This is a genomic window from Salmonella sp. SAL03688, from assembly GCF_046551895.1.
Classification (GTDB): Bacteria; Pseudomonadota; Gammaproteobacteria; order Enterobacterales; family Enterobacteriaceae; genus Salmonella; species Salmonella enterica.
In genome coordinates, this window is sequence record NZ_JBGDVI010000013.1 from 1 (window position 1) to 56,908 (window position 56,908).

The window sequence follows — 56,908 nt, forward strand, 5'->3', positions numbered from 1 at the left end:
AGGATAGAGGATAATCGCGTTGGGTGCGTTTGAACTCAGTCATCATCACGTTCTCCGGATTTAAGTCTGGAACGTGTCAACGCTATTCAGGACGGGTCAGAGTCAAGAAAAAAGGCGGCAGATTACTCTGTCGCCTTTTTTCTTTGCTTGCTTTCTGCTAGATTCCGCCTCAATTCTATACTGAATAAAACGGCTTAAAGATCTGACATCATGAAAAAACCAACCTCTGCACCGCGCAGTAAAGCCTTTGGCAAACAGCGTCGTAAAACGCGTGAAGAGTTAAACCAGGAGGCGCGCGACCGTAAACGCCTGAAAAAACATCGCGGTCATGCGCCGGGAAGTCGCGCGGCGGGCGGCAATTCCGCTTCGGGCGGCGGCAATCAGAATCAACAAAAAGATCCACGTATTGGCAGTAAAACACCTGTTCCATTGGGCGTGACTGAAAAAGTGACCCAACAGCATAAACCGAAAAGTGAGAAACCTATGCTTTCACCGCAGGCGGAGTTGGATTTACTGGAAACGGATGAGCGCCTGGATGCGCTGTTAGAACGTCTGGAAGCGGGCGAAACCCTGAGTGCGGAAGATCAAGCCTGGGTAGATGCCAAACTGGATCGTATTGATGAACTGATGCAGAAGCTTGGTCTGTCTTACGATGACGACGAAGAAGACGACGAAGAGGACGAGAAGCAGGAAGATATGATGCGCCTGCTAAGAGGCGGCAACTAACGGGTTTACACCGTGGGCTTGCCCGTCCTGCTTATAACCCTTCCGGTTATATGTTATCTGGTGTGGTTATTCGTTAAACTACAGCGATTGTCGCGGCGACAGAAATGGCTGCGCAGCCGGCTTGCCGCCCGTCATGGCGTGAAGCCGGTACGCCGTACCCGCCAGAGACGCCATCGGAAGGAGTGAGCATGTCTGAACAGCAAATAGACTGGGATCTGGCCCTGATCCAGAAATATAACTATTCCGGGCCACGATATACCTCGTACCCAACCGCGCTGGAGTTTTCTGAAGACTTCGAGGACGCCGCATTCTTGCAGGCTGTGGCGCGTTATCCTGAACGTCCGCTCTCGCTGTATGTGCATATCCCGTTTTGTCACAAGTTGTGTTATTTCTGCGGCTGCAACAAGATTGTCACCCGCCAACAGCATAAAGCTGACCAGTATCTTGACGCGCTTGAGCAGGAAATTCGCCATCGCGCGCCGCTGTTTGCAGACCGTCATGTCAGCCAGCTTCACTGGGGCGGCGGTACGCCTACTTACCTGAATAAAGCGCAAATCAGCCGCTTAATGACGCTGTTGCGTGAAAATTTCCACTTTAATACCGACGCGGAAATCTCGATCGAAGTCGATCCCCGTGAAATTGAGCTGGATGTGCTCGATCATTTACGTGCGGAAGGTTTTAACCGCCTGAGTATGGGCGTGCAGGACTTTAATAAAGAGGTGCAGCGCCTGGTTAACCGCGAGCAGGATGCAGAATTCATCTTTGCGCTGCTTAATCACGCCCGCGATATCGGCTTTACCTCGACCAATATCGATTTGATCTACGGTCTACCGAAACAGACGCCGGAAAGCTTCGCTTTCACGCTGAAGCGTGTGACGGAACTGAACCCCGATCGTTTGAGCGTCTTTAACTATGCGCATCTGCCAACGCTTTTTGCCGCCCAGCGTAAAATTAAAGATGCCGATTTACCCAGCGCGCAGCAGAAACTGGATATTTTGCAGGAGACGATCGTATCGCTTACTCAGGCTGGTTATCAGTTTATCGGGATGGACCATTTTGCCCGTCCGGACGACGAACTGGCCGTCGCGCAGCGCGAAGGCGTGCTGCACCGTAATTTTCAGGGCTATACGACCCAGGGCGATACCGATCTGCTGGGGATGGGGGTTTCTGCTATCAGCATGATTGGCGATGGCTACATGCAGAACCAGAAAGAGCTGAAGCGTTATTACCAGCAAGTGGATGAGCGGGGCAATGCGCTATGGCGTGGTATTACGCTGACCCGTGATGATTGCATTCGTCGCGATGTTATCAAGGCGCTGATTTGTAACTTCCGCCTGGATTTTAACGCTGTCGAACAGCAGTGGGGTTTGCATTTCGCTGAGTATTTTGCCGAAGATTTGCAGTTACTGTCGCCGCTGGCGAAAGATGGGCTGGTGGATATTAGCGAGAAGGGAATTCAGGTGACGGCGAAAGGTCGTTTGCTGATCCGCAATATCTGCATGTGCTTTGACGCGTATCTGCGCCAGAAAGCGCGGATGCAGCAGTTCTCGCGCGTCATTTAGCCGGGTTGCCCGGTGGCGCTGCGCTTACCGGGCCTACACGTTGCGACAACCTGTAGGCCGGATAAGCATTAGCGCCATCCGGCACATTGTCAGCTGAACAGTCCCACCAGCGCGGCACACAACACGGCGGCTAGCGCAGTTTGTGGCGTGTGGCTGTCGACCGCTCCACTCGATACCAGATTAATAATAGATTCTAACATAATGAATCCCCCCGTTTGCCGGGCATGATCATACTGAACTCATCGGAACAGTAAAGCGCAAAATAGCAGCGTTTTGCGCTCAATTATTAATCTTTACACTCGCGGGTAATGTTTACTCCATTCCCAGCTCTTTCAACTTCCGCGTTAGGGTGTTTCGCCCCCAACCGAGCAGCCTGGCGGCTTCCTGTTTATGACCCTGCGTATGGCGTAACGCCGTGGTCAGTAGCGTTCTTTCCAGTTCTGGCTGCGCTTCAGAAAGCAGGTTTTGATGACCGGATCGCAAGGCGCGGTCCGCCCATTGCGCCAGTAATGTAGCCCAGCTATCCGGCGGCAGGTGAGACGGGCTATCCGGCGCCGAGGCTTCAAACAGTTCGCCTGGTAAATCCTGGATCAATACCTCCTGTCCGGCGGCCATGACGGTGAGCCAGCGGCAGGTATTTTCTAACTGACGCACGTTACCAGGCCATGCCAGGCGTGTTAACGCCGTTTCGGTTTCTGGATGTAATAATTTGGCTTCCACGCCTAATTCACGGGCGGCGACCTGCAAAAAATGGCGCGCCAGGCGCGGAATATCCTCACGGCGTTCACGCAACGGCGGAAGATGGATACGAATCACGTTCAGGCGGTGGAACAGGTCTTCGCGGAATTTCCCTTCCTGAACGCGTCGTTCGAGGTTCTGGTGGGTGGCGGCGATAATGCGCACATCCACTTTTACCGGCGCGTACCCGCCCACACGGTAGAACTGTCCGTCAGCCAGCACGCGTAACAGACGAGTCTGGACATCCAGCGGCATATCGCCAATTTCGTCCAGAAACAGCGTGCCGCCGTCAGCCTGCTCGAAACGGCCCTGCCGGATGGTATTCGCCCCGGTAAAAGCGCCTTTCTCATGGCCAAACAGTTCGGATTCAATCAAATCTTTCGGGATGGCCGCCATATTGAGCGCGATAAACGGCGCTTTGGCGCGTGGGCTATGGCGATGTAGCGCATGGGCGACCAGTTCTTTACCGGTTCCTGATTCGCCGTTAATCAGCACGCTAATCGAAGAACGCGACAGCCGACCAATAATGCGAAACACATCCTGCATGGCGGGCGCTTCGCCTATCATGTCTGTTGTCGGGCCGTTAACCTCGATATTACGCGGCTGCTGCTGCTCCTGATAGTGGCTAATCGCGCGCTCGACCAGAGCGACGGCTTCATCAATATCAAACGGTTTAGGCAGATAATCAAACGCCCCCTGCTGATAGGCGCTCACGGCGGCATCTAAATCGGAATGCGCGGTCATAATGATGACCGGAAGCATCGGGTGACGCTGTTTAATCTGCTTTAATAGCGCCAGCCCGTCCATTCCCGGCATTCGGATATCCGACAGCAAGACGTCCGGCGTTTTACTGGCCAGCGCAGCCAGTACTTCATTACCATTCTCAAAGGTGGTACAGGTCAACCCTGCCCCGGCGAGAGCACGCTCAAGCACCCAACGGATGGAACTATCATCATCGACGACCCAGACTATTCCTCGTTGCATAAACACCTCTATTTCCGAATCGGCAGGTAAACCGAAAACTCGGTATGCCCCGGCCAACTGGTAAATTCAATTTTGCCGGCGTGTTGATCGATAAGATTGCGGGCGATAGATAACCCAAGCCCGGTGCCGCCTTCGCGACCGCTGACCATCGGGTAGAACAGCGTATCCTGTAAATGGGGAGGAATGCCCGGCCCATTGTCTTCAACGTCTATACGCGCCGCCAGGCGATAGCGTTCGCCATGCAGCGTTAACTGGAAGGCGGTACGCGTACGCAGCGTAATTTCGCCGCCTTCCGGCCCCAGCGCCTGCAAGGCATTGCGGACAATATTCAGCAGTACTTGCTCAATTTGTTCCGGGTCGTGCGGCAGTTCTGGCAGACTGGGGTCATAATCGCGGATAAGCCGGACATTATCCGGCAGTTCCATCGATACCAGCGCCACCACGCGCTCCGCGACTTTATGTATGCTCTCGGTAATGTGCATTCCCGGGTGCTGCGGCCCCAGCAAACGATCGACAAGGTTGCGTAGCCTGTCGGCCTGTTCAATGATGACTTTGGTATATTCCGTTAGCGCTGGGTCGGGCAGCGCCTTGCTGAGTAGCTGCGCCGCGCCGCGCAGGCCGCCGAGCGGATTTTTGATTTCGTGCGCCAGACCGCGCACCAGATCGCGGGCGGCGATTTGCTGCGCGTGCTGCAACTGCTCCTGACTCAGACGACGCTGGTTATCCATCGGCGCCATTTCGAGCAGTATAAAATCGTCGGGCAGACGTTGGGCGGTCAAAGAGAGAATATGCGAGCGACTATCAATCACCAGCGTCACTTCGTTATCGGTAAAGCCTTGTCCTGCCGCTAAACTTTCGCGCATCAGGTCAATGTTTAACGAAAAATAGCTCAACAGTTCAGGTAACGGCGTCCCGAACAGTTTGCGTGAGCTTTGCGCGAGCAACTGCTGCGCGGCAGGATTGGCGTAATGGATTGCCAGCGCGTCGTCGACCACTAGCACGCTGTTGATTAACGAATTGAGGATCTGCCCAGCATCGGGCTGTATGCCGCTTGCCATTCAGCAGTCTCCTGGAAAAGGTTGCACCATTTTAGTGCATTATAGCTTTTTACCACTAAAAAGCGCGTGAGATCAGATTGTTGGTGGAGAAAAAAGCCCATCCAGGGATGGGCTGAAAGTTTCCACGGCAACTCAAAAACTCCTGACGCCTTTCACGCTGCTGTTGTGTTGGCTGCTTTCGCTTACCCCAGTCACATCGCTATCTATGCTCCTGGGCATGTGCTCAGTTGCCGCCTTGCAGCAACGCGAAATTCGTCGGATTTTTAATATACGATTAAACGCTGTAGTACAGCTCAAACTCTACCGGGTGCGGGGTCATACGCACGCGGTCATCTTCTTCGCGACGCAGCGCAATATACGCATCGATCGCTTCATCCGTGAACACGCCGCCTGCTTTCAGGAACTCGCGGTCCAGGTCCAGCGCGTTCAGCGCTTCTTCCAGAGAACCCGCTACCTGTGGGATCTCTTTCGCTTCTTCCGGCGGCAGGTCATACAGGTTTTTGTCCATGGCTTCGCCCGGGTGAATCTTATTCTTAATCCCGTCCAGACCGGCCATCAGCAGGGCGGCAAAGCACAGATACGGGTTAGCCGCCGGGTCCGGGAAGCGAACTTCGATACGGCGCGCTTTCGGAGACGCCACCACCGGAATACGGATGGAGGCGGAACGGTTACGGGCGGAGTAGGCCAGCATCACCGGCGCTTCGTAACCCGGGACCAGACGCTTGTAGGAGTTGGTGGTCGGGTTCGCCAGGGCGTTGATGGCTTTGGCGTGTTTGATGACGCCGCCGATGTAGTACAGCGCTTGTTCAGACAGGCCGGCATATTTGTCGCCAGAGAACAGGTTGGTGCCGTTCTTCGCCAGAGACATGTGGCAGTGCATACCGGAACCGTTATCGCCGAACATCGGTTTTGGCATAAAGGTCGCGGTCTTACCGAAGCGGTGAGCCACGTTATGCACGACATATTTGTAAATCTGAATTTCGTCGGCTTTTTTGGTCATGGTGTTAAAGCGGGTCGCCACTTCGTTCTGACCTGCGGTCGCTACTTCGTGGTGGTGCGCTTCAACGACCAGGCCCATCTGCTCCATGACCAGACACATTTCAGAACGGATATCCTGCGCGGAGTCAACTGGCGGAACCGGGAAATAACCGCCTTTCACGCCCGGACGATGGCCTTTGTTGCCGCCTTCGTACTTGGTAGAGGAGTTCCAGGCGCCTTCAATATCGTCAATCGCCACATGTGAGCCGGAGATAGATGCGCCGAAGCGGATGTCGTCGAACAGGAAGAACTCAGGTTCCGGCCCAAACAGGACGGTATCGGCGATACCGGTCGCGCGCAGGTAGTCTTCCGCACGTTTTGCGATGGAACGTGGGTCACGGTCATAACCTTGCAGAGTGCCAGGCTCCAGGATGTCGCAACGGATAATCAGGGTAGAGTCCGCGAAGAACGGGTCAATCACTGCGGTGGATGCGTCTGGCATCAGCACCATGTCGGATTCGTTAATGCCTTTCCAGCCGCCGATAGAGGAGCCGTCAAACATTTTGCCTTCTTCAAAGAATTCGGCATTTACCTGATGAGCAGGAATCGTGACGTGCTGTTCTTTGCCTTTGGTATCGGTGAAGCGCAGATCGACAAACTTCACTTCGTGCTCGTTCAGCATCGTCAAAACGTGTTCAGCGGACATACTTGTACTCTCCCGGATTGGTCATGGTCGGTCGTCGTGGTAACGAGATCTTCAATTCTGCTGGCCGTGTCGCCGTAAAAATATAAAGCGAAATCTGTGCCAACTTTCACATTGCCCCCAAAAGGCGTTATCATGCGTACCATCGTGCAAAAGGGCTGCACCACGGTGACTATGTTGCACCAAAATAGTGCTTTAATGTGAACATTGAGCACCACATTGGTGCAATAGAACGCAAGCCACCCTTTTAACGCTCCGTGAAAGCGATCACAAAGAGACTCTGCAATACTTGTTTGCGGAGGATGTTTGTGATCCTGTTTTGTAGTGCGATTAATCCGTGTACAATAACGCGCTATTTCTAATGCCTGAGGCAAAGTTGTGATCGAAAATTTGCGTAACATCGCCATCATCGCGCACGTTGACCATGGTAAAACTACCCTGGTTGATAAGCTGCTCCAGCAATCCGGTACGTTCGACGCGCGTGCCGAAACTCAAGAGCGAGTGATGGACTCCAACGATTTGGAGAAAGAGCGTGGTATTACTATCCTCGCTAAAAACACCGCTATTAAATGGAATGATTACCGTATCAACATCGTTGATACTCCCGGGCACGCTGACTTCGGTGGTGAAGTAGAGCGCGTCATGTCCATGGTTGACTCTGTGCTGCTGGTGGTTGACGCATTTGACGGCCCGATGCCGCAAACGCGCTTCGTGACCAAAAAAGCCTTTGCTCATGGCCTGAAACCTATTGTGGTTATCAACAAAGTTGACCGTCCTGGCGCGCGCCCTGACTGGGTTGTTGACCAGGTATTCGACCTGTTTGTTAACCTCGACGCGACCGACGAACAGCTGGACTTCCCGATCATCTACGCTTCGGCGCTGAACGGTATCGCGGGTCTGGACCACGAAGATATGGCGGAAGACATGACCCCGCTGTATCAGGCGATCATTGATCATGTTCCGGCGCCGGACGTTGACCTCGATGGTCCGTTGCAGATGCAGATCTCCCAGCTGGACTACAACAACTACGTTGGCGTTATCGGCATCGGCCGTATCAAACGCGGCAAAGTGAAGCCGAACCAGCAGGTCACTATCATCGATAGTGAAGGGAAAACCCGTAACGCGAAAGTAGGTAAAGTGCTGACGCATCTGGGTCTGGAGCGTATCGACAGCGATATCGCCGAAGCGGGCGATATCATTGCGATCACCGGTCTGGGCGAGTTGAACATCTCCGACACCATCTGCGACCCGCAGAACGTTGAAGCGCTGCCGGCGCTGTCCGTTGATGAGCCGACCGTGTCTATGTTCTTCTGCGTTAACACCTCGCCGTTCTGCGGTAAAGAAGGTAAGTTTGTGACTTCTCGTCAGATTCTTGACCGTCTGAACAAAGAGCTGGTGCATAACGTGGCGCTGCGCGTTGAAGAAACCGAAGATGCGGATGCGTTCCGTGTATCCGGTCGTGGCGAACTGCACCTGTCCGTGCTGATTGAAAATATGCGTCGTGAAGGTTTCGAACTGGCGGTTTCCCGTCCGAAAGTTATCTTCCGTGAAATCGACGGTCGTAAACAAGAGCCGTACGAAAACGTGACGCTGGACGTCGAAGAGCAGCACCAGGGGTCTGTCATGCAGGCGCTGGGCGAGCGTAAAGGCGACCTGAAAAACATGAATCCGGACGGTAAAGGCCGCGTACGTCTCGACTACGTGATCCCAAGCCGTGGGCTGATTGGTTTCCGTTCAGAATTCATGACCATGACTTCCGGTACGGGTCTGCTGTACTCCACCTTCAGCCATTACGACGATATTCGTCCGGGTGAAGTGGGCCAGCGTCAGAACGGCGTACTGATCTCCAACGGTCAGGGTAAAGCGGTGGCGTTTGCGCTGTTCGGTTTGCAGGATCGCGGTAAGCTGTTCCTGGGTCACGGCGCGGAAGTTTACGAAGGCCAGATTATTGGTATTCACAGTCGCTCCAACGACCTGACGGTAAACTGCCTGACCGGTAAGAAACTGACCAACATGCGTGCGTCTGGTACGGATGAAGCGGTGATTCTGGTTCCGCCAATTAAAATGAGCCTTGAGCAAGCGCTGGAGTTCATTGATGACGACGAACTGGTAGAAGTCACCCCAACCTCTATCCGTATCCGTAAACGTCACCTGACGGAAAACGATCGCCGCCGTGCGAACCGTGGTCAGAAAGAAGAGTAATTAACGTTCTTACGGATAAAAACCCTGCCGAAATGAAAGCTCGGCGGGGTTTTTTTATTCACATTGATAAAGGGATAAGGTTGTCAAAAAATCAGCAATCGCTGGCGTATTATGCCGACCAATGACGCTATCCGCATACATCTTTGCCCGAGCGCAGGCATTCCCCATCGCGACGCCCAATCCGGCTAAACGTAGCATTTCCGCATCGTTATCATTATCGCCAAACGCCATCACTTCGCGCATTGCGATATGCTGTTGCTGTGCATATCTGGCGAGGCTTTGCCCTTTGCTACACCCCTTCTGGAGAATATCCAGTTGATGATGCCAGGACCAGGTACAGCTTAGCTGTAATTCATGCTGTATAAACTCAGCAATATTTTGTAGTTGTTTTATGTGCCGATGAACGATGCTGATTTGCCAAATATTCTCCCTACTGCTTAGCTCATCAGCCTGAAAGATTATTTTATCATCAGCACGAATTGTCGGTTTAAGCGGATATACCCGCGCCAGTATTTTTTCCGTTTGTAAGTGCGTCAGCGGCAGCGGATGAAGGACCTGCTGTTGAGCCGGTTGATAAATATAACTTCCGTTACAACAGATCATCGGTTCGGTGAGCGCCAGCGTTTGATAATACGCATAGGCTTCACGATGAGAGCGGCCGGTGACAAGCATTATTCGGCAGCCCATGTCCTGCATCTGACGGATGGCGGTTAGCGACTCTGGCAGAATTTGTTTATTACGGTTTAGCAGCGTTCCATCAAGATCAAAAGCGATTAAACGATATCGCATGAGCGCCCGATCCTAAAACAGCGTGAGGTATCCAGGTGATTCAGCAATGGAATATCGAGACGGTGCTGATAAGCGAGAAAACAGTGGCATTGTTTTGCCTGGCAGGCGGGAGAATTAAGCCGTTGCTGATATAAATTACCCATTTTAATTTTGCTGATATGACAAGCAAAAAGATCGCCTTCTGCATTCATAAAAATACTTTTTCTTCCTGCGGTACAGATATCCAGCTGCGCTGGCCACTGCTGCGTTTCAACCACATACAGCGGATCGAGTTCGCTGAAGGCGATGGTTTCCTCAACGGTATGCCGGGTATTGGCACACTCGTTGGCGTTAAACCAAAAATAATTCTGGTCAGGCAACCGCTGGCGTAGCCAACGAAACTGGTCGATATCTTTCATACTGGCGACAGCCCCCGCGCACCAGGTTATTCCGGCGGCAGAGAGCGCTAAACACTGCTGGAGAAAGCGCTCAGCGGTAATTTGTGAGGGATGAAAAGAACACCATAACCGAAGCTTTGAGATATCTCCGCTGCCGGCACGAAATGACTCCAGCAATGACATTAACGAAAAAGAGGCGTTAGTTTGTATGCCGACCGCCTGAACATGAGGATAGCGGCTAATTTCTGCCAGCGCCGCCATGTAATAACGCAAGCGTAGCGCCTCGCCATAAGGCGTAATCATCACATTCAACGGCGTACCTAAAAGAGGCAAATGGTCAACCATGCGCCATAGCGCGGCTTCGTCCCGTTTTTTATCGTTACGGGCGTGTTTATGGAACGGGCAATAGCCGCAATGATAATTACACGATTTAAGATAGCCGCGATAAAACAGCGTGTGAATATCGCGCAGGGCGGGGGCGCTCATCTCTGCCGATTCTCCCGTAGCATCACCTCAGGCGAAACGAACACAGGAGCAAGGCAATCGGATAATGCCATACCGGTCTCCGTTAGCCGGAGGCGACTGCCATTCTGATAACAGTAACCTTGCTGTATAAAGCGTTCCAGGTCGGGGAAATCCCTTAGCGCATCGCTGGCAAAATATTGCTGATAATCGCTAAGAGAAAGTCCCTGCCAGAAAAATAGATTTTTAATGATAAAGCGGCGTTTCATTTCATCAGGGGGGAGCAGATAACCGTGATGAATGACGGTTTTATCCGGGCTGTCGATAAACGCCTGAATGATTTTTCGTGATGTTTGCAGGTTCGACGACCACGGCGAACAGTAATGCAGATTGCCAAGATAACTTCTGCCGCCCGCGCCGAGCGCCAGTGAGTTTTCAAATCCGCAGCTTTCCGCCGCGGCGGATGGCGCTGGATTAAGGACGAAACGGCGCATGGACGTTTGGGTGTAGCCCGCGTTGCGTAAAAGATCGCGGGCTAAAACGTAGTAGCTATGCATATTTTCCTGGCGAGGCATATTATAAAGCGGATAAAGGAACAGCTCTTCCGGTTGATAAACGAGCGCCTGATGTAACGATTCCGTCAGGCTTGCGTGAGTCTGGCCGGGAATGCCGTAAATAATATCAATATTGAGTGATGGAAAATGACCCGCCTTTAGCCATTCCAGCGCCTGGTGCGCGCTGGCGGCATTGTGGCGGCGATGCAGCGTATGTAACTCGCTATCATGAAAACTTTGTACGCCAATACTGACGCGATTAACGGAAAAGGCGTTTAATAGCGCTACTTTTTCTGCCGTGGTATCCGTAGGGGAAGTTTCAATTGTTTTATAAATATTCCAGTCAACATTGAGCACATCAAAGACGGAAAAAAATAACTTCTCTAATTGCGCAATGTTTAATAGCAGAGGTGTGCCGCCGCCTACGGTAAAGCTTGCCCAGTGGACGGGCGCCAGCGCCATTTGTTGGCCCTGGGTAATAATCGCGTCGATATAGCTATCAATGAACGTATTCTCTGCGCCAGTGCAGGTAAATAAATTACAGAACCCGCAGCGACTTTGACAAAACGGCATATGAACATACAGATGTGTGTCGTGCTCGTAAATCCGCGGTTTTACTTCGCTAAAGCTGACGTTCTCCAGCTCCCGATAAGCCGTCTTATGCGGATAACTGTACATATACTGACGATAAATATCATTGTTATTCATATTAATGATTACAGCTCAGCAAGAAATGCATATAGGGAACGGTATTAACGATCGGATGATTAAAACTATGGAAATATTTCCCGTCTTCGCCATAGCAGGTACCGTGATCGGAACAGATAATAACGAACGTTTCGCCGCCGGTTTGGCGGAAAATGTTCAGTAATCCGTCGATGCGGGCGTCGATATAGCGTAGCGCGGCGGCATGGGTCTCAACGGTATCGCCAGGGGCCGCGCCCTCAACGTAAAAATGGTTAGGGTAATGAATCGTGTCGATATTGATATACATCATGACCGGTTGGCTGCCAGCACGCTCGGCCATGATTTTCTGGATATAATGGATCTGGTTATCCATACTTTCTTTAACCGTACAGGCAAAGCGTGGATGCCAGTAACTCTCTTTAAACATCGACGGGAACACTTTTCCCATGCCGGAGCGGTTATTAAAGAAAGAGACGCCGCCAATACAGATGGTCTGGTAGCCTTTATTTTCCAGACTTTTTATCCATGTTGCGTCATCAAAGGCAAATGCATTTTTCGGCCCTTTACGACCAAGTCCGATATCTTTTGGGAAAAACAGCATGGTCTGATTAACGGTATCATCAATAGGTTTTGGCATAAAACCTGAAAACATGGCGTGATGCGAAGGCCAGGTAAAATTACCGGCCGCTTCGCATTTCGTCCATTGTCCATAATGATTAAGGTTGGGCGTATTTCCGGCGGTTTGTTCCTGAAGCGCAATGTCGTAGCGTAACGAGTCCAGCACAATAAAAAGAATATGAGCGTTATTACTAATTAGCGCATTCATATCGAATTCGCCATCGCCTGTGTCAATCGACGCGTGCAGCGAGACGGGGACTTCATCCATTGAATTATACATTTTGCTTCCTCATGGCCCGGATTTGCGCCTGATAAATTAGATTATTCTGCTGCGCATCCTGATAAATCAAATCACCCTGGCCATTAATTTCAATAATATACGGCGTCAGGCTGGTGGTAAGTAAAACATCAATACCCGCTAAGCGAATGCCAGGGAAAAGTCGCATGGCATTTTGACAGAGCGTATCGATCTCAGTCACTTTTGCGGCAGATAACTCCAGACTTTCGAAGCAGTAAGCCTGGTTTTGCAGATGTAAGTTAGTAATGGGCTGCGAGGAGGTTCTGACCACTCGCCAGATAATTTCGCCATCCAGGCAGACGATGCGTAAATCATAGGTTTTATGCTTTACGCTGGCTTTGGGCAGCCACTGTTCGACGAGGTTTTCCTGCTGAAGAACGCCATCAATAATGAGCTGGATATCTTCTTTCTGACGATACTGTTGGATTTTTTTGCTGTTAAATAGCTGTTGCCCTGATATGGCAATCGCGCTGTAAAGCACCTGCTTTATGCCATCGGGGTGGCGGCGCAAAGCGATAACGCCCGCCGCGCCAGAACCCAGCGAGGGCTTAATGAACACGCTGGCGATCCTTTTTTCCTCCATGATGGCGGTGAGCTGTGCAAAACTTTTTACGTCTTCCGCTACCAACGGCGGCGTGGGGATGCCGTGTTCCAGTAAGCGCCGCTTGCAGCGTTTTTTATCCAACAGGTGAATGAGGCCCGCCGGATGGTTAAGCCAGGTGACGCCAGGACGCGCCGCCATGTTCTGCAAAAAATGGATATAGTCCAGACCGATCGCGTTTATTTTGCGGATGTCTGTTTCACTGTGTACTGGCGGGTCGATTTTAACGATGCCAGAGGTCAGCGAAGCGTCCAGCGCTTGCGGATGAGTCAGCGCCGTGACGGGTTCCCCAAGTACGGCGGCAGCCTGCATAAAATAATGCGTGCGCTTGCTCTGACGGGGGCCAATGAGCGTAATCACAATAAATCCCTTTATCGTTGAGTAGGGGAATGTGCACATTCCCCTACTCAATCACTCGGTGTACATCGCATTCATATAAATATCGCCATCGTAATCATCAGGCTCCAGAGCTTCTGAAAGATTCAGGTTTATCGGCAGTGTGGCTTTTAGCTTTTCCTGCATCTCCGGCGTCAAATAGTGGTGGTGGAGATCGAGTGTTTCCAGATGCGCAATTCGGTCTTTATGCTCCAGCAGCGCCTCTGCGCCGTTGTCCGTTAAGGTACCGCATGAGAGTTCCAGCACGTTAAGCTGCGGCAGGATATTACTTTCCAGCACCCGGCGGGCGATATCATCTTGCTCTTCGCTGTTCATCAACCCCAGATGGGTGAGCTGAGGGAAAAGATCTTTCGATGCCAGCGCCATCACGTCATCCAGCGAACCGTCAAAACCGTATCCCTCTACGCCCAGGAAGAGCTTCAGCGTTTTTAATGCAGGGAGCTGCGCATTTTGTAGTTCGGCAAGTACGTTAGAAGGGATGCCGCCGGAAATGATTTCCAGGTGCTCCAGTTTCTCATGATGTATAGCGCCCAGTCGCAGATCCGACGCGCCTTTAATAATCAGTTCTTTCAGATTGGGTAACGCCGCATAGAGCCTGGAATAGTCACCTTGTTTAATCCAGGAGATCTCGCAGTCTTCGCTCTCCATATCACCGATAAACAGTGATTCCAGGTGAGTAAAGCGGGGGGCGTTCTCCACAATCATATCAATAATAGGCTGGCAGGTTTCGTCTTCCCAACAATCACCCCAGTTACCAATGGTCAGTGAGCGAAGCTTTGGCAGATCTTCATCGGTTAAAATCAAATTAATGAGCTGTTCCTGGGTTAATTCATTGTCCCAATCAATATTAAATCGCTTATTCATTTGTTTCCCTTCTCTATAAGCATGAATATGGTAAAACGCTTTGCGAATATTATCATGGCGCTTAGAGGAGGGATATCGGGAGTCTGATTCAGGATGAATGAGCGGGCAGAACAACTACCCGCTGTGATGCAGATTCGGAAAATAGAGGCGATAATATCAGAAGAAATACTTCGCCCCGATACGAATCTGGTTTTGCTCTCTATGGTAGGGGCCCACGTTACGATCTAACCAGCGTAATTCAAAATAGGGCAACCAGTGTTCATTGATACGATAACGGAAGGTATTGGTGATTTCCCAATGATGCTTCGTACCATTACTACTATTAAAATCATTAATATTATAAAAATAGTGTGGTTCAAAGGTATAAGAAAATTTATCGGTAATGATGAAATTCCAATAGTTACCGATTTCATAGCTGTCATTATTATCCAGTTCGCCATTCAAATCGGTTGAACTATAATTATTGTGATTATATCGGTTACGTACCGTAAGATTAAACCACGGGGTAAATTTATAGTTAACATCCAGATAGACGGCGCCGCCGGAACCAATGCTTTTGTCGTTTATTAACCCGCCAGGCTGGATGGTTAATTTATCTGTAGGTTTAAATAACGGATACCAACCCTCAATCTCATTATAACCGTGCTTTAATTCATCATCACGCTGTAGCGTATAGGTATTGGTCAACATAATTCCGGCCCCCATATCGGAGTTATAGCCGACGCGCAGCATAAACTCCATTTGGTCAGACGCCAGGTTATAGGCCTCACGGTTTTCTACATAAGCGCCAGCAAAAACAGAGGTGGATATTACTGAAGTTAATATCACTAGAGTATTCAGAGATTTCATAATAAATCCATTTTTCAAATATAGGGAAGCCGCCACCCATCGGGATGGATAAAGCGGCAAGCGTCGTTTAATTATTTACAGTAGAAATACTTTGTTTATTATTAGTCGCGACAATTTGATTACCTGTTTTCTTTCGTTGGGCAATTTCCTCGATAATAAAAGCGAAACGTTGTTCATTGAGCTTATAAAAAAAGCCCATCGTTAGTGCTGCGATAATGGCAAGACCGCAAGGCCATAAAAAAATGAGCTGACGCAAACCAAGCAACGTGGTGTCACTTTGAGCTATGTTGGGGATATAACCGATTTGCGTCAGCATAATACCTGGCAAAAAGCCAGCAAGCGCAGCGGAAATTTTGCGGGAAAAGGTATAACCCGTATACACCGAGCCTTCAGCACGAATACCCGTTTTCCATTCACCGTAGTCAACCGTATCCGGAACCAGCGCCCAGTTCAGGCTGTTGACGAAAGCGGTACCGAAGAAGGCGATACAAGAGAAAATAACAAACAGGAATGACGTTCCACCCCAGATAAAATTCAGAATATCGCCAACAGCCCACAATATCAGACCACCAAGATAAACCTGTTTTTTCCCGAAGCGTTTTACCGCAGCAGGTACTAATAAAACCCCAATCAGGATACAGCCCATGCTGAAAAAACCCATCCATGACAACAAATGAATATCGTTCAGCACGTACTGAGTGTAATAAACCTGAATGGCTAGCTTAATATTAAAGGCAGCCAGCGTGCACAAATTGGCAACGCAGAGCACCAGCAGCGGCGGATTACGAAAAATCGCGCAGAAGGACTTCAATATGCTGGGTTTATGCGTGTCAGGTACGGTTTCGATATACCGTTCTTTCACCCCGCTAAAGCACCACCACATGCTGAACAGCCCGCAGACCGAAAAAATGACTGCTGCAATCAGATAACCCAGCGAAGGGGAACGGGTAAACAGCGCCTGAATGGGCATAAAACCTACAGTACAAAGAAGAAGGCCAATGGTAGCGCCGCCTTGTCGCCATGCGGCGAGCTGGGCGCGCTCATGCGGATTTTTGGTAATAGCGGGTACCATCGCGCCGTATGAGCAGTTCATCAGGCTGTAGAACAGACCGAACAACATAAACAGCACCGTCGCGAAGGCTGTTTTAACGGGTAAAGTAAAGTGAGTGGCAAAGAATTGCGCAGTAGCAACCAGAGCTACCGGAAATGACGCATACAGAATAAAAGGCCGAAACTTTCCTTTTGCGCCAATATTACGGCGTGAGTCCAGCAATACGCCGGTGAGCATATCGGTAAAAGCGGTGAAGAATTTCGCCACCAGAAAGATAATTCCACCGTAATATGCAGGCATCCCGAGTTCATCGGTATAAAACTTCAGTAGATACAGCGTACCGATACACAGCATCAGATTTGAGCCGAAATCGCCCACGCCATAGGCGCATTTTTCCCGCAGGCTCAACTTTAGCGTTAGCGGATCATGATTAGACATAATCGCCTCTCAAAACGCCCCGCAGGGCGTTATATTTTATTGTTGTTAAACCGTATGTTTCCGGGCCTCAATCTCTTCCACAATTCGCACGTACATCTTCTCGTTGAGGTTGTAGAAACAGCCCATCGCAATAATGGTGATGACCGCCAGCACGCAAGGATAAATAAAGATCAACTGGCGTAGGCCTTCGACGGTGCCTGCCGATTGCACCACATTCGGGATATAACCGATTTGCGTCAGCATCCAGCCGGGGAAGAACCCTGCCAGCGCCTGGGAGACCTTACGGAAGAACGTGAAGCCGGTGTAAACCGTCCCTTCCGAGCGGACGCCGGTGCGCCATTCACCGTACTCCACCGTGTCGGAAACCAGCGCCCAGTTCAGGCTGTTGACGAAGGCGGAACCGAAGAACGCCAGGCAGGAGAAGGCGACAAAACTGACCGAGCCGCCGCCAAAGAAGTAGTTGAGCAGATCGCCCGCCACCCATATTAACAGCCCGCCGATATAGACTTTCTTCTTGCCAAAACGCCTTACTGCGCCGGGCATCAAAAAGACGCCGATAAAAATACAGCCCATGCTAAAGAAGCCCATCCAGGAGAGGAGGATCGGGTCGTTAAGAACGTACTGGGTGTAATAAACCTGAATCGCCAGTTTGACGTTGAAGGCGCCGAGAGTACAAAGGTTGGCGATACACAGAATAAACAGCGGACGGTTACCGGCGATGGCACGGAACGACTGCAATAATCCGGGCTTTTGCGCGTTATCGACAAGTTTCACTTCGACGTAGCGCTCTTTAACGCCGGCGTAGCACAGCCACATAAATAGCAGGCCAAACAATGAAAATAGCGTGGCGGCGAAAATATAGCTGAGCTGGGCATTGCCTTCGATCAGGTTCATGACCGGCACAAAGCCAACGGTACACAGCAGCAGGCCGAGAGTGGCGCCGCCCTGACGCCAGGCGGCAAGCGAGGCGCGTTCATCCGGGTTCTTGGTAATCGCGGGCACCATCGCGCCATACGAGCAGTTCATCATGCTGAAAACCAGCCCGTACAGCATAAACAGCATCGTTGCGACGACGGTTTTTCCCGTCACCTCAAACGGTGTGCCGACAAAGTTAGCAATCGCCAGTAGCGTTACCGGAAATGCCGCGTAAAGCACGAACGGGCGGAATTTGCCCTTCGGACCAATTTTACGCCGCGAGTCGAGCATAATGCCGGTACCCATATCGGTAAATGCGGTAAAAAATTTGGCGATCAGGAAAATGATCCCGCCGTAAGTCCCTGGTAAACCCAGCACATCGGTATAAAATTTGAGTAAATAGAGGGTCCCGATATCTAACAGGATATTGGAACCTAAATCCCCCAGTCCATAGGCAAGTTTTTCTTTAAACGGCAAGCGTAGGGTTGCCGGATTCGATGATGTTTGACTCATTATTCTTCTCCATTTGCCCGCAGGTTTCCCTGCGGGCGAGCCGTATTAGATATTCCGTAAAGAAGCAAAAAGTGAAGCCCACTCGCTCTTCGCGCGATAGAAGACCGGCGGTTTGCCAATGGGCGCATCCACGGTAATGTCACCGCCGTGGTGAGCTTCGCCGGTCCAGATATTCACCCAGTGATCTTCCGGCAGGTACAGCGTCCAGTCGCAACGCCCCTGCTCGTGAACCGGCGCGACCAGCAGATCCTGACCGAGCAGATATTGATATTTCAGGGTGTAGGTTGCGGCATCGTTCTCGTAGTGCAGGAATAGCGGACGCATGACCGGCAGACCGGTAGCCGCGTTTTGCGCCACCGCCTGCTTGAGATACGGTTTCAGCGTGGTAAAGACGGTGGTCATGCGGGCAAAGTGGGCAATAGTTTCCGCGTCGCCGTCGAACTGCCAGTTATCGCCGGGGCGGTTGCCTTCATGGGTGCGCATCATCGGCGTAAAGGCGCTGAAATCGCACCAGCGCAGCAGCAACTCTTTGCTGCGTTTCATGTCAAACAGGGTGGTGTAGCCGCCGATATCGCTGTGATGCAGACCATGGCCGGTCATCGCCAGCGACAATGCCGCAGGCACTACAGAGGCCAGACCATCATCAAGGCTCCAGTCAACGTTCTGGTCGCCTGCCCACATCATGGTGGAATATTTCTGACTGCCGGTGTAACCCGCACGCATAAAGAACAGGATCTCGCCGAGTTTGCCGGTCTCCTGTAGCGCTTCGTAGTTACATTTCGCCCACAGCGCAGGCCAGGCGTTATGCATGATCTCGGCGCTGACGCCGTTGTGCAGATACGTGTCGGTCGGCAGATATTCGCCGAAATCCGCCATCCAGCCGCTGCAGCCGAGCGCGATCATGTTCTTTTTGATGACGTCTTTGAACCAGTCGTAAGCTTCAGGATTGGTCAGATCGACCACGCCGCCATAGAATTCGCCAAACTCGACCAGATAGTCGCCGCCCGTGGCGTCTTTCGCCAGATAGCCGTGTTTCGCCGCCTCAGCGCAGAGGTCTTTATCACTGGCGACGTATGGGTTGATATAAGAGAGGAACTGGACGCCTTCTTCTTTCCACTGTTTGATCCGGCTATCCAGCTGTGGATAGTTGTCGCTATTCCACTTCCAGTTCCACATCACGCGTTTGCCAAAGGAGGTCATGCGGATACCGGACCAGTCCTGCGCCCAAATACCGTTCACTTTTACGCCTGCGTTGCGCATGGTATCCAGTTTTTGCTGACAAACTTCCGTACCGCCCTGAATGCCTAGCGTGACGCCGTCATAAACCCAGTCCGGCAGCTCCGGCTGGCGGCCTAACAGCGCAGTCAGTTTTTCCAGCAGGGCGATGTAGGTGTCGGCACACTCAAAACGCAGCGTAGTTTTATCTTCCCACAGCGCCAGTTCGTGATACTCCGGCGCGCTGAAGTCGAAATTCATATAGCAGCTATTATCGACGTGGCAGTAATACTTCTGCGTGCTGACAAAGGTTGGCTGGGGGAAGAAGGTCCAGTAATAGTCGCCGCCGGCGTTCTCTTTACAGTCTGCCTGCCAGGTGACATAGCTGGTTTTATTACGGCCAACGCCCTGTTCGCTGGTCCACAGCGGGAACGGCTTGCCGCGCAAATCGAAATAAGAGAACTGTTCGCCGCAGCCGTAGATATGGTCGTCTGGATTAGCCGCGAGGCGTAACCAGATACGGTTATGGTGCAGGTCGTCGTTTTGCAGATCCAGCTTCAGGCGTCCCGCCTCATCGGCGGAGATGCGAAGGGTGGCGCTAATTGTTGCGCCACGGCTGAATTGTACCAGCCAGCCGTCGGGTAGCTCGCTGACCGTGGCCTCTGTTAATGCAATCTTCTCGTTAAGTTTGTCTTTGATACTAAAGTTGCCGCGGAACATATCAATGTCGGCAACGCCCGCGCCAATCCACAGACAGGGGTTTTCGGCGCTGTGGCGTAAAATCAGGCGCTGCTGCCAGTTAAGCGCAAAACCATCCTGTGATGTTGTCAGTTCAAAATCGGTTGACCGTTGTGGTAGAGAATTCATTGTAATCTCCGTGAATGTAGGGTAATTCGGTAATCCATTTGGGCTAGTCGCAGCCGATGGAAAAATGCAGTTGATGGATCGCTTTTGGGGCAAGATGAATCAGTGCGATCCCGGAATTAAATGCATCGGGCGGGCAGCTCATAGGCTCTACCGCGAGACCTTTTCGGCTGAGTTTTTCGCCGGTATAGATCTGTAGCCAGGGCTGGGTGCTGCGTAAAAATGTAGACATGTTCTGCGTTGGGCTGGTAAGTCTGACCTCCCACTCAGCCGGGGTAGTCGCGGTCTTAACCGCATGATCAAGGCGCGTTTCGCCGAGCAGGCATGATGCGGAAAAATCCCTGCCTGCGGGCAACTCTTCGCTTGCAGGCAGTGTTAATACACAGCTATCGATGCTTTGCAGATTACAAGTCAAATAAGGATGCGCGCCAGCGCCATAAGGGGCTGATTCATCGCCAATGTTTTGCGTACGAATCGATACGTGCAGCCCACTGGCGGCATCTAACCGATAAATCACTTCCGATATCAACGCAAAGGGATAGCCGTAAGAGGGCGGCAGAAAAATCGTTAGCGACGCTTCCGCCGCCGACAGATAATTAATCTGCCAGTCTCGCCAGGCTAACAGACCGTGAATGGCGGTCTGCGAAACCGGGTCGTTAACGGCAAGCTGGAAAACCTTGCCGTTATAGGAGTAGCAGCCATTTGTCACGCGATTGGGCCAGGGAATCAATACTTTCCCCAGATGCGCCATGGGTATTTCTTCCGGTTTATGCGGGATGACCACATGGCGTCCATGATGGATCAGTTCCGCCAGACCTGCGCCAACCGTGACGATTTTCGCCTGGTAATGGCCCGCATTAAGCTGAATAGTTTTTCCACCGCTGTGCATGGCTGCCATCCTCATGACCTATTTCGCGTTGATATCCAGGAGACCCGCCGCGACCGCTGGAGCCAGGCCCGGCGCCAGTGGCAGACGAGGAATGACCAGGCAGTGCAGCAGATGGTAAATATCTTGCTTGCCGTCCCACACTTTGGTGGTCACTTTGTTATCGGCGTCCAGCTCTTGCCACCAGGAACCATTTTCATAGTCCATCAGGTACTTAATGCAGTAGTCCCACCATTTCTGATACCACTCTTCATACTGGCTATCGCCCGTCAGGGTGTAGAGGGCGTAGGCCGTACCCATCGCTTCCACAATCGGCCAGCGCACGCGTTCACGTACGATAGGTTTACCGTCCCAGTCGACTGAGTAGACAAAGCCGTCTGCGCCATCTGGCGCCCAGGCGTCGCGGATAGTGGCATGGAACAGACCTTTCGCATCCTCCAGCAGCCAGGCGGGTGGCGTTTCGAAGCGGGCCTCCAGCGCAGCATGGAGATGGAGCATCAGACGGCCCCACTCAATCCAGTGACCTGGCGTACCGCCGTAGGCGCGGAAACGGTGGGCAGGATTATCTTTGTTGTAGTCGCGGATAGGGTTCCACTGTGAATCGAAGTGCTCATTGACGCGGTAATCACCGTTGCGCGCCACATCATGAATAATTACCGACGCGATACGCAGCGCGCGATCCAGCCATTTTTTGTCATGGGTAACGTCATAAACAATCAGGAACGCTTCGACGGCGTGCATATTGGCGTTGCCGCCACGGTAGTCTTCGGTTTTGCTAAAGGCTTCGTCCCAGGACTCCAGGCACATCTGCTCTTCTTCACTCCAGAAGTATTTCTCAATCACTTCTATGGTGTAATCCAGCAATTTCCTGGCTTCAGGATGCCCGGTCGTGACGGCGCTGGCCGCGCCCAGCAAGGCGAAGAAGTGTTGATAACCCTGTTTAGAGGCATCTACCACGCCCTGATCGTTAACGCAGGCATACCAGCCGCCGTATTTTTTGTCGCGCAGTGCGCCGTTCATGGCTTTGATGCCATGATCGACCAGATCATAAGCGCCCGGTCGGCCCATCGACGCCGCCACGGAATAAACGTGCAGCATACGCGCCGTGATCCAAAGATGGGTGCCCATCTCTTCTTTGATTTGCCCTTTATTTCCCAGCCAGCCGAAGCCTGTCGGCACCGCGGCGTTTTTACCGAAATTAAAGATGCGGTCGGTTTCCTGCTCCAGCCAGCGGTTGTGGCTCAACGTGTTAAACCATTTCATTCTTTCATCCTCGTATTAACGACGTTTCGCCATCATTTCATCGACGATCTCGCCCAGACGTTGCAACTTAGGCGCGGAAACATCACGTAGCATCATCTCGGTATCCGGTAGACCAATCACTGATGACCAGACCGCGCGTCCCGCCAGGAACCCGGATGCGCCAGCTTCCATGGCGACCCTGACCGCGCGAGGGAACAGTTTTTCGTCCACACCGGAAGAGAGGATGACCCACGGCATATTGATATGCCCATTCAGGCGTTGTGAGGCGGTAAGAAGATCGGAACGCGCGCCTTTGCCGTAGAGCGGCATTTCAACTTTGTAAAGATCGGCGCCGCTGTCGCCCAGCTCTTTGGCCGCATCGATAATCGCCTGCTCGCGATCGAACTTGTCGCCGCAGCGCGGCGGACGTACAACCGGTTCGATAATGCTCAGCAAACCATTGGAGTGACATAATTCATTGAATTCTTTGACCATATCCAGACGCTGCTGCGCGTCTTCGTCGCTGCGCCACAGCACCAACAGTTTTAAGGCTTTCGCGCCATCCCGTTTTACCGCCTGCGCATTAATTTTTTTATCAATGATCACGTTATCAACGGGAATACCGTTGCCCGGGATGAAATCATCCGCCGCGACGATCATGGCGCAGTTTTTAGCGACCGCGTTTTGTTCTACGGCCTGGCGATAACAGAACTGCTGATCCAGCAGAACGGCAGAGGCATACGGGGAAAGAATTTTCGCCGCATTCACTTTGAAATCCGTCAGCACGCTATCGGCAACGGGTGTTTTCGCACCAGCAGCAGCAAACATTAAACGCATCGCCTCGCGCTGATCGACAGCCAGCATGGCAAACCCGCCGGACGCTCGCGTAATGTCTTTGATGGTGTAGTTGTTCATTCAATTTTCCTTTATACAGTCGTTACTTTTTTACGTTGGCGGTCAGCCCGGCGCTGATGCGCACCTGTTCCAGGATGGCGCTCCAGTCTTCCCGACCGCGGCCTGCGGCCCGCGCCAGGTTATAAACTTCACGGGAGGCGGCGCCGAGCGGCATCGGTACGTGCAGTTGATTGGCGACATCCAACGCGATGCCAAGATCTTTGTGCGCCAGATCGATCATGAAGGCGGGAGACAGATCTCCTTTCATCACTTTATTCGGCCAGGTGGTGGTGAAATGCCCTTTGCCTGCGGCAGTGCCGCTCATCACTTTTAAAGCCACGTCGAAGGAAAGCCCCAGCGCTTCACACAGCACGGCGGCTTCGGCGGAGAGCGCATTTAGCGCAATACTCATGTAGTTGTTGATCAGTTTTACGCGAATACCCATTCCCGGGCCGCCGGTGTTGACCAGCTCATTACCCATCGCCATCAGAACAGGGGTAGCGCGCTCTACTTGCTCCGCCGTACCGCCTGCCAGCAGCAACAATGTGCCGGTAATCGCGTTGTCGGATGTCCGGCCTACCGGCACATCCATCATGCTGAACCCTTTGCTCTGCATGTCGGCAATCAGCTTATCGGTTTGCAACGGATGAATAGTGGACATATCAATGACCAGCGCTTCACGGGAAAGAGTTTCACAAACGCCTTGCTCGCCAAACAAAACGGAACGAACCAGATCGCCGTTCGGGAGCATGGTGATAACAAATTCAGCGCCGATGGTTGCCTGAGCCGGGCTGCTTGCAGGTTGCGCGCCTTTGTCTACCAGACGCTGTACGGCGTCGGGATTAACATCGAAGACGCTGAGTTGATGGCCCTGCTTTAGCAGATTGCTCGCCATAGGGGAGCCCATCTGTCCCAACCCGATAAATGCTATAACTGCCATATCGTTCTCCTGAACACGGCGGTGTCATTTTTTGTCATTAATGAGCCTTTTTCTGTCTGTTTGTGATCGTATTTGTAATTTATAGTCAAAAAATTGACAGCCGTCACTTTTTAAACATTTCGTGAAATTAAAATGAGCACATCGAAAATGCTTGAGGAATGACCATGGTTCGTATTGCTTGTGTAGGTATTACCGTGATGGATCGCATCTATTACGTGGAAGGATTACCGACAGAAGGGGGTAAATATGTGGCGAAGCGCTATACGGAAGTGGGCGGCGGGCCTGCGGCGACCGCTGCCGTGGCTGCGGCGAAATTGGGCGCGCAGGTGGACTTTATTGGCCGTGTGGGCGATGACGACACCGGAAACAGCCTGCTGGCGGAACTGGAATCCCTGGGGGTAAATACCCGCTATACCCGCCGCTACACGCAGGCCATGTCGTCGCAGTCAGCGATTATGGTGGATGCCAAAGGAGAGCGGATTATCGTTAATTATCCCAGCCCGGATTTATTACCTGACGCCGACTGGCTTAACGACATCGATTTTTCGCAGTGGGATGTGGTGTTGGCGGATGTGCGCTGGCATGACGGCGCAAAACAGGCGTTTACGCTGGCGCGTCAGGCTGGCGTCATGACTGTTCTTGATGGCGATATTACGCCACAGGATATTAGCGAGCTGGTGGCGTTAAGCGACCACGCCGCCTTCTCCGAGCCAGGGCTGGCACGCCTGACGGGGATGAGCGAAGCCATTGATGCGCTAAAAAAAGCACAAATGCTCACAAATGGACATGTCTATGTCACGCGAGGCAGTGAAGGCTGCAACTGGTTGGAAAAAGCGGCGGTACGCCACCAACCGGGTTTTACCGTGGAGGTGGTGGATACTACCGGCGCGGGCGATGTTTTTCATGGCGCACTGGCATTTGGCCTGGCAAGCGGATACGCCATCGAAGAGGCTGTCAGATTCGCCAGCGGCGTTGCCGCGCTGAAGTGTACGCGCCCAGGTGGCCGGGCGGGTATCCCTGATTGTGAGCAAACCCGATCTTTCTTGTCACTTTTTGTATAATATGAGCAGTAGGAAGCTTTTAGAGGAATGCTCATGAGTCTTACCGAACTGACCGGTAATCCGCGACATGATCGGCTGTTAATGCTTATTGATGAGCGCGGCTATATGAATATCGATGAGTTAGCCAGTTTGTTGGAGGTCTCTACCCAGACGGTTCGCCGCGATATTCGTAAATTAAGCGAGCAGGGGCTGATTACGCGTCATCACGGCGGCGCTGGCAGAGCGTCCAGTGTGGTCAATACCGCCTTTGAGCAGCGAGAGGTCTCCTGGACGCAAGAGAAAAAAGCCATTGCAGAAGCCGTGGCTGACTATATTCCGGATGGCTCCACGATATTTATCACGATTGGAACGACGGTTGAGCAGGTGGCGCGCGCGCTGCTCAACCATAATCATCTGCGCATTATCACCAATAGCCTGCGCGTCGCGCACATTCTTTATAATAACCCTCGCTTTGAAGTGATGGTGCCTGGCGGCACGCTGCGCCCGCATAATAGCGGCATTATCGGGCCATCCGCGGCGGCGTTTGTGGCGGGGTTCCGGGCGGACTATCTCGTCACCAGCGTAGGCGCGATAGAGAGCGATGGCGCGTTACTGGAGTTTGATGTCAACGAAGCCAGCGTAGTGAAAACCATGATGGCCCACTCGCGACATATTCTGCTGGCCGCCGATCATACGAAATACCATGCTTCTGCGGCGGTTGAGATCGGCAATGTGTCACAGATTACCGCTCTGTTTACGGACGAGTATCCCGGTCCGGCATTACAGAATTTACTTCAATCCCAGCAAATCGAAGTGGTTCAGGTGAGTCCTTCGCTGGACGACGCCGTTTCAGCGTGACAAGCGCCCTTGCGCCGGATGGCCGCGTCAGCGCTTTATCCGGCCAATAAAACGGCGCTGTGATGCAGGCGATATTGAACATCGTCTGCGTTTCTATTGTCTTTTTGTTAATTGATTTATAAAGGGATACATAGTCAAACTTCTCCTTTCCCGCTACAGTTATTCATCCCCGGTTAGCAAGGAGAATGACATGCTCTACATCTTTGATTTAGGTAATGTGATTGTCGACATCGACTTTAACCGCGTATTAGGTGTGTGGAGCGACCTGAGTCGAGTACCGCTGGCTTCGCTGAAGCAAAAATTTACGATGGGCGAGACTTTTCACCAACATGAACGCGGTGAGATAACGGACGAAGCGTTTGCTGAAGCTTTCTGTCATGAAATGGCGTTATCGCTCAGTTATGAACAATTCGCGCACGGCTGGCAGGCGGTATTTGTCGGATTACGGCCCGAAGTGATTGCTATCATGCATAAACTGCGCGAGCAGGGGCATCGCGTGGTGGTGCTATCCAATACTAACCGACTGCATACCCACTTCTGGCCGGAGGAATACCCGGAGGTGCGCGCTGCCGCCGACCATATCTATTTATCGCAGGACTTGGGAATGCGTAAGCCGGAAGCGCGTATTTATCAGCACGTCCTGCAGAAAGAAGGTTTTTCCGCTGCCGATGCGGTCTTTTTCGACGACAATGCCGATAATATAGAAGGGGCCAACCAGTTGGGGATCACCAGCATTCTGGTGAAGGATAAAGCCACCATCCCTGACTATTTCGCGAAGCTGTTATGCTAAAAACCGTTCACCAAAAAGCTGGACGCCATACGCGCCCTGTTCGGGCCTGGCTCAAGCTATTATGGCAGCGTATCGATGAGGATAATATGACGACTCTGGCGGGAAACCTCGCCTATGTCTCATTACTCTCCTTAGTACCGCTTATTGCCGTCGTTTTTGCCCTTTTCGCTGCTTTTCCGATGTTTTCTGATGTCAGCATTCAGTTACGCCATTTTATTTTTGCTAACTTTATGCCAGCCACCGGAGACGTGATTCAGCGCTATATTGAGCAGTTTGTCGCTAATTCCAACAAAATGACGGCGGTGGGCGCCTGTGGACTGATTGTGACGGCATTGCTGTTGATGTACGCCATTGATAGCGCCTTAAACACTATCTGGCGCAGCAAACGCACACGGCCAAAAGTGTACTCTTTTGCGGTGTACTGGATGATCCTCACGCTCGGCCCGCTTCTCGCTGGCGCCAGCCTGGCGATCAGCTCCTACCTGCTTTCTTTACGCTGGGCCAGCGATCTGAATACGGTCATCGACAATGTATTGCGCATCCTTCCGCTGCTGCTCTCGTGGATCTCATTCTGGTTACTTTACAGTATTGTCCCAACAACTCGCGTACCGAACCGTGACGCCCTTGTCGGCGCGTTTGTCGCAGCGTTGCTGTTCGAGGCCGGAAAGAAAGGTTTCGCGCTTTATATCACCATGTTCCCGTCATATCAGCTCATTTATGGCGTACTGGCAGTGATCCCTATCCTGTTTGTCTGGGTATACTGGACCTGGTGTATAGTCTTGCTTGGCGCAGAAATAACTGTCACTCTCGGGGAATACCGAAAACTCAAACAAGCCGCAGAACAAGAAGAAGCTGACCAACCATGATTGCATTAATTCAACGCGTAACCCGTGCCAGCGTCACCGTGGAGGACGAGGTGACGGGTGAAATCGGCCCAGGACTTTTGGTGTTATTGGGTGTCGAAAAAGAAGATGACGAACAAAAAGCGAATCGTCTGTGCGAGCGCGTGCTGGGATACCGTATCTTCAGCGATGCTGACGGCAAGATGAATCTGAATGTACAACAGGCTGGCGGCAGCGTGCTGGTGGTGTCGCAGTTTACGCTGGCGGCAGATACCGAACGCGGTATGCGGCCAAGCTTTTCCGGCGGGGCTGCGCCGGATCGCGCGCAGGCGCTTTATGAATATTTTGTCGAACGCTGCCGCCAGCAGGCGATAAACACGCAAACCGGACGCTTCGCTGCCGATATGCAGGTTGAGCTGGTTAATGACGGTCCCGTGACATTCTGGCTCCAGGTATGAGTCAGCTTCCGGCGTGGCCGCGGATAACAAGAGAGAGTACGGCTATGTATCACCTTCGAGTTCCGCAAACAGAAGAAGAATTAGAACGTTACTACCAGTTTCGCTGGGAGATGCTGCGTAAACCGCTGCACCAGCCGAAAGGGTCGGAACGGGATGGCTGGGATGCGTTGGCGCACCATCAAATGGTGGTGGACGAAGAAGGAAATTTAGTTGCAGTGGGCCGCCTGTATATCAATGCAGATAACGAGGCGTCTATCCGTTTTATGGCTGTACATCCCTCGGTACAGGATAAAGGGCTGGGGACATTAATGGCGATGACCCTGGAGTCTGTCGCCCGCCAGGAAGGCGTTAAGCGCGTCACCTGCAGCGCGCGCGAAGATGCGGTTGAGTTCTTTGCCAAACTCGGATTTGTCAATCAGGGGGAGATTACTACGCCCACAACCACGCCAATCCGCCATTTTCTAATGATTAAACCGGTAGCATCGCTGGATGATATCCTGCATCGCGGCGACTGGTGCGGGCAGCTTCAGCAGGCCTGGTATGAGCACATTCCATTGAGTGAAAAGATGGGGGTGCGCATTCAGCAGTACACCGGGCAAAAATTTATCACCACGATGCCGGAAACCGGTAATCAAAATCCGCATCACACGGTGTTTGCCGGCAGCCTGTTCTCCCTGGCGACGCTGACCGGATGGGGACTTATCTGGCTGATGCTCCGTGAACGCCATCTTGGCGGGACGATTATTCTTGCTGACGCCCATATTCGCTACAGTAAACCCATTAGCGGAAAGCCAAACGCCGTGGCTGATTTGGGGTCGCTAAGCGGTGATTTGGACAGGCTGGCGCGGGGTAAAAAAGCGCGTGTCCAGTTGCAGGTTGAACTGTTGGGCGGCGAGACCGCCGGAGCAATTTTCGAAGGCATTTATATCGTACTACCTGCGAAACCGTTCGGCCCGTATGAAGAGGGCGGGAATGAGGAGGAGTAGCTGGACATATCCAACTACTCGATGAAGGCATCCGCTGGTAGTTTAAAGCGTTGTGTAAGCGCTTTAATATGATTAACCGTTAGTGCTCTGCGGCCATTTAAGATGTTGCTGACGTTCGATTTAGAACCAAGTTCGTTGGCAAGATCTGCTGCTTTGAGACCGTATTGATCCATGAGCGTTCGCAATACTGAAACGCCAGGGGGCGTTTTCTCCAGGTGTTGGTTGAGTGCTTTGAATTCCGGCGCATGTTTTTCGTATTCACTGATTCGGGCACAGAGCAATTCAAATAGTGGGTTTTCAAGATCGTCGTGGTCGACCAGAAACTCCACTAGCGCTAGTGCCCTGCGATACTCATTGTCATTTCGGTCTTCCCCCATCAGTGGGACGGTTTTTACCGCATCGCTGAAGGTATCAACGATCTTTTTTGCGCTGGTTGCATCCATCTGGCGATGAGTTCTCATTCTTTATTACCCCGATAGTATGCGGTCAGTTTGTCATATTCGGCATGGGAAACGATATGTTTCACAAATATCTTATGTAACCTGAAATCTATGTAGGAAATGAGTCTCAGGCTGTTACCAGAAACATCAATCACCCACCATTTATCTCTGTGCTTAAAATTATCCAGTGAAGGAATATACCGCTTCATCTCTTCAGGCTGAGTGAATGTTTTTTTCTCCAGAACATTCAGCAACTCAGTGAGAGCAAGCTCATGGTTTGGATACATGAGCATCGCTTCATTGAACGGTTTTCGGCTGATAACATGCACAATGTAGTTCCATTACAAAGTTTTCAACCTGAAAACAATTTAGCGCAACGTTATCCAGTTTTCAAGTTGAAAACAAAATTGAATTTTAGGTCATTTTGCCTGTTGATGGACTTACAACACGCCAGGCCACATCTCGCATGGCGCTTCGTGCCGCCTGGCTCACGCCTCCGAGCTGGAAAAAGCCATGGATGACACCGAGATAGCGCTGGCAAGTGCATTCCACACCCTGTTCCTGGAACCGTTGATACAGGGCCTCGCCCTCATCGCGCAGTGGGTCGAATTCGGCAGTAATGATGTGCGTGGATGGCAGTCCGGCGAAGTCCTCACGCCAGAGCGGGCTGGCTTCAGGATGCTGTGGATCGGTTCGCGGCATATACATCTCGTAGCCTGAAAGCAGCGTGTCACGCGTGATAATGTAATCCAGCCCATTACAGGTGTAGCTCGCAAACCTGGCGGTTGCGTCCAGCATGGGGTAGATCAGAATCAGCTGTGCAGGTTGCCATTGACGGGCAGCTTTCAGGCGTAGCGCGGTGACCAGCGCCAGATGCCCACCCGCGCTGTCACCAGCAAGCGTAATGTTCTCGCGATCTATCCCCAGTTTCTGGGCATATTTCCAGATAGTATTGGCTCCGGTTTCGGCATCGTTATGTGCGGCCGGGAAGGTGTGCTCTGGTGCAAGTCGGTACTGCGCCGCAATCACGCGGCAACGGCTGTAAAAAGCTAACTGCCTTAACTGGTTATCGTGAGTGGCAAAACCGCCGCTGACAAAGCAGCCACCATGATAATAAATGATGCAGGGTAATTTCCCTGTGGCATTGAGCGGCGAAACCACGCGAAACGTCATGGCATTGAGTTCAATATCTTCAACCTGGACGCGGGTTTCAGTTTCTCCTGCCAGTGTCGTGCTGGCGATGTAGCCCGCCCTCCGGTCATCAATATTCTGTTCGCGAGAAGAGGGGCGTCCCGCCGCGATAAATTCCTCCACTAACTGCGCAATCCCGCTTTCCAGTGCCATTTTTCATTGCCTTTATCTGTATGGATATACAGTTTTATAACCCGATTTGGTACGAATGAAAATGGGAAAATTGGGCTGCGAACGATTCTGGAAAGCGGCTCGCAAAAATAAAAATCGTTCGCGTAATAACTATTTTCTCGTCAGTCTCAGGTGTATGTTGTTTGAAAAATAAGCGCGAATGATATACTGGAGGTATATGTGAGTATGATGGCTGGGATGGATATGGGCAGAATTTTACTCGATTTATCAGACGACGTGATTAAACGGCTTGACGATCTCAAGGTGCAACGCAACCTGCCTCGTGCAGAACTCTTGCGGGAGGCCGTTGAGCAGTATCTGGAAAGACAGGATCGGGCTGAGACCACAATTTCGAAAGCATTGGGGCTCTGGCAAGGCTGTGAGGAAGATGGCGTTGAATACCAACGTAAACTTCGTGAGGAATGGTAATGGTCAAAGGGTCTGCGCTTTTTGATACCAATATCCTCATCGACCTGTTTAGCGGTCGAATTGAAGCGAAACATGCGCTGGAAGCGTATCCGCCACAGAATGCGATTAGCCTTATCACATGGATGGAAGTGATGGTGGGTGCTAAGAAATATCATCAGGAAAACCGCACGCGCATTGCATTAAGTGCGTTCAATATTATTGGCGTAACACAGGAAATCGCGGAGCGAAGCGTCATTGTCAGGCAGGAGTATGGCATGAAACTCCCGGATGCGATCATTCTGGCCACTGCACAAGTCCATCGTTGTGAGCTTGTAACGCGTAATACAAAAGACTTTGCCGATATTCCGGGAGTGATCACACCGTATCACTTGTAGACCGGACGGCAAACTTCGCCCGGTCTGAGTAAAAAACTTATTCCCCTTCCCCCGGGAACAGGAACGGGTTGATGGAACTGCGGGCGAACCCTTCCTGCTCCATGCGCGCGTCCAGCACCAGCGAGGCGAGGTCGTCGGCCACGGCTTCCACTTTCGGGTCTTTTTCCTGATAGAGAATCTTCAGGTAAGTCCCGCAATCGCCGCAGCTTTCGGCTTTCACCGCAGCCTGCTCATTTTCCAGTGACCAGTAGTGTAAGTCGCGGCTCTGTTCGCAGTTACTGCATTTTACGCGCACGACATGCCATTCGGTTTCGCACAGGTTACAGTGCAGATAACGCAGCCCCTGCGTGGTGCCGATCTGCACCATGCTGGAGACCGGCATCGAACCGCACACCGGGCAATACTGGCGCGCTTCACCGTATTCCGCGCGGGCTTTGCCTGGAATCAAGCTGGCCATTTGCGCCCAGTAAAGGGAGAGCGCGGCCCAGATAAACGGGGCTTTATCGCTGCTGACGGAGGCAAAATCCGAGGCAAACAGCGCGCTGGCCATCTGCTCCAGCTCCTGCTCTGAGGCTTTCTCCAGGTTCTCAATCACCGCCAGCGCGGGGCCGCTCATCTCGGGTTTTAGCTCGGCAATTAACGAATGCAGCAGTTTTTGCCAGTGCTTATCACGCGGCAACACGTGGATATCCAGCGGCGGCTTGCCCTGGTCGTTCGCTTCTTTAATACGTGCGGTCAGATCCATCTCCAGCGGATGGTCGTACAGCACCACTTCCTGCGCGTGCGCGATAAGCGCGGCAAAGCGCAGGTAATCGCCCAGCGGGTTATTTTCAGCCAGCTCGCGCAGACGTTCGGCGCGGCGGTTGTAGACGTTTTTGAGTCGGGGGAACAATAACGGCGGAATCATATCCGCCGTACGTTTCTCGCTCGACCCCAGCTCATCTTGCGGGATTATGCGAATACTCATTCAGTTTCTTTTTCCGTTGTCTTGCGGACTTCTCGGTACCAGCGTGGGTGATGCTTCTTCGCCCACGACCGGGTTACCCAGCCTTCCACCATCGCGGTAATGGTGCCTTTCACCCAAAGGGCGGCGTAGATATGCACCATGATAACCACAATTAACGCTACTGCGGCAAAAGAATGCAACATTAACGCGAATCGGATCACCGGGATTGAGAAAGCAGGCGCAAAGTACGGACGCCAGATAATTACCCCGCTCACTAGCAGCAGCACCAGGAAGATAATCGCCGCCCAGAATACGCATTTCTGACCGAAGTTATAACGCCCGGTGTCACCCACTTCCTCGTTGACGACGATCTTACGAATATTCTTCGCCCAAAAGATATCATCCCGATTGATTAGATTGTGGTGCCAATAACGGAAAAACATGATGATGAACGAGGCAAACATAACCACGCCCACAAACGGGTGCAGAATTCGCGCCAGTTGTGGGGTGCCCAGGATATGCATCAACCAGTTGAAGGATGGGAATAAAAAGCCCAGCCCGCTCACCGCCGCCAGCACGAAGCAGAAGGCGACGATCCAGTGGTTGATGCGTTCCGGCGCCGTATAGCGCACGATGGTGTCACGTCGTTTCATTTGCGCACCTCGTCTTTCTCTTCATGCAGGTTGTCATCTTCCTCTTCCGCGCGGTTCGGACCGACGCCGACATAGTGGAAGACGCTGGCGGCAAAGGTCGCGGCAAAACCGAACGCGGCGAGCGGTTTCCAGACGCCTTTCCAGAACTTAACGGTTTCGCTGATTTCCGGGTTTTCCGGCAGACCGTGATACAGATTCGGCTTGTCGGCATGATGCAGCACGTACATGACATGCGTACCGCCTACGCCCGCCGGATCGTACAGACCCGCGTTGTCATAACCACGGGTTTTCAGCTCGGCCACGCGCTCGCCCGCCAGTGTTTTCATATCTTCTTTCGAGCCAAAATGAATGGCGCCGGTTGGACAGGTCTTCACGCAGGCCGGTTCTTGCCCCACGGTCACGCGGTCGACGCACAGCGTACATTTATAGACGCGGTTGTCTTCCGGGTTAAGGCGCGGCACGTTGAACGGGCAGCCAGCGATACAGTAGCCGCAGCCGATACACTGCTCGGACTGGAAGTCGACAATACCGTTAGCATACTGAATGATCGCCCCTTCCGCCGGACATGCCTTCAGGCAGCCGGGATCGGCGCAGTGCATACAGCCATCCTTACGGATCAGCCACTCCAGTTTGTCGTTCTGTTCCACTTCCGAGAAGCGCATCACCGTCCAGGATTTCGCGGTCAAATCAGCCGGGTTGTCATACACCCCGACGTTATTGCCCACTTCATCACGGATGTCGTTCCACTCGGAGCACGCCACCTGACACGCTTTACAGCCGATACAGGTGGTGACGTCGATGAGTTTCGCCACCTCTTCCTGGTGGTCTCGCGCCTGGGGCGCGGGGGTGAAACCGTTAGTGGCGGAACGACGAATGATGTCTTGCGATTGATAAGCCATAGGTCGTCTCCGTTACACCTTTTCCACGTTCACAAGGAAGGATTTAAACTCCGGCGTTTGCGTGTTCGCATCACCGACGAAAGGCGTTAACGTATTGGCGATAAAGCCTTTTTTCGCCACGCCTTCGTAGCCCCAGTGAATAGGAATACCGATGGTATCGATATCCTTGCCGTCCGCTTTCAGCGTGCGAATACGCTTGGTCACCACCGCTTTGGCTTTGATATAGCCGCGGTTTGAGGAGACCTTCACGGTATCGCCATGCGCGATACCGAGCTTATTCGCCAGCTTCTCGCCAATTTCCACAAACTGTTCCGGCTGGGCGATAGCGTTAAGCAACGCGTGCTTGGTCCAGTAGTGGAAGTGCTCGGTCAGACGGTAAGTGGTTCCGACATACGGGAACTTATCCGCTTTACCCAGCGCGTCGGCATCGTCTTTAAAGATACGGGCGGCAGGGTTAGAGATAACGTTCGGGTGCAGCGGGTTAGTGCCCAGCGGCGTTTCAAACGGCTCGTAGTGTTCCGGGAACGGCCCTTCCGCCATCTTATCGATAGCAAACAGGCGACCCATCCCTTCCGACTGCATGATAAACGGTCCGACGTCGCTGCCGGGCGCGGCAGCGCTGTAGTCCGGAATATCCCATCCGGCCCATTTTCCGCCTTCCCATTTCAGTAGCTGACGTTTCGGGTCCCAGGGATTACCCTGCGGATCGGCGGAGGCGCGGTTATAGAGGATGCGGCGGTTAAGCGGCCATGCCCATGCCCAGCCCAGCGTGTTGCCGAGACCAGACGGGTCGGCGTTATCACGACGCGCCATCATGTTGCCTTCCGGCGTCCAGCTACCGGCGAAAATCCAGCAGCCGCTGGACGTCGTACCGTCATCGCGCAGTTGCGCGAACGAACTGAGTTGTTGGCCTTTCTTCACCACCACCGCGCCGGTTGCCGGATCGATAAGATCGGCCAGCGCTTTACCGTTACTTTCCATCGCCACTTCTTCAGAGGCGGGTTCGTATGGTTTGGTGTAGTTCCAGGTCATATTCAGCACCTGTTCCGGGTTGGCGCCGCCCTGTTCAGAGTACATCTTACGCAGGCGTAAGAAGATACCGGCGAGGATTTCGCCGTCGGTCATGGCAATTCCCGGGGCGTCCGCGCCCTTCCAGTGCCACTGTAACCAACGACCGGAGTTAACGATGGAACCATTTTCCTCGGCAAAACAGGTGGAAGGCAGACGGAACACTTCGGTCTGGATTTTTGCGGGATCAACGTCGTTCGACTCACCGTGGTTTTGCCAGAAGGTGGACGTTTCGGTGTTGAGCGGATCGATAGTCACCAGGTACTTCAGTTTGGAAAGCGACGCGACCACTTTGTTTTTGTTCGGGAATGAGGCCACCGGGTTAAAGCCCTGGCAGATATAGCCGTTGACCTTGCCCTGTTTCATCATCTCGAAGTACTGCAGTACATCGTACCCTTTGTCCCACTTCGGTAGCCAGTCGAAGCCCCAGCTATTTTCCGCTGTCGCTTTATCACCAAAGAAGGCCTTCATCATTGAGACGAAGAATTTCGGATAGTTGCCCCAGTAGTTGACCTGATCCTTCAACAATGGCTTCGGCGTATTGGCAGCCAGATAGGTTTGCAGGTCGGTCTGTTTTTCGCTCGGCAGCGTCAGGTAGCCCGGCAGACTTTGCGACAGCAGTCCTAAGTCGGTCAGTCCCTGAATGTTGGAGTGACCGCGCAGGGCGTTAACGCCGCCGCCCGCCATTCCCATGTTACCGAGCAGAAGCTGGATCATTGCCATAGTACGGATGTTCTGCGCGCCGATGGAATGCTGCGTCCAGCCCAGCGCGTACAGGAACGACGCGGTTTTATCTTTTGCGCTGGTTTCTGCAATGTACTCGCACACTTTCAGGAAGTCCGCTTTCGGCGTACCGCAGATATTTTCTACCACGTCCGGCGTATAGCGTGAGACATGCTGTTTCAACAGATTCCAGACACAGCGCGGGTGTTGCAGTGTCGTATCGCGTTTGGCAAAACCGTTTTCGTCCAGCTCATAGTGCCAACTGGTTTTATCGTACTGCCGCTTGTCGGCGTCATAGCCGGTGAACAGACCATCATCGAAGCCAAAATCTTCACGCACGATCAGGCTGGCATTGGTATAGGCCTCGGTGTATTCACGGTTGTATTTTTCGTTGGTCAGCAGATACAGCATCACGCCTGACAAGAAGGCAATGTCAGTACCAGAGCGTATTGGCGCATAGAAATCGGCCACCGACGCGGTACGCGTAAAGCGCGGATCGATCACAATCAGCTTCGCGCCGTTGTGAATTTTGGCTTCCATCGCCCAGCGGAACCCGACCGGGTGAGCTTCTGCGGCGTTACCGCCCATCACCACGACGAGGTTGGCGTTCTTGATGTCGACCCAGTGGTTGGTCATCGCACCGCGACCAAATGTTGGAGCAAGACTTGCTACCGTTGGTCCGTGTCAGACACGCGCCTGGTTGTCGACCGCGAGCATACCCAGCGCGCGGGAGAATTTTTGCGTTAAATAACCCGTCTCGTTACTGGATGCGGAAGCGCACAGCATCCCGGTGGTGAGCCAGCGGTTAACGGTAACGCCTTCGGCGTTCTGCGCCTGATAGTTGGCGTCGCGATCTTCCTTCATCAGTTTAGCGATGCGGTCAAACGCTTCTTCCCAACTGATCTGTTGCCACTTATCTGAACCCGGCGCGCGGTATTGCGGGAATTTCAGGCGGCTTTCAGAGTGGATAAAGTCCACCAGACCGGCCCCTTTCGGGCACAGCGCGCCACGGCTTACCGGATGATCCGGGTCCCCTTCGATATGGAAAATAGATGCTTTGGCGTTTTTCGCACCGTCGCCGAGGCTGTACATCAACAGCCCGCAGCCAACGGAACAGTAGGTGCAGGTGTTACGGGTTTCGCGGGTGCGCAGCAGTTTATATTGCCGTGTTTCCGCTAGCGCTACGCCGGGCGCGAAGCCCAGTGCCGCCGCCGTGGTGCCTGCCATACCGCCAGTGCAGATCTTAAAGAACTGCCTTCTGCTGACCTGCATGGTTTGCTCCTTGTTTCGACATTGTCACTTCTCTTTCACATTTCTCTATCCGAAACGCTCAGGGAGTGGTTGTTATTTTTCTTTGCGGACGGGCCCGCAAAGGTTCAGAATTGGATAAATTTTCCTCCATCCGGGAGGAGTTGTAACAGAATACCATAATGTTGGTGTGTGTGTTCTTATATGGTTAAAAGAAAGTGAACAATATACTGTCTGAAGAAGTCCTAAATGTGACTGATTTCACAACCTCACGCCAGTTGACTCTCTGGAAACGCGAGGATTTGCAGTCCCCCCAACTTGATGATGTTGCCGAGGAAGTGCCAGTGGCACTGGTGTATAACGGCATTTCGCATGTCGTTATGATGGCCTCTCCGAAAGATCTGACGCATTTTGCAATGGGGTTTTCTCTGTCGGAAGGGATCATTGACAGCCCGCGTGAAATCTATGGCATGGACGTTGTACCGTCCTGTAACGGACTTGAAGTGCAGATTGATCTTTCCAGCCGTCGATTTATGGGGCTGAAAGCGCGTCGTCGCGCGCTGGCCGGACGCACCGGTTGCGGCGTGTGTGGCGTGGAACAGCTCAATGACATCGGTAAGCCGGTGCAACCGCTGCCGTTTAGCCAAACGTTTAATCTCGGTAACCTTGATCGCGCGTTAAAACATCTGAATGATTTTCAACCGACGGGTAAGCTGACGGGTTGTACGCACGCTGCGGCGTGGGTCATGCCGTCGGGTGAACTGGCGGGGGGCCATGAAGATGTCGGACGCCACGTTGCGCTGGATAAACTGCTCGGTCGCCGCGCCACGGAGGGTGAGGAATGGCGGCAAGGCGCGGCGCTGGTTTCCAGTCGTGCGAGTTACGAAATGGTGCAGAAGTCGGCGATGTGCGGTGTGGAAATTTTGTTTGCGGTTTCTGCTGCCACCACGCTCGCGGTTGACGTCGCTGAACGGTGTAATCTTACGCTGGTGGGGTTCTGTAAGCCGGGTCGGGCGACGATTTATACCCATCCGCAGCGGTTAATCGCAGACTAAAATAGTATCCTCTACATTTGCGTAAAATATATATTTTCTCAATTTTACAGCCTCTCTTGATAACGGAATCACGTATAGTGGCGAGGCCATACAGGTTTTAATCGTTTTTATGCTGGGCCGCAGCTTATTCCAGCCATTCACGAGGCGCTTGCTACCCGGTAATACTTCGAACGAAAAAAGCGCCTCTGGGGCGCTCTTTCGACAGTCGCTAACGACTTATTTGCTCAGTTTAGCGGTCATATGCACGCGATTTGCAGCGTGAAAAGCTTAGAACTCACGCTCAAGATGATAGCCATTATAGGTATCGATGAGCTCGTTATAAGCTTTAACCACAGCCTCATAAGAACCATCTACCATATCGCCGCTGCCGCTATTGAGGTAGTCCTGCTCATGCGAGGTATACGCCACGTTATCGCGCACGCGCCGAATGCGTTTTTTCACCTTGCCCTGGAATTTTTCCAGCTCAGAAATAAAACCAGGGAAGCTACGATGTTTATCTATATCAACGTTGATCTTCTCGTTTAGCTTCTGAGTATGCTCTTCAAAATCAGCGAGCTGTTTGCTTACTGCCGCCACATCAAAAGAATCATCAGCTACAGCGTCATTAAGCGTCTCGGCTTCCTGCATCGTCAAAAGCGTATAGTACTTAATGGATTTACCTTCTTTCTTCTCGGTCGCCTTAATTTCATTAGCCGCATGCTGCCCACTCATAATGGTAATCTCGGCGATATATTTCTTCGCAATGGGATCAAACTCATCGAACTGTTTTATAAACGTTTTATGGAACGCTTTGGCGCCAGCAAAGGCATCATCCTTGAAGTTATCTTGATCATAGTATTTATTCATACTATTGATTGTTTCAGCTAGTGGCCCAGCCGCATTAATAAATGCCAGAGCAGCACTATCCAGAGAGGCAAACGCCGGCTTTAATTCAGCCGCCGCCTTGATGTCTTTCCGGCAGTCCTGGATAAATGCAGGATACACAGGAACCAGCGGAGAGGGATCGTCTTCCTTACCGGTAGGACCGGTGCGGAAATCGTCGAGTGTGTTAGCATAACGATTTACAGCACGGTAAATATCTGCCTGGAGATTATTATAACAATCAATGTAAACATTCAGCTTTTGGTTAAGAACATCGTTCGCATCTGCGCTTTCCGCTGATGTGGATTGTGTATTGCTCGCTGATGAATCCGCACTCTGAGCTACAGGTTGTTCGTCCGCTTTTTTTTCATCACAAGCGCTTAGCCCGGCAGTCATCAGCATAGCGATAATAATTGATGATAACAAATCCTTTTTCATTAGAATAACCTATAAATAATATCATTGAAATTTACAGATTCATTTTAATGAAAAAAAACAGGTATGTGATTTATTCAACACAAAAAATACTTAATCCATATTTCATTATAATTAACATTATCAATATCAATGTGTTCGTTAAAATAAGAGGACCCCAACGTAAATATACAAAAGGCAATTAAATGAAAAGGAATTTATTATCCTCAGCGATAATCATTGCGCTAATGACCCTGGGCGCAACAGGATGTGATGACAATAATGTTAAAACCGAGGCGACGCCGGCCGCCAGCAGTCAGCCTGCGACGCCAGCGCCTTCTCAGACGCCGGAAACGCAATCTGGCGAAAGTCCAGCGCAGCCCCCAGCAGCGAAGCCAGAAACGGCAACTCAGCCCCCGGCGGCGAAGCCAGAAACGCCAGCTCAGCCGGAGGTTGACGCTGAAGAAGTTTATAGTGAAAAAATGGATGTCTATATCGATTGTTTTAATAAACTTCAATTGCCCGTTCAGCGCAGTCTGGCGCGTTACGCGGATTGGGTGAAAGACTTTAAAAAAGGTCCGACAGGGAAAGAGAGCCTGGTTTATGGCATTTATGGTATTACGGAATCTTACATAACGAATTGCCAGAAAGAGATGAAACAGGTGGCCGCCTTAACGCCATTACTTGAGCCTATTGATGGCGTTGCCGTTAGCTATATTGATAGCGCCGCCGCGCTGGGTAATACCATTAACGAAATGGAAAAATATTATACCCAGGAAAACTATAAAGATGATGCCTTTGCTAAAGGTAAGGCGCTGCATCAGACATTACTGAAGAATATCGAGGATTTTAAACCCGTCTCGGAAAAATATCATGAGGCTATTCAGGAGATAAATGACAGGCGGCAATTGACACAGTTGAAGAGAATAGAAGAAGCGGAAGGTAAAAAATTTAACTATTATTCTCTGGCTGTCATGATTTCGGCAAAGCAGATCAACAAGGTTATTTCTGCCGATACCTTTGATGCCGAAGCGATGATGAAAAAAGTCGCGGAACTGGAAACAATGATTGCGCAATTGAAAGAAGTGAATACTGATGGCCGTAATTCTTCTTTCATCAGCTCTGCGGCTGATTATCAGCTACAAGCTAAAAAATATATTCGTCGCATCAGAGACAATGTTGAGTATTCTGATTTTGAAAAGAAACGGGTGCAGGACCCTGCAACAGGATGGATGGTTGCGGATTCTTATCCGGCGTCGTTGAGAAGTTATAACGAGATGGTGGATGATTATAACCGCCTGCGTTGAGTGACGGCACATTAACTGCGCGCAGGCTGGCGCAAGTGCCTATAAAATTACGCTATAACGCCAATAAAAAGCGCCGATCAGGCGCTTTTTTCGTTTATGTATTCTTCATCAGGCAATATCCGTAAAAATAGCTGACGTAAACATTAACTAAAGAGAGCTATTAGAAAAACCAGTAATCTGAAGCTATCACAAGATGTTGACGTCACGCTGGAAGGTACTGGTAGTGTCATTGAGGATCGGCATTTATATGGAAAGCATTTATCCCGCTGATGCGAAAGTTCTGGGCCACTTCAGCATAGGGCGGCCCAGCCTTCATCACTTATAGGGTGTCACGTCCAACTGTTCTGTAAGACGTTAATTAATACCCGCCATTCGTAATAACGCGGTCACTACCGCGGCGGCGATAATCACCACAATAAGCGGCATTTTACGCCAGGCTAAAAATACGGCGAAGCCAACCCCAAGAACGCGTGCCATTCCGGCAAAATGTTCGCCTTCGTAAAAGGTGGTCGCCAGCGCGACGGAGAATAGCAGCACCGTTGCCGCATCCGAGAGCAGCGCCTGTGAACGCTCAGACAGCGCCAGACGGCTGCCAAGTTTCGCGCCGCCGAGGCGCATCAAATAGGTTCCCGCAGATAAAAGAGCAATACCGATAATAAATAGCGTCATATTGCCCATTATTTTTTCCTCGCCAGTAGGCCAAGCAGCGAAAGCAACACCGGCAATCCGGCAGCCACAAAGGGAACGGCGGCAAGCGACAGCGCGGCGCCGCTGCAACCACGAATCAATGTGGTGCGGTTTTTAAACGCCGGGATCACCAGCGCCAGTAAGATTGCCGGGAATACGGCATCCAGACCGATGGTTTCTGGGGCCGGGAGCAGTTTGCCGACACCAGCGCCAATCAGTGTGCCAATCGGCCAGAATAGGGCGACGCCCAGACCGCATAGCCAGTAGGCGGCTTTACGTTGTTCGGGTGTTTTTTGCGACAGGCCGAACACCACGCTCTCATCATTCATAATATGGCAGCCGAAAAAGCTGGCGGCGCGGGTGCCAACCAAATCGCGCACCGTTACGCCAAACGGCACGTGGCGCGCATTCACCAGTAGTCCTGCCGCCGCCGCCGCTAACGGATTGCCGCCGCTGGCAACAATGCCGATAAACATAAATTCGGACGCGCCCGCCAGCACAAAAATAGAGAGGACAAACGGCACCCACAGTGGGAAACCGTAGGCCATCGCCAGTGAGCCATAGGACATGCCGACGACGCCCACGGCCAGGCACACTAAAAATATCGCTTTTATTGTGTCTCCCTTGAGATAGGAAAAATAGTGTTTCATCTTCTTTAGTCATATCGAACGAATTTTCATTATAATGAACGGAACAGATTTGCTTTACAAGACGAACATTTCGTTCGTTATAGTGAACGTTGGATGCTTTATGACACAACCTATTAGCGTCATTGCCAGAAGCCTGGTACGCGAACGCCAGCGAACCGGACTGTCGCTGGCGGAGATTGCGCGGCGCGCAGGCATCGCTAAATCTACGCTTTCACAACTGGAAGCAGGGAACGGCAACCCCAGCCTGGAGACGTTATGGTCGCTATGCGTCGCGCTCGACATTCCCTTTGCCAGGCTGCTGGAGCCGCAGGTACAAAAAACGCAGGTGATTCGCCGCGGAGAGGGCACCAAAGTCGTGGCGGAGCAGGCGCATTATCAGGCGATATTACTGGCGGCGTGTCCGCCCGGCGCGCGGCGTGATATCTATCTGCTGTTGACGCAGCCGGGGGCCGACCGGATCTCTCACCCGCATCCGCCGGGGTCGGTGGAACATATTATTGTGACGCAGGGAAAAGCCCTTGTCGGCTTAACCGAGGCGCCGGAAGAGCTGGCGGAGGGCGATTACATTTGTTATCCCGGCGACCAGGCGCATATCTTTAAAGCGCTGGAACCGGATACTCAGGCTATCCTGGTAGCGGAGCAGAATTGAAATTGCCGGATGGCGGCGTAACCGCCTTATCCGGCCGACAAAAAATAAAACCGTAGGCCCGGTAAGCTTGCGCCATCGGGCACACGACTTACTGCAGATAGAACACCTCTTTTAGCTCTGCGCTGACCGGGCTGTTATCCGGATTCGCGGGCATAACGTCACGCATATGTTTCCACCAACGCTGGCAAACGTCGGTGCTGGCAACGGCGTTCCAGCGCTCCTCGGATTCAATCTCAACGGTGGCGAACAGCAGATTGCGCTCCTGATCGAGATAAATCGCGTAGTGATGCGCGCCGTGAGATTTTAATACGGCTTCCAGCTCCGGCCAGATTGGGTTATGACGACGCTGATACTCCTCGTGCGCGTCGGCATTTACCTGCATCACAAAGGCTTTGCGGATCATAACGCCTCCAGGTACAGCTCGCGAACTTCATCGCGGCTGGCGGTGCGCGGGTTACACGGCGCGCACGGGTCGGCGAGGGCTTTATCCAGCCAGCCTTCGATATCTTCTTTTGTGACGCCCAACGTGCTGAAACCTTCTGGAATGCCGACGCGTTTGCTCAGCGTACGGATAGCGTTAATCGCTTCCTGACTTGCGGCTTCGTCAGACATACCGCGCGTCTCCACGCCCATCGCCTGTGCGATGCGGGCAAAACGCGCGACGGCGTTCGGACGGTTAAAGTTCTCGACAATTGGCAGCAGGATAGCGTTGCAGACGCCGTGCGGCAGGTTGTGGGTTGCGCCCGGCTGGTGCGCCAGCGCGTGAACCAGCCCCAAACCGGCGCTGTTGAACGCCATACCCGCCAGGTACTGGCCGAATGCCATTTGCTCACGGGCTTCGAGGTTATGGCCATCGTCAACCGCTTTCGGTAGCCACACATTGATTAAGCGAATCGCTTCCAGCGCGTTAGCGTCGGTGAGCGGATGCGCGCCAACGGAGACATAGGCTTCCACCGCATGGGTCAGGGCATCCATGCCGGTTGCGGCGGTCACAGACGCCGGGATTTCCAGCATGACGCTGGCGTCATCCACGGCAATATCCGGGATGATATTCGGGTCGATGATCACCTCTTTGACCTTACGGGCAGAGTCGATAATCACCGCGTTGCTGGTCATCTCTGCCGCGGTACCTGCCGTAGTGTTAATCGCTACCAGCGGTACGCCGGCGTTTTTCACTTTGCCGACGCCGGAGTAGGCGGTAGATGGACCTGGGTTGGCGGTCAGAATTTTCACCGCTTTTGCGGTATCGATCGGGCTGCCGCCGCCGAAGGCGATAATGTAGTCACATTCTGCGCTCTGATACGCCGCAAAACCTTTCTGCACCAGCTCTTCTGTCGGGTTTGGGAACACCTCATCAAACAGGTGGTAAGACATTTGATGTTCATCCAGTGCGCTAAACAGGCTATCCAGCAGGCCCAGCTTTACCAGTTGACCATCGGTAACGATCAGCGCTTTGCCCCATTGCTTATTCGCCACGAGGTTCACCATATCGGCAATCGCTCCAGCGCCATGCAGGCTAATTTTTGGCAGTGCCAACATAAAGCTCATCACTATTCTCCTTAAAAAAATTCCCTGTTGCCCGATGGCGCTACGCTTATCGGGCCTACGGTAAAATGCGCACCGACCTGTAGGCCGGATAAGGCAAAGCCGCATCCGGCGTTGAGTTGGGAGGTATCAGTACAGCGCTACGGCGCTGGCCAGCGGTGTCACGCCAAATCGTTTGCCGAGTGCGACCAGTTCTTCGCGCGTGATGGTCTGCTTCATACCGCCCATCGAATAGATTTTGACTAATACCTCAGCGGATTTCTCTGCGGTATCTATCAAACCGAAGGTTTCATCCAGCGTAGGTCCGCTTCCGAACACGCCGTGGAACGGCCACAGCACCAGCGAATGTTTCTGCATTTCTTGCGCGGTGGCCTGGCCGATTTCATCGGTGCCTGGCACCATCCACGGCAGAATGCCGACACCGTCCGGGAATACCACCAGACATTCGGTGCTGCCTTCCCACAGTTTGCGGGTGATCAGCGCAGTGTTGTTTTCCAGTACGTAGGTGAGGGCGATCAGGTTAGTCGCATGGCAATGCATAATGACGCGGTCTTTGCCGTGGGTGGCTTTGATGCGTTCGCAGTGGGAGAGGAAATGCGCCGGGAGTTCAGAGGTGGGTACCGCGTCGTGGGTTAAGCCCCACAGAATGTGGTAGCCTGCGCCGTCGCTGTCGATTTTGACCACGCCTAAATTGGCTGCCGGATCGAGCTGCACGTTGCGAAAGAATTTGCCGGAACCGGTAACGATAAACGGCGTGTTCGCCAGCAGCGGCATGGGTTGACTTAGCGCGATGTAGCGCGGTTTTTCGTGGAAATTAGCTGCAAACGGTGCGATATCGGCTTCATCCAGACGCAGCGTCAGGTTACCGCCATTACGTTCGTCCCACCCTTTCAGCCACGCATCAGACGTGGCTTTAATCATGCCCTGGACAAACCAGGAATCGGTAATATTTTGCATGTTCGTGTTCCCATTTATTGCCCGAAGGTTATTCGGGTCTTACGTAGGCCGGATAAGCGCAGCGCCATCCGGCAATCGTGTTTCATTTATTGCCGGATGGCGACGCGGGCGTCTTATCCGGCCTACAGATCAGGTGTCGCTGTCAGCTACGTTTGCTCAGGATCTCTTTTTCGTAGGCGCGAACGCTGTCCAGCCACTGGCTGCCAGCCGGCGTGTCGTGACGCTGGCAATACATTTCCCAGACGGCCTGCCACGGCAGAGATTTCTGCTCTTCCAGCAGCGCCAGACGCGCGGTGTAATCGCCGCTGGCTTCAAGCTGACGCAGTTGATCTGTGGGTTCCAGCAGAGCGCGCAGCAGCGCTTTTTTCATGTTGCGGGTACCGATAACCCACGCGGCGACACGGTTGATAGAGGCGTCGAAGAAATCCAGACCGATATGCACACGGTCGAACAGGTTATGACGGACGATCTCGCTGGCAATTGCCTGGGTTTCATCGTCCAGGAGCACCACGTGGTCGCTATCCCAGCGTACCGGGCGGCTGACGTGCAGCAGCAGCCGTGGCACGTAGAGCATGGCGGCGGAAATTTTGTCGGAAATCACTTCAGTGGGATGGAAGTGGCCCGCATCCAGGCACAGCGCGGTCTGACGGCTGGTGGCGTAGCCCATGTAGAACTCATTGGAGCCGACGGTGTAGCTTTCCGCGCCGATGCCAAACAGTTTGCTCTCAACGGCGTCGATGTGGTGCGCCGGGTCGAATTTCTCGCTAATGACCTCATCCAGCGCTTCCAGCAGGCGCTGGCGCGGGGCTAAACGGTCGACGGTAATGTCTTTCATGCCGTCCGGGATCCAGATGTTCATCACCGACGGCGTACCGAGCTGCTCACCAAAGTATGCCGAGACGCGGCGGCTGGCCTTGCAGTGATCGATCCAGAATTGGCGAATTTTCGCGTCTGGATGAGAGAGGGTAAAACCGTCAGCGCTCAGTGGATGAGAAAAACAGGTGGGGTTGAAATCCAGCCCCAGCCGGTTCGCTTTCGCCCACTCCACCCAGTTTTTAAAATGCTCCGGTTTGATCTGGTCGCGGGCAACCGGCGTATCCGACTCAAGATAAATGGCGTGCAGGTTCAGCCGTTTTGGGCCTGGGATCAGACGCAGCGCCTGTTCCAGATCGGCGCGCAGTTCGGTGGCGTTACGCGCTTTGCCCGGATAGTTGCCGGTTGACTGAATTCCGCCCGTCAACGAACCTTCCGGGTTCTCGAATCCGGCAACATCGTCGCCCTGCCAGCAGTGCATGGAAACCGGCAGGCGATCGAGCTGGCGCAGCGCCTCCTCGACATCAATACCTACTGCGGCGAAACGTTGTTTTGCCAGTTCCCAGGCTTGTTCCAGTTGAGTGGTCATGCGCAAAGCTCCTTTGTCTGTCGTTTGGGTTGAAACTGCGCAACGTGGCGGGCAATTTCACTATCAGGATTAGGGATATAGGTTGTCAGGTCGTAGTTAGCGCTGACGACCTGACGGAAGTTATCGACGTTGTTTAATTCGTCGAGGGTCATAAGCTGAATACCAATATTGCCAAGGGTGGAGGCTTCAACCGGCCCGGCCATCACGCGAATACCACATGCATCGGCGCACAACTGGTTGAGTAGCGCGTTTTGGCATCCGCCGCCGACAATATGCAGTTGGGTAAATTTTTCGCCGCGCAGATTTGCCAGTTCGTGCAGAATGTCGGCATACAACAGCGCCAGACTGTCGAAAATGCAGCGCGCCAGTTCGGCATCGCTGACGGGAACGGGCTGGTCGGTCTCGCGACAGGCGGCCTGGATTTCAGCGCGCATATCGTCAGGATTGATAAAGCGATCGTCATTCGGGTTAATCAGGAAACGGCAGGCCGGCAGCGCTTCTGTTTGGGCAATAAGCGCAGGCAGATCGGTAATGCGCCGTTCTTTCAGCACACGCTGGAGCAGCCACAAACCCATAATGTTTTTCAGTACCCGATAACGCCCTTCCGCGCCGCCTTCGTTGGTGATATTGGCAGCCAGCGCCTCGTCAGTGGTGTAGGGCATTTTGCTTTCAAAACCCATCAACGACCAGGTGCCTGAAGACAGGTAAGCGCTATGTTTATTTGCCAGCGGAGAGGCAATAACGGCGCTGGCGGTATCGTGGCTGGCGACGGCTACCACCGGAATACGGTTGCCCTGCGGGCAAATCCAGTCGCCGATAACATTGCCAGGGTGTGAGGGGCGACCGAACCAACTCTTTTTCGCGCCGGTCCACGCCAGCAGGGTATCGTCCCAGTCATCGGTATTGATATTGACCAACTGGGTGGTCGTGGCGTTGGTGTATTCCCAGTTCATTTCACCGGTCAGGCGGTAGCTGAAATAATCGGGCATCAGCAGCGCATGAGCGACCTGCGCCGTTAACTCAGGCTGTTGTTTCGTCAGCGCGCGTAGCTGATAGATGGTGTTAAACGGCAGAAACTGAATCCCGCTGCGGCGATAGATTTCGCTTTTGCCGATCTGGACCAGCGCTTGCGGCATGATGCCCGTGGTACGGTTATCGCGGTAGGAGACCGGCAGGCCGACACGCTGACCTTGTTTATCCAGCAGGACATAATCGACGCCCCAGGTGTCGATGCCGATGCTGTCGATAAGAATGCCTTCATTGCAGACTTTCTTCAGACCAAGACGGATATCCTTTTCCAGACTGTCGATGTCCCAGGTGTCAAACCCGTCTGTTTTTTGTAGGCAGTTCACAAAACGGTGAATTTCACGTAGCGTCAGGGTACGGTGTTTGCTGTCGTAACGCGCCAGCATCACGCGCCCGCTGGATGCGCCGAGATCAACCGCGACACAATGGCGAAAAGTCATAATCAGGTCCTTCTTAGAGTTATTGTGCACAGTCTAAAAAAGCCCTCAAAGACCTACCTTCTCGTTACTGACAGGAAAATGAGCCGCTGGCAACAAGGCAAAGATGAACGTGATAGCGTTCACAGTTTCTACTAATAGGCCGGTGTGATGTCGTCCGCATTTCCCGCTTTTTCCCGCCTTTTCTTGAAAAAAAGACCATGTTTGCGCGCTTTAGCGTCAAAAATTTAAGGTGAGGCCGATAACCCTTAATTACTATTCGGACATGTTGAATTCAGGAGGAAGCAACCATGACCGTACTGCATAGCGTGGATTTTTTTCCATCAGGTAAAGCGCCCGTGGCGATTGAACCTCGTCTGCCGCAAGCCGCTTTCCCTGAACATCATCATGATTTTCATGAAATCGTGATTGTGGAACACGGTACGGGCATTCATGTATTCAACGGGCAGCCGTATACCATCAGCGGCGGTACCGTGTGTTTTGTTCGCGATCACGACCGGCATTTATATGAACATACCGACAACCTATGCCTGACGAATGTACTGTGGCGTTCACCGGACGCCTTCCAGTTCCTGGCGGGGTTGGATCAATTGCTGCCGCAGGAGCAGGATGGTTACTATCCTTCTCACTGGCGGGTGAATCAGAGTGTGTTGCAGCAGGTGCGCCAGTTGGTCGGTCTGATGGAGCGCGCCGGAGACGGCATGGATGCGCCTGCCGTGGCGAATCGCGAAATTTTGTTTATGCAACTACTGGTGTTGTTACGCCGCAGTAGCCTGATGGAAGGCGCGACCAATAACGACGCCAAACTCAACCAACTGATGGCATGGCTGGAAGACCATTTTGCGGAGGAGGTCTGCTGGGAGGCGGTAGCTGAACAGTTTTCGCTGTCGCTACGTACGCTGCATCGTCAGCTTAAACAGCATACCGGGCTGACGCCGCAACGTTACCTTAATCGCCTGCGTTTGATCAAAGCCCGGCATTTATTGCGCCATAGCGATCATAGCGTGACAGAAATCGCGTACCGCTGCGGTTTTGGCGACAGTAACCACTTTTCGACTCTGTTTCGCCGAGAATTTAACTGGTCGCCGCGGGATATCCGTCAGGGACGCGATGCGATAATCCAGTAACGCGAACGCTATCAACGTTTTCGTCGCCAATATGCTGATAATTATACCCTTTAATACCGGATGGCGGCTGCGCCTTACCTGGCCTACGGCGGCGAGCGGTAGACAGAATAAGCGTAGCGCCAGCCGGCAAGCATTCAACATGAGGTGCTGCGGTGGCAAATCAGTTAATCCTTTTGAAAAAAGATTTTTTTACTGATGAGCAGCAGGCCGTTACGGTTGCCGATCGCTATCCACAGGATGTTTTTGCGGAACATACGCATGAGTTTTGTGAACTGGTGATGGTCTGGCGGGGCAATGGCCTACACGTTCTTAATGAGCGCCCATACAGAATTACCCGCGGCGATCTGTTTTACATTCGTGCTGAAGACAAACACTCCTATACTTCCGTTAACGATCTGGTGCTGCAAAATATTATTTACTGCCCGGAGCGTTTGAAACTCAATGTAAACTGGCAGGCGATGATTCCCGGCTTTCAGGGAGCGCAGTGGCATCCTCACTGGCGGCTGGGCAGTATGGGAATGAATCAGGCGCGGCAGGTCATTAACCAGCTTGAACATGAGAGTAATGGACGCGATCCGCTGGCGAATGAGATGGCGGAATTGCTGTTTGGTCAACTGGTAATGACGTTAAAACGGCATCGCTACGCGACTGACGATCTTCCGGCAACCTCCCGAGAAACCCTGTTGGATAAATTAATTACCGCTTTGGCTAATAGCCTTGAGTGTCCCTTTGCGCTGGATGCGTTTTGCCAGCAGGAACAATGCAGCGAGCGGGTGCTGCGGCAGCAGTTTCGCGCCCAAACCGGGATGACGATTAATCAATATTTACGCCAGGTCCGTATTTGCCACGCGCAGTATCTGCTTCAGCATAGCCCGCTGATGGTTAGCGAGATTTCGATGCAGTGCGGTTTTGAAGATAGTAATTATTTTTCAGTGGTGTTCACGCGGGAAACCGGGATGACGCCGAGCCAATGGCGTCATCTCAGTAATCAAAGCGATTAACTGGCCATGCCTAAACCGACAATATTCGCCGCGATAATAATTACCACGCAGCCGAGGCTTAATACGGCAACGGGACGGCGGCCAGCATTTTTCCACTCTTTTAGCACCAGACCGACAAGCCCCCCGCACAGCACATAGAAGCTCATGTGCAGCATCCAGCTCATGTAGTCATATTGCGCGGGAATGCGCGCGTGACCCCAGGCATAGAAAAAGAACTGTAAATACCACATCAGACCGCCAAGCGCGGACAACAGAATATTGCTGATAATCAACGGTCTTGCCAGCGAGAAGTCGGCTTTTATCGACAGATTTTGCACTTTTGCCAGGCGGATAAAACAGAAACCGAGGTTCACCAGCGCGCCGCCGCCCATAATCACCACGTAACTCGGCAGCGCGACATAGAGCGGGTCAACGCCAAGCGCGGCAGCAGCTTCATGCATCGGTTTCGCGGCGTTCATGGCAAAAGACATCCCCGCCGAGAAAATACCGCACATCACTGCCAGCAGAAGCCCTTTCTTCAGATTGAACTCCTCCGCTTTAATGCCCATTTTGCGTTCTTTTAACTGTCCGGCGCGCGTCACAATCCCGACGCCGATCAGCGCGACAAAAACGCCAAGTAGCGTCATGCGTCCCCCTTCGGTATGGATTAACACATCGAAGTTACCGTTGATGATAGGCGTCATCAGCGTGCCGACGATAAGCGTAATGCCGATAGCGATGCCGATACCCATCGACATCCCGAGATAACGCATGGTCAGACCGTAATTAATATTGCCGATGCCCCACATGGCGCCGAACAGAAAAACCGGTAAAAGGGTGGAGAGGTTAAACTGTCCATAATAGGCCCAGAAATCAGGCAGTAACAGAGCGCTAATTGTCCACGGCAGAATAAGCCATGAGACGATGCCGCCCACTGACCACATGGTTTCCCATGACCACTGTTTCACTTGCTTGAACGGGGCATAGAAGCAGGCTGCACTGGCCGCCCCTATCAAATGCCAGAAAATACCCATCGTAATCGCGTTACTCATGACATGTTCCTCATTATTTTTTATGGACGGGATACCCCTTCCGTTTGCATGAGTTTAAAAATTACGCAGCCTGGTAACCTTATAACGATTGCCGCCGTTGGGTGTATTCTGGCAATCAGCACGTTAATGAAGTGATTAACTTCACGTTTTAAAAAAGTCGGAGCGCATCGTGACCGTCTGGATGTTATTCAAATTAGTGGGTAATATTTGTTTTCTAAAATACCTTCATCATAACGACACGAAACGACTTAGCTGGCAACAATGCAAAGAAAACGCTGCGTGAGGTCACATAATGGGAATAGTCTGACTTACCGTTTGATAAAAGGGTAGTTATACAGTAATTATTTAGTTGTTTTATTTGTATTTACAAATTAAATATATTGAAATTAACGTTAGGAATCAATGGAATATAAATATAAGGAAATCCCTATATTGGCGTTGTTGATGGTGTTTTAATTTTTATTTTATATGACGAATATGAATTTCATTTATTTTATTTTGCTTTTTGAACATTATCCCAATTTTAAATTAAAGATCTTTGTCTATATTGTCGCCATTCACATTGCGTATTATGGTTGTAACGGCCTGACATGAAACAACGTTTTAATTTTAAATTAAATGGATTCTGTTATGAGAAAATCTCTTTTCTTACTATTACCTCTTGTTGTAACAAATGCGCATGCAGTATATGTCGATGTTCGTCATGAATATCTTGATGACAGTAAAGCTAACTATGACCGTGCGTATATTTCTCATCGGTTTGCGAATGGTGTTGGTTTTGCGATAGAAGCTATCTCAAAATCAGGCGGGGATGACACCAATAAAGCGTTTAATGACCTGGAAACACAGGGCAACGAATATACGATAAGCTACCAATTTAAAACCGGTGATGTCGCCTGGCAACCGGGTTTCGTGCTGGAAACAGGCAACGGTTACTCTACCTATAAGCCTTACTTCCGCGCGACGTGGACATTAAATGAAAGCTGGTGGGTTGGCGCGCGCTATCGTTTTGAATATGTACGCCGTTCTTCTGATATCCGTGATGATGATACCATCAATCGTATGGATGTCTGGGCGGGTTATAAATGGAACAACTTTGACTGGACAATCGAAGGAATTTATAAGAAAGCCGATAAATATGATCTTTACGATGGCGGCAAAGATAACTATGAATATAACTTCAGAACTGCCTATATTATTGACCAATGGTCGCCATTCGTTGAGGTAGGTAATGTTTCCGTCAATAGCAACAGCGATGAAAGACAAACCCGTTTCCGCGTGGGTATAGGCTACACATTCTAATCATTATCCCTGTTTATTATTTATTCCCTTTTCCGGCTACTTTATAGGTAGCCGGTTTTTTTTACCTGGTGATGACCTGCGGATAATTATTATCGTGCGTTGGCCGGATAAGACGCGAATCGCCATCCGGCAACGAGATGTGCAGGAAACAATGCGCTTACATGATGCCCAGTAGACGGGGTAAGAACAGTGTGATTTCCGGAATGTAGGTAATTAATAACAGAACGCCGATAATCGCGCCGTAAAAAGGCAGCAACGGTTTAATCACTTCCTCAACTTTGACCTTACCGACGCTCGCCCCGACATATAAACCACTGCCAACTGGCGGCGTAATGGTGCCAATCGCCAGGTTATAGATCATGATAATGCCGAAATGCACCGGATCGACGCCCAGTTTAGCCATGATCGGCAGCAGAATCGGGGTAAAAATCAGAATGGCCGGACCAATATCCATAAATGCGCCGATAATCAACAAAAAGACGGTAATGACTAACAGGATAACCAGTTTATTGGCGGAAATACCGAGGATCATATCGCTCAGCGCCGCAGGGATATTGGTGATCGACATCGAGAAGGACATCGCCGAAGAGGTTGCCAGCAGGAACATGATGACCCCGGTCATTACCACTGTCTGGAGCAAAATCGAAGGCAAATCCTTAATTTTCAGCGTGCGGTAAAACACCATCGTCAGCAATAACGTATACACCACGGCAATCGCGGAGGCTTCAATGGCGGTGAAAATCCCCTGCACAATGCCGCCGACGATAATCACGATCAGCAGCAGGCTGGGAATGGCCTCAACGGCAACTTTTAGCGCCATGCCTTTTTGGACGGTGAAGAAAACCCGATAATTTCGACGCTTAGCGACTACCAGCGTGACCAGCATACAGCCAACGCCCCACAGCACACCCGCAACCAGACCGCCGGCGAACAGAGCGGCAATCGATGTTCCCCCGCTTGCCAGCGCATAAAGGATAAAAGCCGTGGTGAGCGGAATTAACATTCCCGTCGGCGCGGAGGCGATATTCACCGCGGCCGCAAAGCCGCGATCGTAACCTTCGCGCGCGCTCATCGGCACCATCACGCCGCCGATGGAGGTTGAGGCGGCAATCGCCGATCCGGAAATTGCACCGAACATCATATTGCCGACGATGTTGGTATAAGAGAGCGAGCCGGGCAGTTTGCCAGTAAACAGTTTGGCAAAATTGACCAGCCGGGCGGCAATTCCCCCGCTATTCATGATCACCCCGGACAAAACGAAGAACGGCACGGCCAGCAAGGCAAAACTGTCCAGGCTGGAGAACATTTTTTGCGCGGTGGCGAACATAGAAATATCGAAAGGCAGTACCAGCATCATGGTGCTGAAAGAGGCGATAACGATGCAGATCCCGATAGGCGCGCCCATGGCCAGTAAAACAACAAAGACGGCAATTAGCGTACAGGACGCAAAAATAGGGTCAATCATGTGATTTCTCCAGAGTGTGCTCAGTGGTATCCGTGGCGGAATGGATAGCTTTCAGGGCGTCAACGATATTCAGCAGCCCATAGAGGATGATCAGTACGCCCGCGCAGGGGAGCGCGTAATAAATTTTTCCCATCGGAATGCCCAGCGCAGGGGAGATTTGCAGCATAGAAATCGCAGAAATCTTTAAGCCGCCGATAATCAATACCCAAATGGAAAACGCGATAAAAATGACCTGCAGAATAATATCCCACCAGCCACGAATCGTCGGCGACACCTTATCCAGTAAGAGAGTCAGGCTGATATGCTGTTTCTGACCGGCGACAAAAGCCATGCCCAGCATTGATACCCACACCAGGAGAAATCGCAGCATCTCTTCGGTAAGGGTGCTGGGAACGCCCAGAATGTAGCGGCTCACCACCTGCCAGCAGGCGATGCCAACCATTATCGCCAGCACCAGGCAACAGATAGCGCCCAGCAATAAATCAAGTCCTTTTCTGAATGTGTTCATCTTAATTTCCTGATTAGATTAATTTTTTGCTGTCTGGATACGTTGATACAGCCCGTAAAGCCGCGGTTTGTTTTTCAGACCGTCGTAAATAGGCTGTACTGCCTTCTGGAAGGGTTTTTTGTCGATCTCGTAGAATTCAACGTTGAAATCTTTTACCGCCGCCAGCCTGGTTTTCTCTATTTCCTTGTCCCATGCGGCTTTCTCAAATTCGATCGACGCCTTGATGGCGGCTTCGACGATGCGCTGCTGTTCCGGCGTCAGCTTTTCCAGCGTGAGGGTACTCATTAACAGGATATCGGGAATGCGGGTGTGCATATCGTAGGTGTAATAACGGGCGACTTCGCCGTGGCGGGCGATGGTGAGAGCGAACTCATTGTTTTCCGCGCCGTCGAGAATGCCTTGTTGTAACGAGGTATAGACCTCCGCCTGGCTCATGGCGATGGGCGAAGCGCCCAGCAGTTTGAGAGTTTGGATCGCCGTCTCACTCTGCATGACGCGGATCTTCTTCCCGCGTAAATCCTCAATGCGTTTAACCGGCGCTTTGCTCATATAAAAATTACGCGCGCCGGAATCATACCAGCCTACGCCGACAAACCCCTGTGCGGCGGTGGACTGATAAACAGGCTCCATCACCTGTGGGTTATCCATTACGCGGTAGTATTCATCGACGGTGGCAAACAGGTAGGGAAGTGAGAACACGCCGTACTCAGGCGAAAAACTCTCCATCAGCCCGGACGACACTTTAGTGATGTCGACGACGCCGACCTGCGTCAACTCCACCAGTTCGCGCTCGCCGCCAAGCTGTCCGTCCGGGAAGTACTGTACTTTGATATCGCCGCCCGTTTTCTCTTCAACTTGCTGCCCCAGGAAGTGCAACGCATCTTTTACCGGCTGGCTATTTTCAGCGTAGGCCAGGCGCAAAATGGTTTCGCCGTGGGAGAAGAAAGAGAGTGTGGAGAGTAAGGCCAACGTAGCCAGACGTATAAAACCAGGTTGCTTCATAATTCCCTCGCAATTGTAATAATTTACCGGGAATGTAATTGCATGGTGAAATTATAACCTTCTTGATTTTGCCACCGCTGACAAAAATTGGCACCAAAAGAAAGATTTTGAAACCCTGTTTCACATTTCATGATTTCCAGGAATTCATCAACAGACGGTTTCGGTTGGAGGCGTAAAAAACGGTTTTTTTCAGCGGATGCCGTAACGTTTATAACCCTGGAAAAAGTACGGCATTGATAATCATTTTCAATATCATTTAATTAACTATAATGAACCAACTGCTTACGCGGCGTTAACACTGTGCCGCTCGACAATAATGGAGATGATTATGAGTTATACACTGCCATCCCTGCCGTACGCTTATGATGCACTGGAACCGCACTTCGATAAGCAGACGATGGAGATTCACCACACCAAACACCATCAAACCTATGTCAACAACGCCAACGCGGCGCTGGAAAATCTGCCTGAGTTTGCTGACCTGCCGGTTGAAGAACTGATTACTAAACTGGACCAGGTGCCAGCGGACAAAAAAACCGTGCTGCGTAACAACGCGGGCGGCCACGCTAACCACAGCCTGTTCTGGAAAGGGCTGAAAAAAGGCACCACTCTGCAGGGCGATCTGAAAGCGGCTATCGAGCGTGACTTCGGTTCCGTTGACAACTTCAAAGCTGAATTCGAAAAAGCAGCAGCAACCCGTTTCGGCTCCGGCTGGGCGTGGCTGGTGCTGAAAGGCGACAAACTGGCTGTGGTTTCTACCGCAAACCAGGATTCCCCGCTGATGGGTGAAGCCATTTCCGGCGCTTCCGGCTTCCCGATCCTGGGTCTGGACGTGTGGGAACACGCTTACTATCTGAAATTCCAGAACCGCCGCCCGGACTACATCAAAGAGTTCTGGAACGTGGTGAACTGGGACGAAGCAGCAGCGCGTTTCGCCGCTAAAAAATAATTTGCATTGCACG

Annotated in this window: 55 protein-coding genes; 18 read left to right on the top strand and 37 right to left on the bottom strand. The window is 52.0% G+C overall.

Going from position 1 to position 56,908, the window contains the following annotated elements; all coding sequences use genetic code 11:
• The first annotated feature begins 210 nt into the window (after positions 1 to 210).
• Together yihI and hemN are read left to right on the top strand one after the other, a co-directional pair.
• The gene (gene yihI, locus ACLJR2_RS14220) at positions 211 to 726 is read left to right on the top strand and encodes a Der GTPase-activating protein YihI (RefSeq protein ID WP_000743292.1); all 516 of its coding nucleotides are present in this window, start codon (positions 211 to 213) and stop codon (positions 724 to 726) included.
• A gap of 188 nt (positions 727 to 914) precedes the next feature.
• Positions 915 to 2,288, top strand: coding sequence for an oxygen-independent coproporphyrinogen III oxidase (hemN, locus tag ACLJR2_RS14225; protein WP_000003516.1), 1,374 nt, complete (start codon positions 915 to 917; stop codon positions 2,286 to 2,288).
• Between the two features lie 89 nt (positions 2,289 to 2,377).
• On the opposite strand, the gene ACLJR2_RS14230 is transcribed toward hemN, so the two are convergent.
• The 4 genes from ACLJR2_RS14230 to glnA all read right to left on the bottom strand — a co-directional run bounded on the left by ACLJR2_RS14230 (position 2,378) and on the right by glnA (position 6,752).
• Positions 2,378 to 2,488, bottom strand: a complete 111-nt coding sequence (locus tag ACLJR2_RS14230) for a YshB family small membrane protein (protein ID WP_001578131.1) — start codon at positions 2,486 to 2,488, stop codon at positions 2,378 to 2,380.
• A 112-nt stretch (positions 2,489 to 2,600) separates the two neighbouring features.
• Positions 2,601 to 4,010, bottom strand: a complete 1,410-nt coding sequence (gene glnG, locus ACLJR2_RS14235) for a nitrogen regulation protein NR(I) (RefSeq protein WP_001188782.1) — start codon at positions 4,008 to 4,010, stop codon at positions 2,601 to 2,603.
• Between the two features lie 8 nt (positions 4,011 to 4,018).
• Positions 4,019 to 5,068 carry a nitrogen regulation protein NR(II) gene (gene glnL, locus ACLJR2_RS14240; RefSeq protein ID WP_000146194.1) on the bottom strand — a complete coding sequence of 350 codons (1,050 nt, stop codon included), beginning with the start codon at positions 5,066 to 5,068 and terminating at the stop codon, positions 4,019 to 4,021.
• A 274-nt stretch (positions 5,069 to 5,342) separates the two neighbouring features.
• On the bottom strand, positions 5,343 to 6,752 hold the full coding sequence (glnA, locus tag ACLJR2_RS14245) for a glutamate--ammonia ligase (RefSeq protein ID WP_001271699.1): 1,410 nt from the start codon (positions 6,750 to 6,752) through the stop codon (positions 5,343 to 5,345).
• A gap of 375 nt (positions 6,753 to 7,127) precedes the next feature.
• On the opposite strand from glnA, the gene typA reads away from it, so the two are divergent.
• Entirely contained in the window at positions 7,128 to 8,951 is a 1,824-nt protein-coding gene (gene typA / locus ACLJR2_RS14250; RefSeq protein WP_000572060.1) for a ribosome-dependent GTPase TypA, read from the top strand.
• A 54-nt stretch (positions 8,952 to 9,005) separates the two neighbouring features.
• On the opposite strand, the gene ACLJR2_RS14255 is transcribed toward typA, so the two are convergent.
• From ACLJR2_RS14255 to yihU, 14 genes are all read right to left on the bottom strand, one after another.
• Positions 9,006 to 9,740, bottom strand: a complete 735-nt coding sequence (locus ACLJR2_RS14255) for a Cof-type HAD-IIB family hydrolase (protein WP_001270599.1) — start codon at positions 9,738 to 9,740, stop codon at positions 9,006 to 9,008.
• Entirely contained in the window at positions 9,725 to 10,603 is an 879-nt protein-coding gene (locus tag ACLJR2_RS14260; protein ID WP_001534602.1) for an STM4011 family radical SAM protein, read from the bottom strand. The genes ACLJR2_RS14255 and ACLJR2_RS14260 overlap by 16 nt, the downstream gene beginning before the upstream one ends.
• Entirely contained in the window at positions 10,600 to 11,841 is a 1,242-nt protein-coding gene (locus ACLJR2_RS14265; protein ID WP_001062059.1) for an STM4012 family radical SAM protein, read from the bottom strand. Before ACLJR2_RS14265 ends, ACLJR2_RS14260 begins: the two co-directional genes overlap by 4 nt.
• 1 nt (position 11,842) lies before the next feature.
• The gene (locus ACLJR2_RS14270; protein ID WP_000282793.1) at positions 11,843 to 12,718 is read right to left on the bottom strand and encodes an STM4013/SEN3800 family hydrolase; all 876 of its coding nucleotides are present in this window, start codon (positions 12,716 to 12,718) and stop codon (positions 11,843 to 11,845) included.
• Complete coding sequence (locus ACLJR2_RS14275) at positions 12,711 to 13,736, bottom strand: STM4014 family protein (RefSeq protein WP_015633192.1); 1,026 nt, start codon at positions 13,734 to 13,736, stop codon at positions 12,711 to 12,713. Before ACLJR2_RS14275 ends, ACLJR2_RS14270 begins: the two co-directional genes overlap by 8 nt.
• A gap of 12 nt (positions 13,737 to 13,748) precedes the next feature.
• A complete protein-coding gene (locus tag ACLJR2_RS14280) occupies positions 13,749 to 14,597 on the bottom strand; it encodes an STM4015 family protein (RefSeq protein WP_001042086.1) in 849 nt (282 codons plus the stop codon).
• Between the two features lie 156 nt (positions 14,598 to 14,753).
• Entirely contained in the window at positions 14,754 to 15,446 is a 693-nt protein-coding gene (gene ompL / locus ACLJR2_RS14285) for a porin OmpL (protein ID WP_000838827.1), read from the bottom strand.
• A 67-nt stretch (positions 15,447 to 15,513) separates the two neighbouring features.
• Complete coding sequence (locus ACLJR2_RS14290; RefSeq protein WP_000064888.1) at positions 15,514 to 16,935, bottom strand: MFS transporter; 1,422 nt, start codon at positions 16,933 to 16,935, stop codon at positions 15,514 to 15,516.
• A gap of 45 nt (positions 16,936 to 16,980) precedes the next feature.
• Positions 16,981 to 18,363, bottom strand: coding sequence for an MFS transporter (locus ACLJR2_RS14295; protein ID WP_000084249.1), 1,383 nt, complete (start codon positions 18,361 to 18,363; stop codon positions 16,981 to 16,983).
• A 45-nt stretch (positions 18,364 to 18,408) separates the two neighbouring features.
• Entirely contained in the window at positions 18,409 to 20,445 is a 2,037-nt protein-coding gene (locus ACLJR2_RS14300; protein WP_001087017.1) for an alpha-glucosidase, read from the bottom strand.
• A gap of 43 nt (positions 20,446 to 20,488) precedes the next feature.
• Positions 20,489 to 21,346 (bottom strand): aldose-1-epimerase, encoded by an 858-nt coding sequence (locus tag ACLJR2_RS14305; RefSeq protein WP_024134189.1) that lies wholly within the window; start codon positions 21,344 to 21,346, stop codon positions 20,489 to 20,491.
• A 3-nt stretch (positions 21,347 to 21,349) separates the two neighbouring features.
• Complete coding sequence (gene yihS / locus ACLJR2_RS14310; RefSeq protein ID WP_000870934.1) at positions 21,350 to 22,591, bottom strand: sulfoquinovose isomerase; 1,242 nt, start codon at positions 22,589 to 22,591, stop codon at positions 21,350 to 21,352.
• A 15-nt stretch (positions 22,592 to 22,606) separates the two neighbouring features.
• Positions 22,607 to 23,485: a sulfofructosephosphate aldolase gene (gene yihT / locus ACLJR2_RS14315; protein WP_001067408.1), complete on the bottom strand. Its 879-nt coding sequence runs from the start codon at positions 23,483 to 23,485 to the stop codon at positions 22,607 to 22,609.
• 22 nt (positions 23,486 to 23,507) lie between these two features.
• On the bottom strand, positions 23,508 to 24,404 hold the full coding sequence (yihU, locus tag ACLJR2_RS14320; RefSeq protein WP_000268248.1) for a sulfolactaldehyde 3-reductase: 897 nt from the start codon (positions 24,402 to 24,404) through the stop codon (positions 23,508 to 23,510).
• A gap of 164 nt (positions 24,405 to 24,568) precedes the next feature.
• Here yihU and ACLJR2_RS14325 point away from each other — a divergent pair, with 164 nt between their 5' ends.
• The 6 genes from ACLJR2_RS14325 (at position 24,569) to fabY (ending at position 29,378) form a co-directional block, all read left to right on the top strand.
• Positions 24,569 to 25,465, top strand: coding sequence for a sugar kinase (locus ACLJR2_RS14325; protein ID WP_001520529.1), 897 nt, complete (start codon positions 24,569 to 24,571; stop codon positions 25,463 to 25,465).
• A gap of 33 nt (positions 25,466 to 25,498) precedes the next feature.
• Entirely contained in the window at positions 25,499 to 26,302 is an 804-nt protein-coding gene (locus ACLJR2_RS14330; RefSeq protein ID WP_000059693.1) for a DeoR/GlpR family DNA-binding transcription regulator, read from the top strand.
• A gap of 190 nt (positions 26,303 to 26,492) precedes the next feature.
• Positions 26,493 to 27,092 carry a glucose-1-phosphatase gene (gene yihX, locus ACLJR2_RS14335; RefSeq protein ID WP_000965695.1) on the top strand — a complete coding sequence of 200 codons (600 nt, stop codon included), beginning with the start codon at positions 26,493 to 26,495 and terminating at the stop codon, positions 27,090 to 27,092.
• The gene (locus ACLJR2_RS14340; RefSeq protein WP_000921423.1) at positions 27,086 to 27,958 is read left to right on the top strand and encodes a virulence factor BrkB family protein; all 873 of its coding nucleotides are present in this window, start codon (positions 27,086 to 27,088) and stop codon (positions 27,956 to 27,958) included. The genes yihX and ACLJR2_RS14340 overlap by 7 nt, the downstream gene beginning before the upstream one ends.
• Positions 27,955 to 28,392, top strand: a complete 438-nt coding sequence (gene dtd / locus ACLJR2_RS14345; protein WP_000560969.1) for a D-aminoacyl-tRNA deacylase — start codon at positions 27,955 to 27,957, stop codon at positions 28,390 to 28,392. Before ACLJR2_RS14340 ends, dtd begins: the two co-directional genes overlap by 4 nt.
• Positions 28,393 to 28,436: 44 nt before the next feature.
• Positions 28,437 to 29,378, top strand: a complete 942-nt coding sequence (gene fabY, locus ACLJR2_RS14350; protein WP_001518251.1) for a fatty acid biosynthesis protein FabY — start codon at positions 28,437 to 28,439, stop codon at positions 29,376 to 29,378.
• Positions 29,379 to 29,392: 14 nt separating this feature from the next.
• Here fabY and ACLJR2_RS14355 read toward each other — a convergent pair whose 3' ends face one another.
• The 3 genes from ACLJR2_RS14355 to ACLJR2_RS14365 all read right to left on the bottom strand — a co-directional run bounded on the left by ACLJR2_RS14355 (position 29,393) and on the right by ACLJR2_RS14365 (position 31,162).
• A complete protein-coding gene (locus ACLJR2_RS14355; protein WP_001259011.1) occupies positions 29,393 to 29,839 on the bottom strand; it encodes a type II toxin-antitoxin system HigA family antitoxin in 447 nt (148 codons plus the stop codon).
• Positions 29,836 to 30,147: a type II toxin-antitoxin system HigB family toxin gene (locus ACLJR2_RS14360; RefSeq protein ID WP_000558163.1), complete on the bottom strand. Its 312-nt coding sequence runs from the start codon at positions 30,145 to 30,147 to the stop codon at positions 29,836 to 29,838. Before ACLJR2_RS14360 ends, ACLJR2_RS14355 begins: the two co-directional genes overlap by 4 nt.
• 85 nt (positions 30,148 to 30,232) lie before the next feature.
• Positions 30,233 to 31,162 (bottom strand): alpha/beta hydrolase, encoded by a 930-nt coding sequence (locus tag ACLJR2_RS14365; RefSeq protein ID WP_001162862.1) that lies wholly within the window; start codon positions 31,160 to 31,162, stop codon positions 30,233 to 30,235.
• Positions 31,163 to 31,366: 204 nt separating this feature from the next.
• Here ACLJR2_RS14365 and ACLJR2_RS14370 point away from each other — a divergent pair, with 204 nt between their 5' ends.
• Positions 31,367 to 31,609 (top strand): CopG family transcriptional regulator, encoded by a 243-nt coding sequence (locus tag ACLJR2_RS14370; RefSeq protein ID WP_001523745.1) that lies wholly within the window; start codon positions 31,367 to 31,369, stop codon positions 31,607 to 31,609.
• Positions 31,609 to 31,983: a type II toxin-antitoxin system VapC family toxin gene (locus ACLJR2_RS14375; protein WP_000238494.1), complete on the top strand. Its 375-nt coding sequence runs from the start codon at positions 31,609 to 31,611 to the stop codon at positions 31,981 to 31,983. Before ACLJR2_RS14370 ends, ACLJR2_RS14375 begins: the two co-directional genes overlap by 1 nt.
• Positions 31,984 to 32,020: 37 nt before the next feature.
• Here the strand turns inward: ACLJR2_RS14375 and fdhE are convergent, their stop codons facing one another.
• Genes fdhE through fdnG form a run of 4 tightly spaced genes read right to left on the bottom strand, consistent with a single transcriptional unit; the run spans position 32,021 to position 37,544 of the window.
• The gene (fdhE, locus tag ACLJR2_RS14380) at positions 32,021 to 32,950 is read right to left on the bottom strand and encodes a formate dehydrogenase accessory protein FdhE (protein WP_000027730.1); all 930 of its coding nucleotides are present in this window, start codon (positions 32,948 to 32,950) and stop codon (positions 32,021 to 32,023) included.
• Complete coding sequence (fdoI, locus tag ACLJR2_RS14385) at positions 32,947 to 33,582, bottom strand: formate dehydrogenase cytochrome b556 subunit (protein WP_000829025.1); 636 nt, start codon at positions 33,580 to 33,582, stop codon at positions 32,947 to 32,949. The genes fdhE and fdoI overlap by 4 nt, the downstream gene beginning before the upstream one ends.
• Positions 33,579 to 34,481: a formate dehydrogenase subunit beta gene (fdxH, locus tag ACLJR2_RS14390; protein WP_000331361.1), complete on the bottom strand. Its 903-nt coding sequence runs from the start codon at positions 34,479 to 34,481 to the stop codon at positions 33,579 to 33,581. The genes fdoI and fdxH overlap by 4 nt, the downstream gene beginning before the upstream one ends.
• Before the next feature lie 12 nt (positions 34,482 to 34,493).
• Positions 34,494 to 37,544 (bottom strand): formate dehydrogenase-N subunit alpha, encoded by a 3,051-nt coding sequence (fdnG, locus tag ACLJR2_RS14395; protein ID WP_077945116.1) that lies wholly within the window; start codon positions 37,542 to 37,544, stop codon positions 34,494 to 34,496.
• A 194-nt stretch (positions 37,545 to 37,738) separates the two neighbouring features.
• Between fdnG and fdhD the strand changes: the two genes are divergently transcribed.
• Positions 37,739 to 38,575 carry a formate dehydrogenase accessory sulfurtransferase FdhD gene (fdhD, locus tag ACLJR2_RS14400; protein WP_001059743.1) on the top strand — a complete coding sequence of 279 codons (837 nt, stop codon included), beginning with the start codon at positions 37,739 to 37,741 and terminating at the stop codon, positions 38,573 to 38,575.
• Positions 38,576 to 38,842: 267 nt separating this feature from the next.
• On the opposite strand, the gene ACLJR2_RS14405 is transcribed toward fdhD, so the two are convergent.
• Positions 38,843 to 39,874, bottom strand: coding sequence for a YiiG family protein (locus ACLJR2_RS14405; protein WP_001534593.1), 1,032 nt, complete (start codon positions 39,872 to 39,874; stop codon positions 38,843 to 38,845).
• Between the two features lie 182 nt (positions 39,875 to 40,056).
• Here ACLJR2_RS14405 and ACLJR2_RS14410 point away from each other — a divergent pair, with 182 nt between their 5' ends.
• Complete coding sequence (locus ACLJR2_RS14410) at positions 40,057 to 41,157, top strand: YiiG family protein (protein WP_000828047.1); 1,101 nt, start codon at positions 40,057 to 40,059, stop codon at positions 41,155 to 41,157.
• A gap of 354 nt (positions 41,158 to 41,511) precedes the next feature.
• Here ACLJR2_RS14410 and ACLJR2_RS14415 read toward each other — a convergent pair whose 3' ends face one another.
• Positions 41,512 to 41,835 (bottom strand): AzlD domain-containing protein, encoded by a 324-nt coding sequence (locus ACLJR2_RS14415; protein ID WP_000527677.1) that lies wholly within the window; start codon positions 41,833 to 41,835, stop codon positions 41,512 to 41,514.
• Positions 41,835 to 42,494, bottom strand: a complete 660-nt coding sequence (locus ACLJR2_RS14420) for an AzlC family ABC transporter permease (protein ID WP_000683595.1) — start codon at positions 42,492 to 42,494, stop codon at positions 41,835 to 41,837. Before ACLJR2_RS14420 ends, ACLJR2_RS14415 begins: the two co-directional genes overlap by 1 nt.
• Before the next feature lie 100 nt (positions 42,495 to 42,594).
• On the opposite strand from ACLJR2_RS14420, the gene ACLJR2_RS14425 reads away from it, so the two are divergent.
• A complete protein-coding gene (locus ACLJR2_RS14425) occupies positions 42,595 to 43,143 on the top strand; it encodes a helix-turn-helix domain-containing protein (protein ID WP_001517951.1) in 549 nt (182 codons plus the stop codon).
• 88 nt (positions 43,144 to 43,231) lie between these two features.
• Here the strand turns inward: ACLJR2_RS14425 and rhaM are convergent, their stop codons facing one another.
• From rhaM to rhaB, 5 genes are all read right to left on the bottom strand, one after another.
• The gene (gene rhaM, locus ACLJR2_RS14430) at positions 43,232 to 43,546 is read right to left on the bottom strand and encodes an L-rhamnose mutarotase (RefSeq protein WP_000619478.1); all 315 of its coding nucleotides are present in this window, start codon (positions 43,544 to 43,546) and stop codon (positions 43,232 to 43,234) included.
• The gene (fucO, locus tag ACLJR2_RS14435) at positions 43,543 to 44,691 is read right to left on the bottom strand and encodes a lactaldehyde reductase (protein ID WP_000009254.1); all 1,149 of its coding nucleotides are present in this window, start codon (positions 44,689 to 44,691) and stop codon (positions 43,543 to 43,545) included. Before fucO ends, rhaM begins: the two co-directional genes overlap by 4 nt.
• Before the next feature lie 126 nt (positions 44,692 to 44,817).
• Entirely contained in the window at positions 44,818 to 45,645 is an 828-nt protein-coding gene (gene rhaD, locus ACLJR2_RS14440; protein ID WP_001179685.1) for a rhamnulose-1-phosphate aldolase, read from the bottom strand.
• A 142-nt stretch (positions 45,646 to 45,787) separates the two neighbouring features.
• Entirely contained in the window at positions 45,788 to 47,047 is a 1,260-nt protein-coding gene (gene rhaA, locus ACLJR2_RS14445; RefSeq protein WP_000211468.1) for an L-rhamnose isomerase, read from the bottom strand.
• Entirely contained in the window at positions 47,044 to 48,513 is a 1,470-nt protein-coding gene (gene rhaB / locus ACLJR2_RS14450) for a rhamnulokinase (protein WP_000143966.1), read from the bottom strand. The genes rhaA and rhaB overlap by 4 nt, the downstream gene beginning before the upstream one ends.
• Before the next feature lie 287 nt (positions 48,514 to 48,800).
• Between rhaB and rhaS the strand changes: the two genes are divergently transcribed.
• Both rhaS and rhaR read left to right on the top strand, forming a co-directional pair.
• Positions 48,801 to 49,637: an HTH-type transcriptional activator RhaS gene (rhaS, locus tag ACLJR2_RS14455; protein WP_000217112.1), complete on the top strand. Its 837-nt coding sequence runs from the start codon at positions 48,801 to 48,803 to the stop codon at positions 49,635 to 49,637.
• Between the two features lie 152 nt (positions 49,638 to 49,789).
• Positions 49,790 to 50,638 (top strand): HTH-type transcriptional activator RhaR, encoded by an 849-nt coding sequence (gene rhaR, locus ACLJR2_RS14460; protein WP_000013291.1) that lies wholly within the window; start codon positions 49,790 to 49,792, stop codon positions 50,636 to 50,638.
• On the opposite strand, the gene rhaT is transcribed toward rhaR, so the two are convergent.
• Positions 50,635 to 51,669: an L-rhamnose/proton symporter RhaT gene (rhaT, locus tag ACLJR2_RS14465; RefSeq protein ID WP_000063541.1), complete on the bottom strand. Its 1,035-nt coding sequence runs from the start codon at positions 51,667 to 51,669 to the stop codon at positions 50,635 to 50,637. The two genes, rhaR and rhaT, sit on opposite strands and share 4 nt — an antisense overlap.
• A gap of 618 nt (positions 51,670 to 52,287) precedes the next feature.
• On the opposite strand from rhaT, the gene ACLJR2_RS14470 reads away from it, so the two are divergent.
• A complete protein-coding gene (locus tag ACLJR2_RS14470; RefSeq protein ID WP_000378721.1) occupies positions 52,288 to 52,971 on the top strand; it encodes an oligogalacturonate-specific porin KdgM family protein in 684 nt (227 codons plus the stop codon).
• Between the two features lie 157 nt (positions 52,972 to 53,128).
• Here the strand turns inward: ACLJR2_RS14470 and ACLJR2_RS14475 are convergent, their stop codons facing one another.
• Genes ACLJR2_RS14475 through ACLJR2_RS14485 form a run of 3 tightly spaced genes read right to left on the bottom strand, consistent with a single transcriptional unit; the run spans position 53,129 to position 55,946 of the window.
• Complete coding sequence (locus tag ACLJR2_RS14475; RefSeq protein WP_000566793.1) at positions 53,129 to 54,436, bottom strand: TRAP transporter large permease; 1,308 nt, start codon at positions 54,434 to 54,436, stop codon at positions 53,129 to 53,131.
• On the bottom strand, positions 54,429 to 54,944 hold the full coding sequence (locus ACLJR2_RS14480; protein ID WP_001091413.1) for a TRAP transporter small permease: 516 nt from the start codon (positions 54,942 to 54,944) through the stop codon (positions 54,429 to 54,431). The genes ACLJR2_RS14475 and ACLJR2_RS14480 overlap by 8 nt, the downstream gene beginning before the upstream one ends.
• An 18-nt stretch (positions 54,945 to 54,962) precedes the next feature.
• Positions 54,963 to 55,946, bottom strand: coding sequence for a TRAP transporter substrate-binding protein (locus tag ACLJR2_RS14485; RefSeq protein ID WP_000812816.1), 984 nt, complete (start codon positions 55,944 to 55,946; stop codon positions 54,963 to 54,965).
• A gap of 328 nt (positions 55,947 to 56,274) precedes the next feature.
• Between ACLJR2_RS14485 and sodA the strand changes: the two genes are divergently transcribed.
• A complete protein-coding gene (gene sodA / locus ACLJR2_RS14490) occupies positions 56,275 to 56,895 on the top strand; it encodes a superoxide dismutase [Mn] (protein ID WP_000122632.1) in 621 nt (206 codons plus the stop codon).
• Positions 56,896 to 56,908 lie beyond the last annotated feature (13 nt).

Bases quoted from the DNA above. Each gene is read 5' to 3' on its own strand.
- yihI (WP_000743292.1), top strand. From the start codon at position 211: ATGAAAAAACCAACCTCTGCACCGCGCAGTAAAGCCTTTGGCAAACAG.
- hemN (WP_000003516.1), top strand. From the start codon at position 915: ATGTCTGAACAGCAAATAGACTGGGATCTGGCCCTGATCCAGAAATAT.
- ACLJR2_RS14230 (WP_001578131.1), bottom strand. From the start codon at position 2,488: ATGTTAGAATCTATTATTAATCTGGTATCGAGTGGAGCGGTCGACAGC.
- glnG (WP_001188782.1), bottom strand. From the start codon at position 4,010: ATGCAACGAGGAATAGTCTGGGTCGTCGATGATGATAGTTCCATCCGT.
- glnL (WP_000146194.1), bottom strand. From the start codon at position 5,068: ATGGCAAGCGGCATACAGCCCGATGCTGGGCAGATCCTCAATTCGTTA.
- glnA (WP_001271699.1), bottom strand. From the start codon at position 6,752: ATGTCCGCTGAACACGTTTTGACGATGCTGAACGAGCACGAAGTGAAG.
- ACLJR2_RS14255 (WP_001270599.1), bottom strand. From the start codon at position 9,740: ATGCGATATCGTTTAATCGCTTTTGATCTTGATGGAACGCTGCTAAAC.
- ACLJR2_RS14260 (WP_001534602.1), bottom strand. From the start codon at position 10,603: ATGAGCGCCCCCGCCCTGCGCGATATTCACACGCTGTTTTATCGCGGC.
- ACLJR2_RS14265 (WP_001062059.1), bottom strand. From the start codon at position 11,841: ATGAATAACAATGATATTTATCGTCAGTATATGTACAGTTATCCGCAT.
- ACLJR2_RS14270 (WP_000282793.1), bottom strand. From the start codon at position 12,718: ATGTATAATTCAATGGATGAAGTCCCCGTCTCGCTGCACGCGTCGATT.
- ACLJR2_RS14275 (WP_015633192.1), bottom strand. From the start codon at position 13,736: ATGTGCACATTCCCCTACTCAACGATAAAGGGATTTATTGTGATTACG.
- ACLJR2_RS14280 (WP_001042086.1), bottom strand. From the start codon at position 14,597: ATGAATAAGCGATTTAATATTGATTGGGACAATGAATTAACCCAGGAA.
- ompL (WP_000838827.1), bottom strand. From the start codon at position 15,446: ATGAAATCTCTGAATACTCTAGTGATATTAACTTCAGTAATATCCACC.
- ACLJR2_RS14290 (WP_000064888.1), bottom strand. From the start codon at position 16,935: ATGTCTAATCATGATCCGCTAACGCTAAAGTTGAGCCTGCGGGAAAAA.
- ACLJR2_RS14295 (WP_000084249.1), bottom strand. From the start codon at position 18,363: ATGAGTCAAACATCATCGAATCCGGCAACCCTACGCTTGCCGTTTAAA.
- ACLJR2_RS14300 (WP_001087017.1), bottom strand. From the start codon at position 20,445: ATGAATTCTCTACCACAACGGTCAACCGATTTTGAACTGACAACATCA.
- ACLJR2_RS14305 (WP_024134189.1), bottom strand. From the start codon at position 21,346: ATGAGGATGGCAGCCATGCACAGCGGTGGAAAAACTATTCAGCTTAAT.
- yihS (WP_000870934.1), bottom strand. From the start codon at position 22,591: ATGAAATGGTTTAACACGTTGAGCCACAACCGCTGGCTGGAGCAGGAA.
- yihT (WP_001067408.1), bottom strand. From the start codon at position 23,485: ATGAACAACTACACCATCAAAGACATTACGCGAGCGTCCGGCGGGTTT.
- yihU (WP_000268248.1), bottom strand. From the start codon at position 24,404: ATGGCAGTTATAGCATTTATCGGGTTGGGACAGATGGGCTCCCCTATG.
- ACLJR2_RS14325 (WP_001520529.1), top strand. From the start codon at position 24,569: ATGGTTCGTATTGCTTGTGTAGGTATTACCGTGATGGATCGCATCTAT.
- ACLJR2_RS14330 (WP_000059693.1), top strand. From the start codon at position 25,499: ATGAGTCTTACCGAACTGACCGGTAATCCGCGACATGATCGGCTGTTA.
- yihX (WP_000965695.1), top strand. From the start codon at position 26,493: ATGCTCTACATCTTTGATTTAGGTAATGTGATTGTCGACATCGACTTT.
- ACLJR2_RS14340 (WP_000921423.1), top strand. From the start codon at position 27,086: ATGCTAAAAACCGTTCACCAAAAAGCTGGACGCCATACGCGCCCTGTT.
- dtd (WP_000560969.1), top strand. From the start codon at position 27,955: ATGATTGCATTAATTCAACGCGTAACCCGTGCCAGCGTCACCGTGGAG.
- fabY (WP_001518251.1), top strand. From the start codon at position 28,437: ATGTATCACCTTCGAGTTCCGCAAACAGAAGAAGAATTAGAACGTTAC.
- ACLJR2_RS14355 (WP_001259011.1), bottom strand. From the start codon at position 29,839: ATGAGAACTCATCGCCAGATGGATGCAACCAGCGCAAAAAAGATCGTT.
- ACLJR2_RS14365 (WP_001162862.1), bottom strand. From the start codon at position 31,162: ATGGCACTGGAAAGCGGGATTGCGCAGTTAGTGGAGGAATTTATCGCG.
- ACLJR2_RS14370 (WP_001523745.1), top strand. From the start codon at position 31,367: ATGATGGCTGGGATGGATATGGGCAGAATTTTACTCGATTTATCAGAC.
- ACLJR2_RS14375 (WP_000238494.1), top strand. From the start codon at position 31,609: ATGGTCAAAGGGTCTGCGCTTTTTGATACCAATATCCTCATCGACCTG.
- fdhE (WP_000027730.1), bottom strand. From the start codon at position 32,950: ATGAGTATTCGCATAATCCCGCAAGATGAGCTGGGGTCGAGCGAGAAA.
- fdoI (WP_000829025.1), bottom strand. From the start codon at position 33,582: ATGAAACGACGTGACACCATCGTGCGCTATACGGCGCCGGAACGCATC.
- fdxH (WP_000331361.1), bottom strand. From the start codon at position 34,481: ATGGCTTATCAATCGCAAGACATCATTCGTCGTTCCGCCACTAACGGT.
- ACLJR2_RS14405 (WP_001534593.1), bottom strand. From the start codon at position 39,874: ATGAAAAAGGATTTGTTATCATCAATTATTATCGCTATGCTGATGACT.
- ACLJR2_RS14410 (WP_000828047.1), top strand. From the start codon at position 40,057: ATGAAAAGGAATTTATTATCCTCAGCGATAATCATTGCGCTAATGACC.
- ACLJR2_RS14415 (WP_000527677.1), bottom strand. From the start codon at position 41,835: ATGGGCAATATGACGCTATTTATTATCGGTATTGCTCTTTTATCTGCG.
- ACLJR2_RS14420 (WP_000683595.1), bottom strand. From the start codon at position 42,494: ATGAAACACTATTTTTCCTATCTCAAGGGAGACACAATAAAAGCGATA.
- ACLJR2_RS14425 (WP_001517951.1), top strand. From the start codon at position 42,595: ATGACACAACCTATTAGCGTCATTGCCAGAAGCCTGGTACGCGAACGC.
- rhaM (WP_000619478.1), bottom strand. From the start codon at position 43,546: ATGATCCGCAAAGCCTTTGTGATGCAGGTAAATGCCGACGCGCACGAG.
- fucO (WP_000009254.1), bottom strand. From the start codon at position 44,691: ATGAGCTTTATGTTGGCACTGCCAAAAATTAGCCTGCATGGCGCTGGA.
- rhaD (WP_001179685.1), bottom strand. From the start codon at position 45,645: ATGCAAAATATTACCGATTCCTGGTTTGTCCAGGGCATGATTAAAGCC.
- rhaA (WP_000211468.1), bottom strand. From the start codon at position 47,047: ATGACCACTCAACTGGAACAAGCCTGGGAACTGGCAAAACAACGTTTC.
- rhaB (WP_000143966.1), bottom strand. From the start codon at position 48,513: ATGACTTTTCGCCATTGTGTCGCGGTTGATCTCGGCGCATCCAGCGGG.
- rhaS (WP_000217112.1), top strand. From the start codon at position 48,801: ATGACCGTACTGCATAGCGTGGATTTTTTTCCATCAGGTAAAGCGCCC.
- rhaT (WP_000063541.1), bottom strand. From the start codon at position 51,669: ATGAGTAACGCGATTACGATGGGTATTTTCTGGCATTTGATAGGGGCG.
- ACLJR2_RS14470 (WP_000378721.1), top strand. From the start codon at position 52,288: ATGGATTCTGTTATGAGAAAATCTCTTTTCTTACTATTACCTCTTGTT.
- ACLJR2_RS14475 (WP_000566793.1), bottom strand. From the start codon at position 54,436: ATGATTGACCCTATTTTTGCGTCCTGTACGCTAATTGCCGTCTTTGTT.
- ACLJR2_RS14480 (WP_001091413.1), bottom strand. From the start codon at position 54,944: ATGAACACATTCAGAAAAGGACTTGATTTATTGCTGGGCGCTATCTGT.
- ACLJR2_RS14485 (WP_000812816.1), bottom strand. From the start codon at position 55,946: ATGAAGCAACCTGGTTTTATACGTCTGGCTACGTTGGCCTTACTCTCC.
- sodA (WP_000122632.1), top strand. From the start codon at position 56,275: ATGAGTTATACACTGCCATCCCTGCCGTACGCTTATGATGCACTGGAA.